Annotated in this window: 42 protein-coding genes (2 of these 42 running past the window's edge); 24 read left to right on the top strand and 18 right to left on the bottom strand. The window is 69.0% G+C overall.

What is annotated here, in order from left to right; all coding sequences use genetic code 11:
- The 4 genes from glmU to XM1_RS08875 form a co-directional block, all read left to right on the top strand.
- A protein-coding gene (glmU, locus tag XM1_RS08890; protein WP_068432759.1) for a bifunctional UDP-N-acetylglucosamine diphosphorylase/glucosamine-1-phosphate N-acetyltransferase GlmU crosses the window boundary here: on the top strand, positions 1-953 show its 3' portion. Its footprint begins 397 nt before the window's first position; only the last 953 of its 1,350 coding nucleotides appear in the window; its start codon lies beyond the left edge, outside the window; its stop codon occupies positions 951-953.
- 5 nt (positions 954-958) lie between these two features.
- Entirely contained in the window at positions 959-2,782 is a 1,824-nt protein-coding gene (glmS, locus tag XM1_RS08885) for a glutamine--fructose-6-phosphate transaminase (isomerizing) (protein WP_068432757.1), read from the top strand.
- Complete coding sequence (locus XM1_RS08880; protein ID WP_068432756.1) at positions 2,779-3,363, top strand: septation protein A; 585 nt, start codon at positions 2,779-2,781, stop codon at positions 3,361-3,363. The genes glmS and XM1_RS08880 overlap by 4 nt, the downstream gene beginning before the upstream one ends.
- A 206-nt stretch (positions 3,364-3,569) precedes the next feature.
- Positions 3,570-12,023, top strand: coding sequence for a hypothetical protein (locus XM1_RS08875; protein WP_156428682.1), 8,454 nt, complete (start codon positions 3,570-3,572; stop codon positions 12,021-12,023).
- A gap of 129 nt (positions 12,024-12,152) precedes the next feature.
- Here the strand turns inward: XM1_RS08875 and XM1_RS08870 are convergent, their stop codons facing one another.
- Both XM1_RS08870 and XM1_RS08865 read right to left on the bottom strand, forming a co-directional pair.
- Positions 12,153-12,548: a hypothetical protein gene (locus XM1_RS08870; protein ID WP_068432752.1), complete on the bottom strand. Its 396-nt coding sequence runs from the start codon at positions 12,546-12,548 to the stop codon at positions 12,153-12,155.
- A gap of 4 nt (positions 12,549-12,552) precedes the next feature.
- Positions 12,553-13,455: a folate-binding protein YgfZ gene (locus XM1_RS08865; RefSeq protein WP_068432750.1), complete on the bottom strand. Its 903-nt coding sequence runs from the start codon at positions 13,453-13,455 to the stop codon at positions 12,553-12,555.
- 96 nt (positions 13,456-13,551) lie between these two features.
- Here XM1_RS08865 and XM1_RS08860 point away from each other — a divergent pair, with 96 nt between their 5' ends.
- From XM1_RS08860 to XM1_RS08830, 7 genes are all read left to right on the top strand, one after another.
- Positions 13,552-14,574: a glycosyltransferase gene (locus XM1_RS08860; protein ID WP_068432748.1), complete on the top strand. Its 1,023-nt coding sequence runs from the start codon at positions 13,552-13,554 to the stop codon at positions 14,572-14,574.
- Entirely contained in the window at positions 14,571-15,599 is a 1,029-nt protein-coding gene (locus XM1_RS08855; protein WP_068432746.1) for a glycosyltransferase, read from the top strand. Before XM1_RS08860 ends, XM1_RS08855 begins: the two co-directional genes overlap by 4 nt.
- The gene (gene asnB, locus XM1_RS08850; RefSeq protein ID WP_068432744.1) at positions 15,599-17,359 is read left to right on the top strand and encodes an asparagine synthase (glutamine-hydrolyzing); all 1,761 of its coding nucleotides are present in this window, start codon (positions 15,599-15,601) and stop codon (positions 17,357-17,359) included. The genes XM1_RS08855 and asnB overlap by 1 nt, the downstream gene beginning before the upstream one ends.
- Before the next feature lie 29 nt (positions 17,360-17,388).
- Positions 17,389-18,720 carry a dihydroorotase gene (locus XM1_RS08845; protein WP_068432742.1) on the top strand — a complete coding sequence of 444 codons (1,332 nt, stop codon included), beginning with the start codon at positions 17,389-17,391 and terminating at the stop codon, positions 18,718-18,720.
- Positions 18,721-18,777: 57 nt separating this feature from the next.
- Entirely contained in the window at positions 18,778-20,784 is a 2,007-nt protein-coding gene (locus XM1_RS08840; protein WP_068432740.1) for an ATP-binding protein, read from the top strand.
- Positions 20,785-20,849: 65 nt separating this feature from the next.
- Positions 20,850-21,155: a metal-sulfur cluster assembly factor gene (locus XM1_RS08835; RefSeq protein ID WP_068432738.1), complete on the top strand. Its 306-nt coding sequence runs from the start codon at positions 20,850-20,852 to the stop codon at positions 21,153-21,155.
- A complete protein-coding gene (locus tag XM1_RS08830; RefSeq protein WP_068432736.1) occupies positions 21,155-22,198 on the top strand; it encodes a hypothetical protein in 1,044 nt (347 codons plus the stop codon). The genes XM1_RS08835 and XM1_RS08830 overlap by 1 nt, the downstream gene beginning before the upstream one ends.
- 7 nt (positions 22,199-22,205) lie before the next feature.
- Here the strand turns inward: XM1_RS08830 and hrpB are convergent, their stop codons facing one another.
- Positions 22,206-24,701, bottom strand: a complete 2,496-nt coding sequence (hrpB, locus tag XM1_RS08825) for an ATP-dependent helicase HrpB (protein WP_068432734.1) — start codon at positions 24,699-24,701, stop codon at positions 22,206-22,208.
- 133 nt (positions 24,702-24,834) lie between these two features.
- On the opposite strand from hrpB, the gene XM1_RS08820 reads away from it, so the two are divergent.
- Complete coding sequence (locus tag XM1_RS08820; protein ID WP_068437662.1) at positions 24,835-25,200, top strand: cytochrome c family protein; 366 nt, start codon at positions 24,835-24,837, stop codon at positions 25,198-25,200.
- 168 nt (positions 25,201-25,368) lie between these two features.
- Here the strand turns inward: XM1_RS08820 and XM1_RS08815 are convergent, their stop codons facing one another.
- Both XM1_RS08815 and XM1_RS08810 read right to left on the bottom strand, forming a co-directional pair.
- Positions 25,369-26,046, bottom strand: coding sequence for a hypothetical protein (locus XM1_RS08815; RefSeq protein ID WP_068432732.1), 678 nt, complete (start codon positions 26,044-26,046; stop codon positions 25,369-25,371).
- Between the two features lie 4 nt (positions 26,047-26,050).
- The gene (locus tag XM1_RS08810) at positions 26,051-27,004 is read right to left on the bottom strand and encodes a TAXI family TRAP transporter solute-binding subunit (RefSeq protein WP_068432730.1); all 954 of its coding nucleotides are present in this window, start codon (positions 27,002-27,004) and stop codon (positions 26,051-26,053) included.
- A 196-nt stretch (positions 27,005-27,200) separates the two neighbouring features.
- On the opposite strand from XM1_RS08810, the gene XM1_RS08805 reads away from it, so the two are divergent.
- The 4 genes from XM1_RS08805 to rarD all read left to right on the top strand — a co-directional run bounded on the left by XM1_RS08805 (position 27,201) and on the right by rarD (position 30,383).
- Positions 27,201-27,866: a CHAP domain-containing protein gene (locus tag XM1_RS08805; protein WP_068432728.1), complete on the top strand. Its 666-nt coding sequence runs from the start codon at positions 27,201-27,203 to the stop codon at positions 27,864-27,866.
- A gap of 229 nt (positions 27,867-28,095) precedes the next feature.
- Positions 28,096-28,725, top strand: a complete 630-nt coding sequence (locus tag XM1_RS08800) for a response regulator transcription factor (protein WP_068432726.1) — start codon at positions 28,096-28,098, stop codon at positions 28,723-28,725.
- A gap of 148 nt (positions 28,726-28,873) precedes the next feature.
- Positions 28,874-29,380, top strand: coding sequence for a ferritin family protein (locus XM1_RS08795; protein ID WP_068432724.1), 507 nt, complete (start codon positions 28,874-28,876; stop codon positions 29,378-29,380).
- A 127-nt stretch (positions 29,381-29,507) separates the two neighbouring features.
- The gene (gene rarD / locus XM1_RS08790) at positions 29,508-30,383 is read left to right on the top strand and encodes an EamA family transporter RarD (RefSeq protein WP_068432722.1); all 876 of its coding nucleotides are present in this window, start codon (positions 29,508-29,510) and stop codon (positions 30,381-30,383) included.
- Here the strand turns inward: rarD and XM1_RS08785 are convergent.
- A complete protein-coding gene (locus tag XM1_RS08785) occupies positions 30,380-30,727 on the bottom strand; it encodes a hypothetical protein (RefSeq protein ID WP_068432720.1) in 348 nt (115 codons plus the stop codon). The two genes, rarD and XM1_RS08785, sit on opposite strands and share 4 nt — an antisense overlap.
- Positions 30,728-30,867: 140 nt before the next feature.
- Here XM1_RS08785 and XM1_RS08780 point away from each other — a divergent pair, with 140 nt between their 5' ends.
- From XM1_RS08780 to XM1_RS08760, 5 genes are read left to right on the top strand one after another with little or no spacing between them, the layout of a single operon-like run.
- Entirely contained in the window at positions 30,868-31,251 is a 384-nt protein-coding gene (locus XM1_RS08780; protein ID WP_156428681.1) for a hypothetical protein, read from the top strand.
- A 50-nt stretch (positions 31,252-31,301) separates the two neighbouring features.
- Entirely contained in the window at positions 31,302-32,870 is a 1,569-nt protein-coding gene (locus XM1_RS08775; protein WP_068432716.1) for an efflux RND transporter periplasmic adaptor subunit, read from the top strand.
- 5 nt (positions 32,871-32,875) lie between these two features.
- Complete coding sequence (locus tag XM1_RS08770) at positions 32,876-35,977, top strand: efflux RND transporter permease subunit (RefSeq protein ID WP_068432715.1); 3,102 nt, start codon at positions 32,876-32,878, stop codon at positions 35,975-35,977.
- Positions 35,978-36,000: 23 nt separating this feature from the next.
- Complete coding sequence (locus XM1_RS08765; protein WP_231920744.1) at positions 36,001-36,705, top strand: cytochrome c; 705 nt, start codon at positions 36,001-36,003, stop codon at positions 36,703-36,705.
- Between the two features lie 13 nt (positions 36,706-36,718).
- Entirely contained in the window at positions 36,719-37,141 is a 423-nt protein-coding gene (locus XM1_RS08760; protein ID WP_068432711.1) for a DUF411 domain-containing protein, read from the top strand.
- A 92-nt stretch (positions 37,142-37,233) separates the two neighbouring features.
- On the opposite strand, the gene XM1_RS08755 is transcribed toward XM1_RS08760, so the two are convergent.
- The 7 genes from XM1_RS08755 to XM1_RS08725 form a co-directional block, all read right to left on the bottom strand.
- The gene (locus XM1_RS08755) at positions 37,234-38,541 is read right to left on the bottom strand and encodes a phenylacetate--CoA ligase (RefSeq protein ID WP_068432709.1); all 1,308 of its coding nucleotides are present in this window, start codon (positions 38,539-38,541) and stop codon (positions 37,234-37,236) included.
- Between the two features lie 104 nt (positions 38,542-38,645).
- A complete protein-coding gene (locus XM1_RS08750; RefSeq protein WP_068432707.1) occupies positions 38,646-40,577 on the bottom strand; it encodes a CoA-binding protein in 1,932 nt (643 codons plus the stop codon).
- Between the two features lie 70 nt (positions 40,578-40,647).
- Entirely contained in the window at positions 40,648-41,592 is a 945-nt protein-coding gene (locus XM1_RS08745; RefSeq protein ID WP_068432705.1) for a phenylacetyl CoA, read from the bottom strand.
- On the bottom strand, positions 41,589-42,242 hold the full coding sequence (locus XM1_RS08740; RefSeq protein ID WP_068432703.1) for a 4Fe-4S dicluster domain-containing protein: 654 nt from the start codon (positions 42,240-42,242) through the stop codon (positions 41,589-41,591). The genes XM1_RS08745 and XM1_RS08740 overlap by 4 nt, the downstream gene beginning before the upstream one ends.
- Entirely contained in the window at positions 42,239-45,025 is a 2,787-nt protein-coding gene (locus XM1_RS08735) for a molybdopterin-dependent oxidoreductase (RefSeq protein ID WP_068432701.1), read from the bottom strand. Before XM1_RS08735 ends, XM1_RS08740 begins: the two co-directional genes overlap by 4 nt.
- On the bottom strand, positions 45,022-45,432 hold the full coding sequence (locus XM1_RS08730) for a thioesterase family protein (RefSeq protein ID WP_008613198.1): 411 nt from the start codon (positions 45,430-45,432) through the stop codon (positions 45,022-45,024). The genes XM1_RS08735 and XM1_RS08730 overlap by 4 nt, the downstream gene beginning before the upstream one ends.
- Before the next feature lie 382 nt (positions 45,433-45,814).
- Positions 45,815-46,657 (bottom strand): hypothetical protein, encoded by an 843-nt coding sequence (locus XM1_RS08725; RefSeq protein ID WP_068432699.1) that lies wholly within the window; start codon positions 46,655-46,657, stop codon positions 45,815-45,817.
- Positions 46,658-46,791: 134 nt separating this feature from the next.
- Between XM1_RS08725 and XM1_RS08720 the strand changes: the two genes are divergently transcribed.
- A complete protein-coding gene (locus XM1_RS08720; protein WP_068432697.1) occupies positions 46,792-49,443 on the top strand; it encodes a bifunctional acetate--CoA ligase family protein/GNAT family N-acetyltransferase in 2,652 nt (883 codons plus the stop codon).
- Here XM1_RS08720 and XM1_RS08715 read toward each other — a convergent pair.
- The 4 genes from XM1_RS08715 to XM1_RS08700 all read right to left on the bottom strand — a co-directional run bounded on the left by XM1_RS08715 (position 49,440) and on the right by XM1_RS08700 (position 55,308).
- On the bottom strand, positions 49,440-50,876 hold the full coding sequence (locus XM1_RS08715) for a hypothetical protein (RefSeq protein WP_068432696.1): 1,437 nt from the start codon (positions 50,874-50,876) through the stop codon (positions 49,440-49,442). The two genes, XM1_RS08720 and XM1_RS08715, sit on opposite strands and share 4 nt — an antisense overlap.
- A 4-nt stretch (positions 50,877-50,880) precedes the next feature.
- Positions 50,881-52,260 carry a cysteine--tRNA ligase gene (cysS, locus tag XM1_RS08710; RefSeq protein WP_068432695.1) on the bottom strand — a complete coding sequence of 460 codons (1,380 nt, stop codon included), beginning with the start codon at positions 52,258-52,260 and terminating at the stop codon, positions 50,881-50,883.
- A gap of 64 nt (positions 52,261-52,324) precedes the next feature.
- On the bottom strand, positions 52,325-53,656 hold the full coding sequence (gene gltX / locus XM1_RS08705; RefSeq protein WP_068432694.1) for a glutamate--tRNA ligase: 1,332 nt from the start codon (positions 53,654-53,656) through the stop codon (positions 52,325-52,327).
- Entirely contained in the window at positions 53,653-55,308 is a 1,656-nt protein-coding gene (locus tag XM1_RS08700) for an NAD+ synthase (protein WP_068432692.1), read from the bottom strand. Before XM1_RS08700 ends, gltX begins: the two co-directional genes overlap by 4 nt.
- Before the next feature lie 143 nt (positions 55,309-55,451).
- Between XM1_RS08700 and XM1_RS08695 the strand changes: the two genes are divergently transcribed.
- Complete coding sequence (locus XM1_RS08695) at positions 55,452-56,267, top strand: hypothetical protein (protein WP_068432691.1); 816 nt, start codon at positions 55,452-55,454, stop codon at positions 56,265-56,267.
- A gap of 96 nt (positions 56,268-56,363) precedes the next feature.
- Positions 56,364-57,335 carry a hypothetical protein gene (locus tag XM1_RS08690; protein ID WP_231920743.1) on the top strand — a complete coding sequence of 324 codons (972 nt, stop codon included), beginning with the start codon at positions 56,364-56,366 and terminating at the stop codon, positions 57,333-57,335.
- A 132-nt stretch (positions 57,336-57,467) separates the two neighbouring features.
- Here XM1_RS08690 and XM1_RS08685 read toward each other — a convergent pair whose 3' ends face one another.
- Positions 57,468-57,671 carry the 3' end of a gamma-glutamylcyclotransferase gene (locus XM1_RS08685; protein WP_068432689.1) on the bottom strand. It continues 357 nt past the right edge of the window, so 204 of the gene's 561 nt are visible here — the last part of the coding sequence; its start codon lies off the right edge, out of view; its stop codon occupies positions 57,468-57,470.

Here is a 57,671-nt window from a genome sequence, read left to right as displayed (position 1 = left end):
TCAAGCCCCATGACCCCGGCCATTACGGCCGTCTGGTGGTGGGCGCCGAGGGGCTGAAGGCCATCGTCGAATACCGCGACGCCACCCCTGAGCAGCGCGAGAACCCGCTGTGCAATTCCGGCGTGATGGCCATCGACGGCAACCGGCTGTGGAGCCTGATCGAGCGGGTCGACAACAAGAATTCCAAGGGCGAGTACTACCTGACCGACATCGTCGCCCTGGCGCGCGCCGACGGCGCCACCTGCTCGCACGTGGAGGGCGATCCGGCCGAGCTGCTGGGCGTCAACTCCCGCTCGGAGCTGGCGGTGGCCGAATCCCTGGTCCAGGCCCGCCTGCGCGAAGCTGCCATGGAGGGCGGCGCCACCCTGATCGATCCCGCCACCGTCTGGCTGTCGTGGGACACCAAAATCGGCAAGGACGTCACCGTCTGGCCGCACGTGGTGTTCGGCCCCGGCGTCACCGTGGGCGACAACGTCGAGATCAAGGGCTTCTGCCATTTCGAGGGCTGCAGCGTGGAAGACGGCGTGGCCGCCGGTCCCTTCGCCCGTCTGCGCCCCGGCGCCGAGATCGGCGAGAACGCCCATATCGGCAATTTCGTCGAGGTCAAGAAGTCCACCATCGAGGCCGGCGCCAAGGTCAACCACCTGACCTATATCGGCGACGCCCGCGTGGGAGCCGGCGCCAATGTGGGCGCGGGCACCATCACCTGCAATTACGACGGCTTCAACAAGTCGTTCACCGACATCGGCGCGGGGGCCTTCATCGGCTCCAACACCTCGCTGGTGGCCCCGGTGAAGATCGGCGACGGGGCCGTGGTCGGCGCCGGTTCGGTGATCACCAAGGAAGTGACCGAAGGCGCGCTGGCGGTGGCGCGCGGCTCGCAGATGGAGCTGAAGGGCTGGGCCGACCGGTTCCGCGCCCAACAGGCCGCCAAGAAAGCGAAGAAGGACTAGGCGCCATGTGCGGCATCGTCGGCATCATCGGCAAGCAGGAAGTCCCCGCCCTTCTGGTGGAAGGATTGCGGCGCCTGGAATATCGCGGCTACGATTCGGCCGGCATCGCCACCCTGGTGGACGGCGCCATCGAGCGCCGCCGGGCCGAAGGCAAGCTGGCCAATCTGGAAGCCCTGCTGAAGACCAAGCCGGTGGGCGGCCTGATCGGCATCGGCCACACCCGCTGGGCCACCCACGGCGTGCCCAACGAACGCAACGCCCACCCCCACGCCACCCAGCGGGTGGCGGTGGTCCACAACGGCATCATCGAGAATTTCCACGAGCTGAAGGCGGAGCTTTCCGCCCAGGGCCAGGTGTTCGAAAGCGACACCGACACCGAGGCGGTGGCGCAGCTGATCGACCATCACCTGGGCCTGGGAATGAGCCCGGAGGACGCCACCGCCAAGGCGCTGGAGCGCCTGCAGGGCGCTTTCGCTCTCGGCATCATCTTCGCCGGCCGGCCCGACATGATGATCGCGGCCCGCCAGGGCTCGCCCTTGGCCATCGGCTATGGCGCGGGCGAGATGTATCTCGGCTCCGACGCCCTGGCGCTGGCGCCGCTCACCCAGAAGATCAGCTATCTCAACGACGGCGACTGGGCGGTACTGACCGCCGACAGCGTGATCATCCGCGACCGCAGCGGCGCGGTGGTGACCCGCGAAGTGCGCCAGACCCAGTTCTCGGGCGCCATGATCGGCAAGGGCGAGCACCGCCACTTCATGCTGAAGGAAATCTTCGAGCAGCCGGAAGTGGTGGGCGGCACGCTCAACACCATGCTGAACCCCGCCGACCGCACCATCACGCTGCCCAAGCTGCCCTTCGATCTGGGCACGGTGAAGCGGGTGCGGATCATCGCCTGCGGCACCTCGTTCTACGCCGCCTCGGTGGCCAAGTACTGGATCGAGAAGCTGGCCCGCCTGCCGGTCGAGGTGGATATCGCCTCGGAGTTCCGCTACCGCTGCCCGCCCATGGAAGCCGACGGCCTGGCCATCTTCATCTCGCAATCGGGCGAGACCGCCGACACCTTGGCCGCGCTCCGCTATTGCCGCGAGCACGGCCAGAAGACGCTGTCCCTGGTCAACGTGCCGGAAAGCACCATCGCCCGCGAGTCCGAGGCCGCCCTGCTGACCATGGCCGGCCCTGAGATCGGCGTGGCCTCGACCAAGGCCTTCACCACCCAGCTGACCGTGCTGGCCTGTCTCGCCATCGGCATGGGCCGCGCCACCGGCGCCCTGTCGGCTAGCGCCGAGGCCGAAATCTGCCGCTCGCTGTCCGAGATTCCCGCCCGCATCGCCGAGGTGCTGCGCCGCGACGACGACATCCGCGTCATCGCCCAGGGCATCGCCGAGGCCCGCGACGTGCTTTATCTCGGGCGCGGCACCGGCTATCCCATCGCGCTGGAAGGCGCCTTGAAGCTCAAGGAAATCAGCTATATCCACGCCGAGGGCTATGCCGCCGGCGAGCTGAAGCACGGCCCCATCGCGCTCATCGACGATTCGGTCCCCGTCATCGTCATCTGCCCCACCGACGAGCTGTACGAAAAGACCGCCAGCAACGTGCAGGAAGTGGTGGCGCGCGGCGGCCGGGTGGTGTTCTTCTCCGACAAGGAAGGCATCGAGCGGCTGTCGGCCAAGGCGTTCTCCTCCATGGCCCTGCCCAGCGTCGATCCCATCGTCGCCCCCATCCTCTACGCCATCCCGGTGCAGCTGCTGGCCTACCACGTGGCCGTCGCCAAGGGCACCGACGTGGACCAGCCCCGCAACCTGGCGAAAAGCGTCACGGTGGAATGAGCGACCAACAGCCCGCCAACCAGGCCCCCAAATGGCTGAAGCCCGCCGTGGATTTCGGTCCGCTGGCGGTGTTCCTGGGGCTTTACTGGCTGAAAGGCCTGCTGCCCGCCACCGCCGCGCTGATGGCGGCGACGGCCGTCGCCCTGGTCCTGTCCTTCGTCTTCACCCGCAAGGTCGCCCTGATGCCGCTGGTCACCGCCCTGGTGGTCGGCGTGTTCGGCGGCCTCACCCTGTGGCTGAACGACGAGACCTTCATCATGATGAAGCCGTCCATCGTCTACGGCCTGTTCGCCGCCGTGCTGGGCGGCGGCCTGGTCTTGAACCGCCCCACCGTCAAGGCGGTGCTGGGCGAGGCCCTGTCGCTCGACGACGACGGCTGGCGGGCGCTGTCGCTGCGCTTTTGCCTGTTCTTCATCGCCATGGCGCTGGCCAACGAGGTGGTGCGCCGCGTCGCCAGCCTGGACGTCTGGGTCCTGTGGAAGGTGCCGGGCAGCATGGCGGCGACCTTCGTCTTCATGCTGTTCCAGATGCCGCTGATCCGCCGGCACATGGTCGAAGAAGCCCCTACCCCCGGCGAGTGACCCATTATCCCACAAGGCAAGATCGGCCCGGCAAAATCTGCCCTGGGCAAAATTTGCCGGGACGGGACTCCCGTTCATCCTTATAAGAAACATAGGAATTCGCTCGCATCTCATTACGGGTGGGGCTCGGCATGCTTTTTGCGTTGCCACGCGAAATCAGGTCTGGCGTCGCCGCGATCCGCTAGGGTCCGGCCGGAGAAGCACACATGGTCTCGTCCATATCGTCATTGAATGAGGCGCAGATCGCTCAGCTGAGCGGTGCGGCCATTCGGGACCTGACCGCGTCGGACATCCGCGAGCTCAGCTCGTTCCAGGTCGCCGCCTTCACCGTCGAGCAGATCCAGGAATTCAGCGCCACCCAGCTGTCCTCGCTCAGCACCGCCCAGATGGCGGGCCTGACCGAGACGCAGATCAGCACCCTGTCGCCCTCGCAGGTGGCCTTCAGCGGCGAGCAATTGTCGGTGCTGCTCGACGCCCAGTTCGACGCCTTCGGGGTGGACGTCATCTCGTCGCTGTCGGCCTTGCAGATCAAGGGGCTGACCGCCACCGACCTGGGCGAGATGACGGTGACCCAGTTCCGCGCCCTGGCCCCCAGCCAGCTGTCGGCGCTGTCGTCGGCCCAGATGCGCGGCCTGACCGTCACCGAGACCGGGGCGCTGACCCCCACCCAGATGACCGGCCTGGGGACGACCCAGATCGCCGCCTTGAACGGAACCCAGGTGGGCGAGCTCTCGACCGCGACCCTGGCCTCGCTGACCCAGACCCAGCTGGGCGGGTTGTCCATCACCGGCATGCTGGCGCTGTCTTCCACCCAGGTCTCGGCGTTCAGCGCCACCCAGGTGGGGGCGCTGTCCACCATCCAGGTACGCGGCCTGACGCAGACCGCGACCGGCGCGCTGAGCGCCGACCAGATCTCGGCCATGAGCGCCGATCAGATCGCCTCGCTCAGCGCCTTCGGCGTCCAGGGTCTGGCCGAAACCCAAATCGCGGTGATGAACGCCACCCAGATGGCCTCCATTACCGCCTCGCAGTTCCAGTTCCTCAACACCACCGCCATCGCCACCCTGAGCGCGACCCAGATGGCGGGCTTAAGCTCGACCCAGCTGGGCGCCATGACTGCCAAGCAGGTCGGCGGCCTGACCAACGAGCAATTGTCGGGGCTGACCGTCACCCAGATTTCCTACCTGGCGAACAGGGCGGTGGCCGGCCTGGATGGCACCCAGGTGGACCAGCTGTCCGCCGATCAGGTGGCGATCTTAAGCACCAACCAGATTCGGGCGATGTCCACCACGGCGGTGGAATCCCTGGACGCCACCCAGATCGCCGGACTGTCGGCCACCCAGATCGGGGCGCTCACCACCTCGCAGTTCGCCACCTTCTCCACCATGGAGATCAGCGGACTTTCGGCCACCCAGGTGCGGGGCCTGACGGTCACCGACATCGTCGGGCTGACCCAGGAGCAGGTGGGGGCCCTGACGCCGGCCCAGGTGGCGGCCTTCACCGCCACCCAGATCAAGGCGCTGACCGCCACCGAGGTCAGCTATCTGTCGCCCGACCAGATCCAGGCCCTGAGCGCCTCGCAGGTGGCCACCCTGGCGCTGACCGCCATGGCCGGGCTGGGGGAAAGCCAGTTGCGCGCCCTGACCGCGACCCAGTTCGCCGCCCTGTCGGCGACCCAGATCGGCATGCTGGGCGCCGAGCAGATCCACGCCCTCGACCCGACGCAGATCGCCGGCCTGAACCAGTATCAGGTCAAGGGCCTGGGCCTGCGTGCCCTGACCGAGTTCGATGAGACCCAGCTGGCCGCGCTCAGCACCACCCAGATCGGCGCGCTGACCACCACGGCGCTGCGCGGCCTCAACGAATTCCAGATGGTGCAGTTGAGCGCCGAACAACTGGGGGCGCTCAGCCAGACCCAGCTGGGCGGATTGCTCCCCACCCAGATCGCCGGACTGAACCCGACCCAGATCGGCCAGTTGAGCACCGTCCAGGTGACGGGGCTGAACATCACCCAGATCGCCAACCTGTCCAACGAGCAGATCGAGGCCATGTCCCCGGCCCAGCTGGGGGCGCTCAGCCTGATCCAGTTGCGCAGCCTGACCTCGGGCCAGCTGTCGGCCTTCACGCCCGCTCAGATGGCGGGATTGTCCACCACCCAGGTGGGCGCGCTGACGGCCACCCAGATCAAGGGATTGTCGGTCGAGGTCATCGAGACCCTGTCCGATTCCCGGCTGGCGGCGCTGTCGTCGGCGCAGATGGGGGGCTTTAGCGTCGATCAGGCGGGGGCTCTGACCGAGACCACCCTGGACCGCCTGTCCGCCACCCAGCTCGGCGGCCTGACCGCCGGACACATCCGGGGCTTAAGCGACGAGCAGTTCAACTCGCTGGACGCCACCCAGATCGGCGCCCTGTCCACCACCGGCCTGATCGGCCTGTCCCAGGACCGGGTGGGAATGCTGAGCGAGTCCCAGCTGGCCGGACTGTCGGCCACCCAGCTCGGCGGGCTGGGCGTCATCGCCCTGGCCGGCCTGACCGCCGATCAGGTCAGCCATCTGACATCGACCCAGCTGAAAGGCTTGGCCGACACCCAATTGGCGGCCCTGACCGCCGACGCGTTGCCGGGGCTGACGCCGACGGCGCTGGGCGGCCTCGCCACCACCCAGATCGCCGGCCTGACCGCCACCCAGATCGGCCTGCTCGGCACCACCCAGCTGAATGGATTGTCGCAGACGCAGATCGCGGCACTGCGCCCGGCCCAGCTGGCCGGACTGACCCAGACCCAGTTGGGCGAGATGTCGGCGACCCAGGTCAAGGCGCTGACCGCCACCCAGATTTCCGCCCTGTCGGACACCGCCATCGCCGCCCTGTCGGACACCGCCATATCGGCGCTGTCCGTCACCCAGGTTCGGGCGCTGACCGCCACCAATATCGGATTGCTCTCCGACACCCAGGTGGCGGCCCTGACGTCGACCCAGGTGGCGGCCCTGGGCGTCGCCGCGCTGCGCGCCCTGACCGAGGCCCAGGTGGCCGTCCTGTCCGCCACCCAGATGGGGGCCATGAGCATCACCCAGGTCTCGGGGCTGGCCAATTCCCAGGTGGCGGCGCTGACCCCCGATCAGGTGGCCCAGCTGTCCTTCACCCAATTGCGCGCCCTGACCACCGCCCAGTTGGGGGCCATGAGCGGTTCGCAGCTTCAGAGTCTGACCCAAACCGAGATGGCGGCCCTGACCGCCACCCAGATTCGCGGCCTGGGCGCGGCCAGCCTGTCCGAACTGTCCACCACCCAGATCGGCCTTCTCAGCTTCACCCAGCTGACCGCCATGTCCAGCGCCGCCATTCCCGGCCTGAGCAACAGCCAGATCGACGCCATGTCGATGACCCAGATCCGGGTGCTGTCCACCACCCAGATCTCCAGCTTCAGCCCCGACCAGATCTCCAACCTGTCGGCCACCGTGCTGTCGGCCCTGACGCGCACCCAGTTCGGCGGCATGACCGCGACCCAGGTCGGCGCGCTGAGCCAGACCCAGATCGAAGGCCTGAATACCTCAAGCATCGCCGCCCTGTCCGCCTCGGGCATCGCCGGACTGGCGGAGACCCAGGTGGCGGCGCTTAGCGTTACCCAGCTGGGATCGCTCACCCCCACCCAATTGGCCGGCCTCTCCGCCGCCCAGCTTTCCCAGCTGGAATCCACCGAGATCGGCGAGCTGTCCATCACCCAGCTGCGCGGCCTGACCGCGGCCCAGCTGGCCAGCCTGTCCACCACCCAGATCGAGGGACTGAGCCAGACCCAGCTGTCGGCCCTGTCCACCACCCAGATCGGCGGCCTGGGGGCGGCGCAGCTGGCGGCCCTGGGCACCTCGCATCTGGGGCAGCTGTCGGCCACCCAGGTGAGCGGTATCAGCAACACCGCCCTGTCCGGGCTGTCCAGCGCCCTGGTCGGCGCCCTGTCCACCACGCAATTGCGGGCGCTGTCGGCCACCCAGATCGGCGCCCTGTCCGAGGACGGGCTGGACGGGCTGGATTACGACGAACTGGCCGCGCTCTCGGCGTCGCAGATCCGCGGCCTGACCGCCACCCAGACGGCCAGCCTGGATTCCGGGCAGCTGGCGGCGCTCACCGCCACCCAGGTGGCGGCGATCAGCGTCACCGCCATGGGCGGCCTGTCCACCACCGGCATCGCCGGACTGGCGCCGACGCAGCTGGCGGCGCTGTCCACCACCCAGATCGGGGCGCTCGGCATCGAGCAGGTCGGCGGCCTCGACACCGCGACCATCGCGGCGCTGTCGGTCACCCAGGTCCGCGCCCTTAGCCCGTCGCAATTGGCCGGGCTGACGGCGACCCAGCTCGGCGCGCTGACCAATACCCAGGTGGCGTCCTTGTCCACCACCCAGATGCGCGGGCTGTCCGGCGACACCATCGTTAATCTGGACGTCACCCAGTTCAACTCCACCCAGATGGGGGCGCTGTCCGCCGCCGGCGTGAGCGGCCTGAGCCAGAGCCAGATCACCCAGCTGTCCTCGACCCAGATGCGGGCCCTGTCGGCCACCCAGGTCGGCTGGCTGTCGCCCACCCAGGTGGAAAGCCTGAGCTCGGCCGAGCTGGGCGTGCTGACCGTCACCCAGCTGTCGGGCCTGACCGCGTCGCAGATGGGGGCGTTGACCACCACCACCCTGGACGGCCTGACCGCCACCCAGTTGGGGGCGCTGTCCGCCACCGCCATGAGCGGCCTGACCGAGACCCAGATGTCCACCCTGGGCGAGACCCGCATCCGGGCGCTGTCCGCCACCCAGGTCAGCGGCCTGAGCGCGGCCCAGGCCCAAGCCATGACCACCCGGCAACTGGCGGCGCTGTCCATCACCCAGGTGACGGCGCTGGGCCCCAGCGCCCTGGCCGCGCTTGGCGCCGACCAGATCGAATCGCTCTCCGCCACCCAGCTCCGCGTGCTGTCGCCCACCCAGCTTTCCGCCCTGTCCGAGCTTGGGCTGGACGGCATGACGCCGACCGACATGGCGGTACTGTCCACCACCCAGCTGCGCGGCCTGACCGCCACCCAGATGGAATCCCTGTCCACCACCCAGGTGGGCGCCTTCTCGACCTCGCAGATCGGCGCATTGTCGGCCGGCACCATGGCCGGAATGACCAACACCCAGATCGCCGGCCTGAGCGACACCCAGGTCAAGGCCCTGAGCGCCGGCCAGATCGCCGCGCTGAGCCAGGACCAGGTGGCGGGACTGGGCACCACCACCCTGAGCGCGCTGACCAACACCCAGCTGCGCGGCCTGAGCGCGACCCAGCTGGCGGCGCTCTCCGCCGACCAGATCGCCGGGCTCGGCAACACCCAGCTGGCCGGGCTGTCCACCACCCAGATGCAGGGTCTGTCGGCGGACACCGTGGTCAATCTCAGCACCACCCAGCTTTCCGCCTTCTCCGTCACCCAGCTGGCGGCCATGTCCACCTCTGGCATCGCCGGGCTGTCAGCCACCCAGATCGAGGCGCTGTCTCCCACCCAGCTTCGCGCCTGGAGCGCGGCCCAGGTCGGCGCGCTGACCGAAGAGCAGGTGGGCGGGCTGTCGGCCACCGATCTGGGGGCGCTGTCCGTCACCCAGCTGGGCGGCCTGACCGCCACCCAGGTGGCGGCCCTGTCCACCACCACCCTGTCGGGCATGACGGCGACCCAGATGGGGGCGCTGTCGGCGGCCGCGGTGGGCGGCCTGTCGCCCACCCAGATGGGAGTGTTCACCGAGACCCGCATCCGGGCCCTGACCGCCACCCAGATCGCCGGCCTGCGCGAGGAGCAGATCAGCGCCCTGGCCACCACCCAGCTCACCGCGCTGGGCGCGACCCAGATCGCCGCCATCGCCGCCGGCGCCATCGACGGCCTGTCGTCGTCGCAGATGGCCAGCCTGTCCACCACCCAGCTGCGCTCGCTGTCCGCCACCCAGATGGCCGGGCTGTCCGAATCGGGCATCGACGGGCTTTCCAGCACCCAGATGGCGGCGCTGTCCACCACCCAGATCGCCAGCCTCGGCGCCGAGCAGATGGCGGGCGTCAGCACCACCCAGCTGGGCGCGCTCTCGGCCACCCAGGTGCGCAGCCTGGGCACGGCGCAATTGGGCGCGCTGGATTCGGCCCAGTTCGCCGGCCTGTCCTCCACCGGGCTGTCGGTGCTGACCGCCACCCAGGTGGCGGGGCTGGGCGGGGCGCAACTGGGCGCCCTCAACCCGGCTCAGTTGAGCGTGCTGTCGGTCACCCAGCTCCGCTCCCTGTCGGGGGCAAGCATCGGGGGCCTGTCCACCACCGGTCTGGCGCAATTGTCCACCACCCAGCTGGGCGCCCTGTCCGCCACCCAGCTGAGCGCCCTGAGCTCCACCCAGGTGGGAGGATTGCCCACCACCGCCATCGCCGCGCTGACCGCCACCCAGATCGCCGGCCTGCGGGCCACCCAGGCGGCAGCCCTGTCCACCGCCCAGCTGGCGGCGCTGTCCGTGACCCAGCTGCGCGCCCTGCCGGTGACCGCGCTGGCCGGCCTGACCGCCGAGCAGAGCGCCGGCCTCAGCCTTACCCAGGTGGCGGCCCTGTCCACCACCCAGGTGGCCAGCCTGAGCCAGACGGCGCTGTCGGGCCTGGGCTCCACCCAGGTCGCGGCCCTGTCGGCCACCCAGCTGCGCTCGCTCACCGCCGCCCAGATGGGCGGCCTGACCGCCACCCAGGTGGCGGGCCTGTCGGGCACCGCCTTCGCCTCGCTGTCCACCACCCAGCTGGCCGGCATGGGCAGCACCCAGACGGCGGCGCTGTCCACGGCGCAGCTCGGCCAGCTGACCGCCACCCAGATCGCGGCGCTGTCGGTGGGCGGCGTGGGCGGCCTGACCGGCGGCCAGATCGACGCCCTGACCATCACCCAGTTGCGCGGCCTGTCCGCCACCCAGATCGGCCAGCTGTCCGAAAGCGCGGTGGGAGACCTGACCGCCGAGGATGTGGGCGCGCTCACCATCACCCAGATCCGGGGATTGCTGGCCGAGCAGGTGGACGAGCTGGACGAGACCCAGATCGGCGCCATGACGCCCACCCAGATCGCCGCCCTGACCGTCACCGCCGTCTCGGGCCTGGCCACCACCCAGATCCACGGCCTGTCCACCGCCCAGATGGGCGGCCTGTCGGTGACCCACATGGCGGCGCTCAACACCACCGCCCTGGCCGGACTGTCGGCTACCCAGGTGGATGCCCTGTCGCTGACCCAGCTGCGCGGGCTGTCCGCCACCCAGATAGGCGCGCTGGGCACCGAGCAGATCCAGGGGCTGTCCACCGCCGACCTGGCCGGTCTGAGCAGCACCCAGTTGGCGGGCCTGAGCACCGCCGGGGTGCGGGCCCTGTCGGCCACCCAGATCGGCAGCCTCTCGACCACCTCGCTGAACGCGCTGTCCAACACCGGGTTGTCGGGCCTGTCGTCGACCCAGGTGGGTGGATTGTCGGCCACCCAGATCCGCGGACTGGCCGCCACCCAGATGGCGGCCCTGGCCACCTCGGCCATGGGCGGGCTGTCGTCGGCCCAGATGGGCGCGCTGTCCACCACCCAGCTGCGCGGCCTGACCGGCGCCCAGATGGGCGCGCTGGCCTCCGCTCAATTGAGCGGCCTGTCCACCACCCAGGTGGGATCGCTGGCCGCCACCCAGCTGGCGGGTCTCAGCGCCACCGGCATCGGCTCGTTGTCCAACACCCAGGTGCGCGGCCTGTCCACCACCCAGATCGCCTCGCTGTCGACCACCGGCATCGGCGGCCTGACCGGGGCCCAGCTGGGGGCGCTGTCCACCACCCAGCTGCAGGCGGTGACCGTCACCCAGATGGGCGCGCTGACCACCACCCAGGTCGGCGGCCTGACCGCCACCGAAATCGATTCCATGACCACCACCCAGCTGGGCGGCCTGTCGGCCACCGGCATCGCGTCGCTGTCCACCACCCAGGTGCAGGCGCTGACCACCACGCAGATTTCGTCGCTGTCGCAATACGGCATCTGGGGCATGACCGTCACCGAGCTGTCGGCCCTGTCCACCACCCAGATCGGGGCGCTGACCCCGTCCCAGGTCAACGCCCTGTCGCCCACCAGCATCGTCGGACTGAGCGCCGAGCAGCTGGGCAGCCTGGACGCCACCCAGTTCTACGCCCTGGCCGGGGAACAGATCGCCGCGCTGACGCCGACCCAGATCGGCAGCCTGTCCACCACCCAGATCGCCCAGATGGACCAGGAACAGCTGGGGTCGCTGACCCGCATGCAGATCCGCGCCCTGTCCGCCACCCAGGTGCAGGCGCTGACCGACACCCAGATCCAGGCCCTGACCACGGTGCAGGTGACCAACCTGACCGGCTCCCAGCTGCAGGCGCTGACCAACACCCAGTTCGCCCGCCTGTCGGCCACCCAGATCGGCGCCATGACCCCCACCCAGGTCAGCAATCTCAGCACCACCGAGATGGCGTCGCTGTCGGCGGGCCAGCTGAGCGGCCTGACCACCACCCAGGTGTCGGGGATGTCCACCACCAACGTCGCGGCCCTGGCCCCGATCCAGATCGAGGCGCTGACCGCCACCCAGGTGGACGCCTTCACCACCACCCAGATCGCCGGCATGACGCCCGAGCAGATCGCCGCCCTGGAATCGGCCGTCGCTTAGAGTCTGTCCGAGTTTGGTTGGAGCGAATTTTCCTTTTCGTCACCCTCGGGCTTGACCCGAGGGTCCATGGATGGCCGGGTCAAGCCCGGCCATGACGGTGAAGGGGGTTCCACCTAAGCCTGACAGCCTCTAACCCTCGGCCGTGACCTTCTCGGCCAGGACCAGCAATTGCCCGCCGGTCTCGACCACCACCTCGCGGACGCCGTCGCCCGGCGCCGCCTGCTCGACGATGGCGGCCATGGGCGACAGCCGCGCCTTGGCCTCGTCCAGGGACGAGACGTAGACATAGGGCGTGGTGCGGTCGAGCAGCAGCGCCACGGTCAGCGGACTGAACTGGCGCTCCATATAGGACTTGGTCGCGATCACGTGGTAGGTGGGCCCGGCGCGCAGGCCGACGCAGCCCGCATCGCCACTCTCCACCGGCTCGAAGCCCAGGGCCACGTAGGTGGCCACCGTCTCCGCCAGATCCGCCACCACGGTCAGCGGCGTCACCCGCCGGGCCAGTTCCCCCTCGTCCTCCTGCATGGACTCACTCACCTTCGGGGAACACCGCCCATTTGGGCTTGGCGGCGATCAGCGCGGCTCCGCCGGCCGACAGCCCGGCGCCGCCCTGGGCCCGGAACTGTTCCAGGCGCACCAGGGCAAGACCGCTATGGCCGCAGGCCGAGCGCATCTCGCCGGCTTCGACCTCGCCCAGCAGGATCGGCGTGCCGGGGGCGGGAACGGGACCGTCGATGCTGACCGGCATCAGGCGCTTCTTGATCAGGCCGCGATACTTGGTCCTGGCCGTCAACTCCTGGCCCATGTAGCAGCCCTTGTTGAAGTCGACGCCGTTCAGCTCCTCGAAGCCGTTTTCCAGCAGGATGGCCTTTTCCACCTCCAGGTCGCGCGAACCGTCGGGCAGGCCGAGGCGGATGCGGGCCGCATCCCAGACCTCGAAGGGCGCGGGCTTGAAGTCGTTGGCCTCCAGCACGCGGGGGCCGCCGTCGGCGGGCAGCAGGGCGCGCAGGCCGGCTTCGGCCAGACGGGGATCGACGAAGACGGTGCCGCCGGCGAATTCCGTCGCCGCGCCCGCCTCGGCCCCCAGGTCGAAGGCGGCGGCAGCCCCCTCGCCCAGCACCGCGAACACCGCCGTGTTGGCCGCCACGCCCACACTCACCTTGGAGCGCAGCTTGTACATGGAGAGCTTCTTCCTCAGCTCCTCGATGCGCGCCGCCTCGGCCTCGATCAGGAAGACCTCGCCCAGCTCCACCACGAACAGGTCATAGAGGAACTTGCCCTGGGGGGTGAGCAGGGCGGTGAAGACGGCCCGGTCGCCGGCCACCTTGTTCATGTCGTTGGAGACCAGTCCCTGCAGGAAGGCGCGGCGGTCCTCGCCTCCCACTTCCAGCACGGCGCGCTGTTCCAGACGCACGAAGACCTTGTCGCTCATTCTCGCACTTCCTTTTCAACTCCCCTTCCGACGTAAAGGGTGGGTCAAACCAGCCGGGATGACAAGCCCCCCTGGCCGTCTTATAAGATTCCCACCATGCATATCACCCTCGTGGACGATTCCATCCCCTTCGACGGCTATTCCGCCGCCTCGCGCCCGCTGGGCGGGGCCGAGAAGGCCTTCGCCTCGCTGCCCGGCGCCCTGGCCCGCCTCGGCCATACCGTGCAGGTGTTCAACCGCTGCCGCTGGGGCATGCATATCGAGAGCGCCCAGTGGGAGGTCTTCGACGGCAAGAAGCCGCTGCGCACCGACGCGCTGATCGCCTTCCGCAAGCCGGCGCTCCTCGAATTCGTCCGCCACGCCGGCAAGCGGGTGTTCTGGCATACCGGGCCGGGGCGCATGCTGGACCGCCCGGCGACGCGCGCCATGCTCGACACCCACAAGCCGCTGCTACTCCTGGTCGCCGAGGCCCAGGCCCGCGACTTCCAGGCCAAGGGACTGGCCGCCGGATTGCTGCCCATGGCGGTGCGCCCCGATTACCTGAACGTCTCGCCCAGGCCCCAGGACCCGCCGCGCGCCATCGTCACCACCCATCCCGCCCACGGCCTGGACTGGCTGGTAGACCTGTGGGTCAGGAAGATCCGCCCCCGGGCGCCCGACGCCGAGTTGCACGTCCACTCCATGACGCTGGCCAGCGCGGCGGAAGGCGGCGCGGTGGAAGAGGGCCTGCGCCCCCTGGCCGCCAAGGTGCTGGAGGCCGCCGCCCACGGCGTGGTGGTGGCCCGCCCCCAGGGCGACCATCTGATGAGCGCCGCCCTGTCCGAGGCAAACGTCCACCTCTATCCCGGCCATGCCGACGACATGGGCTGCTTCACCCTGATGGAAAGCCAGGCGGCGGGCTGCCCGGCGGTGATCCGCCCCTTGGGTGCGGCGCCTGAACGCATCGTTGACGGAGTGACCGGCTACTCGGCCCCCGACGACGACGCCTTCGCCAATCTGGCGGTCATGCTGTTGACCGACCGGTCGGTCCAACAAGCCATGGGGGCCGAGGCCCGCGCCCAGTGGAAGACCCGGACCTGGGACGGCGTGGCGGCGACCCTGGAAGGCTGGCTGAAATGACCCGGCTGCTCCAAGCCATGGCCGGCGCGCCCCATGGCGGAGCCGAGGCGTTTTTCGAGCGTCTGGCCCCCGCCTTGGCCCGCGCCGGGGTGACCCAGCGCCTGCTGATCCGCGACAATCCCAAGCGCGCCGAGAGGCTGCGCGCCCAGGGCCTCGACGTGGTGGAGGCCCCCTTCGGCGGCGCGCTCGACCTCGTCACCCACTGGCGCTTCCGGCGCGAGGTCAAGGCGTTCCGGCCCGATATCGTCCTGACCTGGATGAACCGGGCGTCGCGCTTCGTGCCCAAGGGTCCCCATGTGACGGTGGGCCGCCTGGGCGGCTATTACGACCTGAAATATTACCGCCAGTGCGACCACCTGATCGGCAACACGCCCGATATCCGCGACTGGATCGTCGCCCAGGGAAGACCGGCCGGGCAGGTTCACTACGTTCCCAATTTCGTCGCCGACTCACGCGGCACCGCCCCGGTGTCGCGCGCCTCGTTCGACACGCCGCCCGGCGCCAAGCTGATCGTCGCCATGGGCCGCCTGCACGCCAACAAGGCCTTCGACGTGCTGCTGAAGGCGGTGGAGCCGATCCACGACTGCTATCTGTGGATCGCCGGCGAAGGGCCCGAGCGCGCCGAGCTGGAAGCCCTGGCCGCCCATCTGTCGGTCAAGCCCCGGGTGCGCTTCCTGGGCTGGCGCGACGACGTGGCGGCGCTGTACGCCACCGGCGACCTGTTCGTCTGCCCGTCCCGCCACGAGCCCCTGGGCAACGTGGTGATCGAGGCCTGGGCCGCCGCGCGGCCCGTCATCGCGGCGGCCTCCCAGGGGCCGAAACAGCTGATCACCGACGGCGTGGACGGAGTGCTGGTGCCGGTGGACGACGACAAGGCCCTTCAGCTTGCCATCCGCCGCCTGCTGGCCGAACCCGACACCGCCCGCGCCCTGGCCGAAATGGGCCGCAGCGCCTACGAGCGCCAGTTCACCGAGGACGCCGTGGTGGCGCGCTATCTCGAATTCTTCGACAAGGTGAAGCGCTGATGTGCGGCATCGCCGGCCTGATGACCGCGGGCGCACCGCCCGACGAGAAGGTGCTGGACAGGCTGGCCGACGCCCTGGCCCATCGCGGCCCCGACGGGCGCGGCCGCCACGTTCAGGGCAATGTGGGGCTGGTGCAGAACCGCCTGTCCATCATCGACCTGGAAGGCGGCCGGCAGCCCATCCTGGACGGCAAGGGCAACGCCATCGTCGCCAACGGCGAGGTCTACAACTACCTGGAACTGAAGGCGGACATGGCGGGGCAAAGCTTCGCCACCGGTTCCGACTGCGAGCCGCCGCTGCATCTCTATCGCCACCAGGGACCGGCCTTCGCCCGAAGCTTGCGCGGCATGTACGCCATCGCCATCCACGACGGCGGGGCGGAGAAGCTGATCCTCAGCCGCGACCCCTTCGGCATCAAGCCGCTCTATCTGGTGGAGAACAGCCCCGGCCTGGCCTTCGCCTCCGAGCCCCAGGCCCTGGTGGCGGCGGGTCAGGTCAAGGCGGAGATCGACCCCGTTGCCCTGGCCGAGCTGCTGCAACTGCAGTTCACCACCGGGACGCGGACCATCTTCAAGGGCATCCGACGCCTCAGCCCCGGCGAGACGGTGGTGGCCGAAGCCGGCTGCGTCAGCGAAAGCCGCCGCCTGCCCGCCCTGCCCGCCGGCGCCCCCGTCGAGGGCAGCCCCGACCGCCTGCTGGACGAGTTGGACGACACGCTGACCGAATCGGTGGAGCTGCACCAGCGCTCGGACGTGCCCTACGGCATGTTCCTGTCGGGCGGCATCGATTCATCGGTGGTGCTGGCCCTGATGGCGCGCCTCAACCCCAGGGGCGTGCTGGCGTTTACCGCCGGCTTCCCCGGCACCAGGGCCCATGACGAGCGCGCCCACGCCCGCGAGCTGGCCCGCACCGTCGGCGCGCGCCACGTGGAGGTGGAATTCGGGGAAGGCGACTTCTGGTCCCTGCTGCCCCAGGTCGCCGCCGCCATGGACGACCCGGCCGCCGATTACGCCTGCCTGCCCACCTTCAAGCTGGCGCAAGAGGCGCGCAAGGAGGTCAAGGTCATCCTGTCGGGCGAGGGCGGCGACGAGCTGTTCGGCGGCTATGGCCGCTACCGCCACGCCATGCGCCCCTGGCCGCTGACCAAGCCCATGCGCAGGAAAGGCACCTTCGACGGGCTGGACGGCCTGCTGCGCGACGGCGTCACCAGCCACTGGCGCCACGGCATGAAGCTGGCCGAGCGGACCGAATCCCTGCCGGGCCGCACGCGGCTGCAGACGGCCCAGGCGGTGGATTGCGCCGACTGGCTGCCCAACGACCTGCTGACCAAGGCCGACCGCTGCCTGATGGCCAACGGCATCGAGGGCCGCGTGCCCTTCCTCGACCCGGTGGTGGCGGCCTTCGCCTTCCGCCTGCCCGACCACATGAAGGTCAGGAAGGGCCTGGGCAAGTGGCTGCTGCGCCGCTGGCTGGAAACGGCGCTGCCCGCCGCCCGCCCCTTCGACAAGAAGCGCGGCTTCACCGTTCCCGTGGGCGAATGGATCGCGGCCAGCCCCGAGGTCGGCGCCCTGGTGGCCCACCAGCCGGGCATCGAGGAAATCTGCCATCCCGGCAAGGTGAAGCGCCTGTTCAAGGATTGCTCCAAGGACACCGCCTTCGCCTGCTGGACGCTGCTGTTCTATGCGCTGTGGCACCAAAGGCACGTTCTCGGACGGATTCCTAGTGGTGATACCTTTTCCGAACTGGCGGAACGGATATAATCCTCCGATACCTTGTTTGGAGAAGCGCCATGGCCCAGACCTTCGACCTGATCCTGCGCAATGGCATGGTGGTGACGCCCAGCGGCACGCTGCGCACCAACATCGCCGTCAGCGACGGCCGCATCCGGGCCATCGGCGACCTGCTGGGCGCCTCGGCCGCCGACGACGTCGACCTGCGCGGCCTGACCGTGCTGCCGGGCGTCATCGACACCCAGGTGCATTTCCGCGAACCCGGCCTGGAGCACAAGGAGGACCTGGAGAGCGGCACGCGGGCCGCCGCCCAGGGCGGCGTGGTCGCCATCTTCGAGATGCCCAACACCAAGCCGTCCACCACCACCGCCGACGCCATCCTGGACAAGCTGGCCCGCGCCCGGGGCCGCGCCTGGGTGGACCACGCCTTCTTCATCGGCGCGGCGTCCGACAACATCGACCATCTGGCCGAATGGGAGCGCATTCCCGGCTGCGCCGGCATCAAGATCTTCATGGGATCAAGCACCGGCAACCTGCTGGTGGCCGACGACGAGACGCTGGCCCGGGTGCTGGCCCAGGGCTTCCGCCGCATCGCCGTCCATTGCGAGGACGAGGGCCGCCTGGTCGAGCGCAAGCATGTGGCCGAGGAAGGGGCGCATCCCCGCGTCCACCACCAGTGGCGCGACGTCGAGACCGCGCTGATGGCCAGCAAGCGCCTGGTCGCCCTGGCGGAGAAGGCCGGGCGGCGCGTCCACGTGCTGCACGTCACCACCGCCGAGGAGATGGAGTTCCTGGCCGGGCACAAGGACATCGCCACGGTGGAGACCACCCCCCAGCACCTGACGCTGGCGGCGCCCGATTGCTACGAGCGCCTGGGCACCTACGCCCAGATGAACCCGCCCATCCGCGGCACGCGGCATCGCGACGCCCTGTGGGCCGCCATCGCCGACGGGGTGGTGGACGTGCTGGGCTCGGACCATGCGCCCCATACCCGCGAGGAAAAGGACAAGCCCTATCCCCAAAGCCCGTCCGGCATGACCGGGGTGCAGACCCTGGTGCCCCTGATGCTCGACCACGTCAACCACGGCCGCCTCAGCCTGGAACGTCTGGTGGACCTGACCAGCGCCGGCCCGGCCCGGATCTACAACATCGTCGGCAAGGGCCGCATCGCAGTGGGCTACGACGCCGACTTCACCGTGGTCGACATGAAGGCCGAGCGCACCATCACCAACGACTGGATCGAAAGCCGCTGCGGCTGGACGCCCTTCGACGGGCAGAAGGTCACCGGCTGGCCCATCGCCACCATCGTGCGCGGCCAGACGGTGATGCGCGACGGCCAATTGCTGGGAAGCGCCGCGGGCGAGCCCGTCCGCTTCCAGGAAAGCCGGTAAGAATCAGTGGATTTCCGCCCCTCCAGCCGCAGAATCGTGGTGGGGTTGCTAGGGGCCATGCTCCTGGTGCTGTGGGGCTTCGTGGCCTATTGGTCGTGGTCCCAGCGCAAGGGGGTCCTGACGTCGAGCACGGTGATCCTCGAGCAGCTGACCACCGCGGCCGAGGAACAGACGCTGCGGCTGTTCCGCCATGCCGAGACGTCGCTGGCGGTCAGCAATCTCTGGCTGGCCGAGCATCCCCAGATGGACCCTGGCGACACGCCGGCCTTCATCGCCCTGGTCGACCGCCTGCGCCACATGTCGGACGGCATGCTGGACATCCGCATGGTGACGCGCTCGGGCGGCCTGCACTACATCCCCAAGCGGGGCGCGAAGCCGCTGGCCGACGTCTCGGACCGCGACTACGTCAAGGCGCAGGCGCGCATGGAGACGCGCGGGTTTTACATCGGCAATCCGGTCATCAGCCGGGTGAGCGGAAAATGGGGCATTCCCGTCTCGGTTCCGGTGGACAAGGGCGGCGGCGACACCGGCGTGCTGTTCGCCGCCATCGAGCTCGACCGCATCGCCAAGACCTTCGAGGCCGAGCGCATCAAGCCTTCGGGCTCCATCGCCATCCTCAGGGCCGACGGCACCTTCCTGTTCCGCGTGCCGCAGGAAGACCACGTCATCGGCCTCAACATCGCCGACACGCCGTCCTTCAAGGAGAACTACGCCCTGGCGCTGAAGGGAATCTTCCGCTCGGCCAGCCAGTTCGTCGACGGCAAGGAGCGGCTGGTGTCGTTCCAGCGGCTGCGCGACTACCCCCTGATCGTCATCGTTACCGCCGGCATCGACGATCTGTTGACGCCCTGGCGGCGCCAGACGGCCACCCTGGCCTCCATCGCCGGTCTGGTAACCTTGGCCGTCTCGCTGCTGGCCCTGATCCTGCTGCGCGCCATGAAGGCCGAGGAACAGGCGCAGATGGCCACCGACCGCGCCCGGCGCGAGGCCGAACTGATCCTTTCCACGGCGGGCGAAGGGATTTGCGGCATCGACGCCCAGGGAAGGGTGACCTTCATGAATCCCGCCGCGCGGGCCATGCTGGGCTGGGAACACGAAGACCCCATCGGCAACGACCTGCACGCCACCAACCACCACAGCCACCCGGACGGTTCGGCCTACCCCCACGAGGATTGCCCCATCCTGGGAACCCTGCGCGACGGTGAGACCCGCGAGGTGCAGGGCGAAACCTTCTGGCGCACCAACGGCGGCAGCTTTCCGGTGGAGTTCATCGTCACCGGCATCTGGGACCGGAATTCCGTCAAGGGCGCCGTCCTGGTGTTCCGCGACATCTCCGAACGCCTGGCGGCCGAGCGGGCCATGACCCAGCAGGCCACCGAACTGGCCCGTTCCAACGCCGATCTCGAGCAATTCGCCTATATCGCCAGCCACGACCTGCGCGAGCCGCTGCGTCAGGTGGCCAGTTTCGTCTCGCTGCTGGAGCGCCGCTACGGCGCCACCTTGGATTCCGACGCGCGCGACTACATCACCTATGCCCGCGACGGCGCCAAGCGCATGGACCGGCTGATGATCGACCTTTTGGAATTCTCGCGCATCGGCCATCGCGCCCTGCCCGTGGAAGCGGTCAACCTGGGCGACGCCATCGACGAGGCCATCGCCAACCTGCGCACCACCATCGTGGAGACCGGCGCCCAGGTGGAGCGGGCGCCCGGCATGCCGGTCCTTGATCTGGTGCGCGACGACATGGTGCGGCTGTTCCAGAATCTGGTCGGCAACGCGCTGAAATACCGCCACCCCGAACGCACCCCCATCGTCCGCATTTCCGCCGTCAACGCCGATGGCGGCTGGGTGGTGTCGGTCACCGACAACGGCATGGGCATCGACCCGCAATTCTCCGAGCGCATCTTCGGCATCTTCCAGCGCCTGCACACCCGCGACAAGTTCGAGGGCACCGGCATCGGTCTGGCCATCGTCAAGAAGATCGTCGAACGGGCCGGCGGCCGGGTCTGGGTGGACTCCACCGCCGGCGAGGGCAGCGCGTTCAACGTCTTCTTGCCGGCTTGACCGCCATCATGCCGGGAGCCGCAGCGCCGCGCTAAGGTATTTCCGTCGCAATCAGGACGAAGCCCATGATCACCGAAGACGAAATCCGCGAAGCGCTGCGCCAGGTCATCGATCCCGACGTCGGGGTCAACATCGTCGACCTGGGATTGGTGGAAAGCATCCGCGTCGCGCCGGAAGGCATCTACGTGGACCTCATCATGACCACGCCGGCCTGCCCGCAAAGCGCCTATCTCGCCGACCAGTCGGAACGGGTGGCGCGCGAAGCCGCCAAGGACGAGCTGCCGGTCAGCGTCGAAGTGCTCGATTCCCCCTTCTGGGAACCGTCGCGCATGTCGGCCTCGGCCAAGGCCATCATGGGCTGGCCGGGCTGATGAGCGTCACGGCACGCCGGCTGCCGCTGCTGATGGCAGGCGCCGTCTCCCTGGTGGCCGGCATCGTCGCCGGCGAGGGACGCCTGGGCTGGCCGGTGGGCGGCGCCGACCTGGCCCTGGCCCACGGGCCGCTGATGATCTGCGGCTTCTTCGGCACCGTCATCGGGCTGGAGCGGGCGGTGGCCCTGGCCAAGCTTTGGGGCTACGGCTCGCCGCTGTTCACCGCCCTGGGCGGCATCTTGCTGATTGCAGGGATGCCCCAGGCCGGCGCCACGCTGCTGCTGGCCGGCAGCCTGATCTTCGTCGCCATGAGCCTTGTCGTCATCGCCCGCCAGCGCGAGGTGTTCACCACGGTGCTCGGCCTGGGCGGACTGTCCTGGGCGGCAGGCAACCTGGCCTGGGTCGCAAGCGGGGAGGCCGCCGCCTCGGTGACCATGTGGTCGGCCTTCCTGGTGCTGACCATCGCCGGCGAGCGGTTGGAGTTGTCGCGCTTCCTGCCGCCCTGGCGCTGGCGCACCCCCACCCTGTTTCCGCCCCTTCTTCTGCTGCTGGCCGGAATGGCCATGGCGTCGTGGACGCTGTTCGGCCTGGGCCTCGCCCTGCTCACCCTGTGGTCGCTGATGAACGACGTGGTCAAGCGCACCATCCGCCAGCCGGGGCTCACCCGCTACGTGGCGGTGTGCCTGCTGTCGGGCTATGCCTGGGCCCTGCTCGCCGGTCTGCTGATGACCCGCCTGGGCGCCGGCGAGACCGGCGTGATGTACGACGCGGCGCTCCATTGCCTGTTCGTCGGCTTCGTCTTCGCCATGGTCTACGGCCACGCCCCCGTCATCCTGCCCGCCGTGCTGCGGGTGGCGGTGCCCTACAAGCCGGTGTTCTACCTGCCGCTGGCCGTGCTGCACGCCTCGCTTCTACTGCGCGTGGCGGGTGACCTGCTGGACATCCACGCGATCCGCCAGTGGGGCGGAATGGGCAACGCGGCGGCCATCGCCCTGTTCATCGTCACCATGCTGGCGACGGTGCTGGGGGCGAGGAAGCGCTAGAGCCCCCCTACTTCCTGGGCTTGGCCCGCGCCGTGGGCTCGGCCTGCATGGGGTCGTCGGGCCACCAGTGCTTGGGGTACTGGCCCTTCAGGTCGGCCTTCACCTGTTTGTAGGCGTTGGCCCAGAAGCTGGCGAGGTCGCGGGTCACCTGCATGGGCCGCCGGGCCGGCGACAGCAGGTGCAGCAGCAGGGGCACCTTGCCCCCGCCGATGCGCGGCGTCTCGGCGCAGGCGAACATCTCTTGGAGCCTGACCGCCAGCACCGGCACCTCGCCCGAATAGTCGATGGGCACCCGCGAGCCGGACGGCACCTCCACATGGGTGGGGGCCAGTTCGTCCAGACGCTTCTTGCGCTCCCACGACAACAGGCCGGAAAGAGCCGCGCCCAGGTCAAGGCGGGCCAGATGGGCGCGCCTCGTGATGCCGGAAAGGTAAGGCACCAGCCAGTCCTCCAGCCCGGCCAGCAACGCCGCCTCGGACAAATCGGGCCACTCGCCCTCCGGCTCCAGCCCGCGCACGAAGGCGACGCGGCGGCAAAGCTTTTCCAGGTCCGGCGTCCAGGGCAGGCAGGCCAGCCCCATCTGCCGCACGCCATCGGCCATGGCGGCGGCCAGCGCCTGGGGATCGGCGGATTTCAGCGGCTTGTCCTCGATGACCAGGGACCACAGCATCCGCCGCGCGCGGGCCTGCACCGCCTCTTCCCGTCCGTCCCAGCGGCACACTGTCTCGGCCCGGATGTCGTCCTCGAACCGGGCCTCGATCTCGGCCAGGGTCAGCGGCGCGGCCAGGAAGATGCGGGCCTCGCGCCGGTCACCGTCGGTCTCGGCCAGGACCAGCCATTCCTCGGCGGCCAGGGGCTCGTGGGAGGCGAACACGGCGCCGCCGCCGCCGGTCATGGCGTAGCGCGGCTCGCCGCCGGGGCGCCGCCGGGCGATGCGGTCGGGATAGGCCAGGGCCAGCAGCGGGCCCGCGTCGCCGCGCTCGCCCTGCTGTTCCCCCGATTTGAGGCCCAGGCGGCGGCGGCTGTCGCGGGCCGCCTGGCGGGCGCGGGCCAGCGCGCCCTTATCCACCGGCAATCCCCGCTCCTCGCCCCGCAACGCGTCGAGGCGCAGGCGGACGTCGCCGTCACGCGCCCCCTGCCCCGGGCGCAGCACGTCGCGTTCCTCCAAAAGCGCGGCCAGATCGCAGGCCAGCCCGCCCAGGCCGAACTCGCGCCCCTTCAGCACCATGTGGGCGAGGCGGGGATGCAGGCCCAGGCGCGCCATGGCCTTGCCGTGAGGGGTGATGCGCAGATCATCATCCAGCGCCCCCAGTTCGCCCAGCAGTTCGCGGGCCTGGGCCAGATGGGCGGCGGGCGGCGGATCGAGCCAGGCCAGGGTGCCTGCGTCCCCCGCCCCCCACTGGGCGAGATCGAGCGCCAGGGGGGCGAGGTCGGCCTCGACCATCTCGGGTGCGGTGAAGGGCAGAAGGGCGCGGTCGTCGGCCTCGGACCACAGGCGGTAGCACACCCCCGGCCCCAGGCGTCCGGCGCGTCCCCTTCGCTGATCGGCTCCGGCGCGCGACACCGGCAGCGTCGCCAGCCGGGTCATGCCCGAGCCGGGATCGAAGCGCGCCACCCGCATCCTGCCGCCGTCCACCACCACGCGCACGCCCTCGATGGTCAGCGAGGTCTCGGCGATGCTGGTAGCCAGCACCACCTTGCGCCCGCAATCCTTGCGCGGGCGGATGGCGGCATCCTGGGCCTCCTGGGACAGGTCGCCGTAAAGGGGCGCGATCAGCACGCCGCGCGCCGCCCTGTGCTCGGCCAGCAAGGCCTCGACCCGGCGGATTTCACCCGCGCCGGGCAGGAAGACCAGGACGTCGCCCTCCTCCTCGTCCAGGGCGCGGACCACGGCCGCCGTCACGGCATCGACGAAGGCGCGGGGCTCGGGGCGGGCGAGGAAACGGGTCTCGACGGCAAAGGCGCGGCCCTCGCTGGTCACCAGCGGCACGTCGCCCATCAGCCGCGCCACCGGGCCGCCGTCCAGCGTCGCCGACATCACCACCAGCTTGAGGTCGTCGCGCAGGGCCTGACGGCATTCCAGCGCCAGGGCCAAGCCGAGATCGGCGAACAGCGAGCGCTCGTGGAACTCGTCGAAGATCACCAGCCCCACGCCGTCCAGCGACGGGTCGTCCTGGATCATCCGGCCCAGGATGCCCTCGGTCACCACCTCGATGCGGGTCTTCGGCCCGACGCGGGAGTCGAAGCGGATGCGCCAGCCCACCGTCTCGCCCGGCTGCTCACTTAAGGTGGCGGCCATGCGCGACGCGGCAGCCCTGGCGGCCAGCCGCCGGGGCTCCAGCATCAGGATGCGACGCCCCGCCAGCCAGGGCTCGTCCAGCAGGGCCAGCGGCACGCGGGTGGTCTTGCCCGCCCCCGGCGGAGCCTGCAGCACCAGTCCGTGGGACGCGGCCAGGACCGAGCGGATTTCCGGGATGACGGCATCTATGGGTAAATCATGCATTTTTCGTACTTATACGATCGCACCGCCGGACTTTAGCCCGAAAATTGCCCTGAGCCTCTTGAATTCGACACAATCCTAGGGGATAAGGAACGCATCGCGCCACTCATCCATACCTGCGCAATTGGAGATTCTGATGCTCAACACCAAGAAGCTGGGCCTCGTCCTTGGAGCCGCCCTCCTCGTCGCCCCGGTCGCCGCTTTCGCCGATGACGCCCCCACCGCCTTCAACCAGTGCAAGGCCTGTCACAAGGTCGAAGCCGGCAAGAACGGCGTGGGCCCCAGCCTGGCCGGCGTGTTCGGCCGCAAGGCCGGTGGCGAAGCCACCTTCAAGTATTCCGATGCCATGAAGAACTCGGGCCTGACCTGGGACGAAGCCGGCCTGACCAAGTACCTGGCCGACCCCAAGGGCACCGTCCCCGGCAACAAGATGGCCTTCGCCGGCCTGAAGAAGCCCGAGGATCTGGCCGCCGTGATCGGCTATCTGAAGACCGTGAAGTAAGACTTCCGGCCTTCGAAGGCTTTGGCGCCGCCGCCCCGGCAACGGGACGGCGGCGTTGCTTTTTCAAGCCCTCAGGCGCCGGGCGCGGGCCTTAAGCCCGCTTGGCTCCCGCCGCATAGGCGGCGCGGCCCCTTGGGCCTAACCAACATGCGTTGGCGCATGTTGGTGTCAGGGGCCAAGTCCGGCCAGATCGGCGGCCGGATCGATGGACCGCGCCGAGGTGATCTCCAGGCGTTCGTCGTTCAGTTCGTCCCGGCCGGGATGAGCCCGCCCCCAGGCCGCCACCGCCTGATCGCGCTCGTCGATCAGCACGTCGATCAGCGGCCGGTAGAACTCCACCATCGCCGCCAGCCATCGGGCCACCGGCGCCCACGGCCCTGCCGGGGCCAGCCGCAGCCCGGCCACCATGGCCTTGACCGCGTCGGCCCGGTACCACGCCTCGCCGGTCACCCAGCGATTGGTGGTGAACAGTTCCGTCGCCTCGCCGCGCGCGCCGAATCCCACGGCGATCAGATGACAGGGCGCGTCGGGATCGGCTGTCGCCACCAGCGGCGCCAGCCCGCGCGGCATGCCGCGCGGACGCTGGAACAGATGGATATGGCCGAACTCGCCGTCCCGATGGCTGTGGTAATAGAACTGGGCGTGGGACGACAGGTCGTAGACGTCGCCGGCGGGGAAATGGCGGAAGGCCGTCCCCTCCTGGCCCCGGGTCAGCAGCGAGACCGGGGCCTCGCCCAGCCCGGCGGCAAGCCCCGCCAGACGCTCGCCCGCCGCCCTGGCGCGGAGCAGGCCGGCGCGGCCGTCGATGCAGGCGGCCAGCCCGGACGGCGCGGCCCCGCCCGCCATGGCCTCAGCGCTCCGCCGGAGCCTTTTCGACTCCGTCATGCAGGCGGATGGGGATGCCGTCGCCACGGGTATCGGCCTTGGACAGGCCCCGAAGCGCCGGATGCAGGCGGGTGAAGGCGCCGAAATTGGCCATGACGGTCTTGGCGATCGCCCCCACCTCGTCGGCCGACAGCTTGGCCGTCACCAGCAGGGTCTTCAGCCCGATGGCCGCCACGTCCTCCTTCTGGCCGTCATAGGTGCCGCTCCGGATGGAGAAGCGCGCCGCCCACGGCACCTTCTTGAAGAAGGAATCCATGGATTTGGAGCGGATCTGCACCAGCGAGGCGCCGCATTCCTCGACCGCCACCTGAACCTCGGGCATGGGATGGATACCGGTGAAGATGGCGGCGTCGATGTTGCCCTGGCACAGCTCGGCCGCCTGTTCCGCCAGATCCAGTTCCACCAGGACCGACAGATCGCCCTGGGACAGGCCCGACGCCTCGATCACCATGTCCGCCGACGCCCGCTGGAACGAGCCCGGCTTGCCCAGGTTGACCCGCTTGCCCTTGAGGTCGCCCAGATGCTCGATCCCCGCTCCGGGCCGCGCCACCACCACCGACACCTCGCCGTGCAGCGCCATGACGGCGCGCAGGTCGGCCATGGGACCGGCCTCCTTGAACCCCTCGGCCCCGATGGAAGCCATCTGGGCGGCGCGCGACTGCACCAGCGCCAGGTCGGCGTCGCCCGATTTCAGCGCCGCCAGGTTGGCCGCCGAGCCGGAACTGGGCATCACCGCGCAGCCCAGGCCCAGGGGATGGTCCTTGTTGATCACCCGGCACAGCGCGCCGGCCACGGGAAAGTAATAGCCGGTAACCTCGCCGCCGGCGATGACCAGGGTCCGGCGCTCCGCCGCTCCGGCCGGCAACGCCAGGATCAGGGCCAATCCGGCCGCCAGGGCCGGAACCAATATCCGCTTCACTCGCACGTCCTCCAGGTTCCGCCGGGATCATAGCCCGAGCGCCGCCTTCTCCGGAAGCCCCGCCCGCAACCATGTATTCCGCATGCATTGTTTCAATTTGTTTCAAAGTTTTAGAGATATGACGTCGAATCAGGTTGCCATCGGCTTTTCACATATACACAATCGACTTCACCAATAACCGGAGGGAGGGAGACCGGTGCGGAACGTGATCATCCTGCTCGTGGCGGCGCTGTTTCTGGCCCTGCCGTTCGAAGCGAATGCCACCCTGCAATGCGTGACCTACGCCCGCGAAGTCACCGGCCTCAATCTCAAGGGAGACGCCTGGAAGTGGTGGGAAGCCGCCCAGGGCGTCTATGACCGCGGCAACACCCCCAAGGTCGGCTCGGTCCTGGTGTTCAAGCGCCAGGGCAAGATGTCCCACGGCCACGTCTCGGTGGTGCGCGGCACCGCCGGCAGCCGGGTGGTCCTGGTCGACCACGCCAATTGGGCGCCCTTCCGCAGCGCCGGCCGCGGCAAGGTGACCAAGGCGGTCCCGGTGCTGGACGTTTCCCCCAACAACGACTGGAGCCAGGTCCGCGTCTGGTACCAGCCGTCCCGCGAATACGGCAGCCGCGTCTACAAGACCCAGGGCTTCGTCTCCCGCCCCGGCAACACCGTGGTGCCCGCCTCGCTGCGCACCGAGGCGCCGGTCCAGCCCAAGGCCAAGGCCGAGATCGCCGCCCCCGCCGCCGCCCCGGCGGTGATCGAGGCCAAGGCCAGCGTTCCGGTCGAGACCCCCGCCGCCCTTCCCGCCGCCGCGCCCGCCGCCGCCGAAGGCGACATGGGCAAGTTCGACGCCCGCAGCTGGGCCGAGCAGGCCTAGCGACAAAGCCGCGAGACGCAGGGCCGGCCCTCCTTTGGGGGCCGGCCCTATTCTTTTGTTGGGCGACTTTCACCAGGATGGCCCTTTCCCCCCGCCGTGGTGTAGGAAAAGTGTGGGTAACTCGCGATCAAGGTTTGCGGTTTTCCCCACAAACGGTAAGATCACGGCCTCAGGAGGGCGGGGTCTGAGGACTTTACCAATGGGGCTCCTGGGGGAAGGATCTGGATCTATGGCCGTGCAGCAGAGCCGACCGATCACCATCGTTATTGCAGAGAAGAATCCGCTGCTCCAAAGCAGCCTGATCAAGCTCTTTTCCGGCGACGACCGCTTTTCCGTGGCCGCCGTGGCCAGCGATGGCGAACGCTTCATCGAAGCCGTGGACAAGACCCCCTTCGACGTCGGGGTCATCGGGTGGGAGATGCCCTACCTGGACGGACGCGGCGTGCTGCAGACCCTGCGGGCCCGCACCGATGCGCCGCGCCTGATCGTCTATACCGGCAGCCCCAATCCCGACGTGCCGCGCCAGGCCATGACGCTGGGCGCCGCCGGCTTCTGCTCCAAGCGCGAACCGCCCGAGCAGCTGCTCGACACCATCATCGCCGTGGCCGCCGGGCGGATGGTGTTTCCGTTCATCGACGTCTCCTCCCTGGCCAGCGACCCGCTGGCCGGCCTGACGCCCCGCGAGCGTGAATTGCTGGCCGCCCTGGCCGGCGGGCTGACCAACCAGCAGATGGCGGGCCAGTTGGACATCTCGCTCAACACCGTGAAGTTCCACCTGAAGAACCTTTACGACAAGCTGGGCGTCGGCAACCGCGCCCAGGCGGTGGCTTTCTACCTCAAGGGCCGGGAGGCCCGTTAAGCCGATCCCGCGATTCAACCTGTCCTTTCGGTCAAGCCCCCACCTTCGGAAGGGGCATGGTCCGAACTGCTGTCATGGGGCATACTGTCGGCATCGGTGAGGCGCCGCCGCCACCCGTCGCCTCGGTTGAAGCAGGAGGACACTGCCCATGACCACCAAGGTAGCCCTGTTCCTGGCCCACGCTTTGGCCATGGAGCATGAAGCGGCGGATCGCTACGACGAACTGGCCGACACCATGGAAGTCCATAACAACATGGAAGTCGCCGAACTGTTCCGCCAGATGGCCAAGTTCTCGCGCCTGCATGGGGCGTCGGTGGCGGCCCGGTCCAACGGGCACGAGCTGCCCAAGCTCAAATCGTGGCAGTACCGCTGGAACACCCCCGAGCCGCCGGAAGTCGGCGCGCCGGGCGCCGCCCATTACATGATGACCGCCTGGCACGCCTTGGACTTCGCCCTGGAGAACGAGAAACGGGGCCATCGCTTCTACGCCGACGAAGCCTCGGGAAGCGACGACGCGGAAGTCCGGGCCCTGGCCGCCGAAATGGCCGAAGAAGAAGAAGAACACGTGGCGGAACTGGAAAAATGGATTGCCCGAACCCCCAAGCCGGAGCACGACTGGGCCGAGGACCCGGACGAGGCCCTGGTCGCCGATTGACCGACACTCTGCGGGCGGGACGCCCGCGCTCCAGCCGTGAACGGAGCGCGGGCGTCCCGCCCGCAGAGTGTCGTCGTCGGAGCGCGGGCGTCCCGCCCGCATTCCTCCCCACCCCGAGTCCTCCGCCATGAGCGCAGAACATCGCCGAGGGGTCCTCTTCGCCCTGGCCTGCTACGGCACCTGGGGGCTGTTTCCCGCCTTCTGGAAGCTGGTGGCATCGGTTCCGCCCGCCGAGGTCCTGGCCCATCGCGTGGTCTGGTCGCTGCTGGCGGTATCCGTCATGCTGACCTGGACGAAACGCTGGGACGAGGTCTTCATCCTGCTCGCCTCACGCCGCCGGCTGCTGGTTCTGGCCGCCTCGACGCTGTGCATCAGCGTCAACTGGCTGGTGTTCATCCAGGTGGTGGGCGAAGGCAACGTGCTGGAAGCCAGCATGGGCTATTTCCTCAACCCGCTGGTCAACGTGGCGCTCGGCGTCATCGTCTTGAAGGAGCGCTTACGCCCGCTGCAATGGGCGGCCGTCGCGCTGGCCCTGGCGGGCGTCGTCCAACTGGCGGTGGCCACCGGGACACCGCCCTGGGCGGCGCTCACCCTGGCCGGAACCTTCGGAGTCTATGGGCTGCTGCGCAAGCGGCTGCCGGTGGCGCCGCTGACCGGGCTGGCGGTGGAAACCGGACTGCTGTTCCCGCTGGCGGTGGCCTATCTGGTCTGGCGCATGGCGGAAGGCTCGCCAATCCTGGGCGGCACGCCCGCTTTGGCCGCCGCCTTAGTGGCCGGCGGGCCGGTCACCGCGCTGCCGCTGCTGTGGTTCGCCGCCGCCGCCTCGCGGCTGCGCTACACCACGCTGGGCTTCTTCCAGTACATGGCGCCCACCGGGCACTTCCTGCTGGCGGTGCTGGCCTATGGCGAGAGCCCCAGCCTTCCCCACCTGATCACCTTCGGCTGCATCTGGGCGGCCATCGGGCTGTATCTGGCCGACAGCTGGCGGCAGAGGCCGAGCTAGCCCCCCAGGAAGGAATCCTTGTCCGGCCCGGCATCCGAGCATTCGGCGATGAACTTGACCAGCCGGTAGGTGGCCGGCTCGAAGCGCAGCGCGACGAAATCCTTGTCCTCGCGCACCACCCGGCAGGCGCCGCCGATGCCGTGGTTGATGTCGAGCTTGCCGTTGTCGCTGGGATAAAGGGTGAAGCGCAGCGCGCTGGCCGTCACCTTGAAGCCGGCCTCCAGCGTCATGCCGCCGGCGGAAATCTCCGCCACCCGCACCAGCTTGCCGCCGATATTGGCCATGAGATGCAGGCCGTGGAAGCGGGGATAGCGCCTGCGCTCGTGTCCTTGATCGTCGGGCATGGCTGGGGTCCGGACCTGTTGGAACGCCGATATTTTAACATGGAAACGAAAGCCTCAAATATCCAAGGCCATATACCGAAGAATAGCGCGCCGTCCCATGCCTCTTGCCCTGTCCCCGCATTTTCCGCCATAGTGGCCGCATGCGTGACCTTTTCTCCCGCCTGTCGAGACTGTGCCTGCCGGCCTTGGCTCTGGCGGTGGGGCTCGTGGCGTGGAGCGCCGGGGCCCAGGCCGGCGAAGGCATGCATCACCAGGGCGGCGTCCACGCCATGCAGACCCACGGCGAGTCCATGCCCTGTCACGAGCAAACGGCCAAGGACGCCCCCGGCGACCGCCATGATGCCGGCGGCCATGCCTGTCCCGACTGCCTCTGCCTGTCGTCGGGCTGCGCCTCGGCCGCCCTGCCCGGCATGACCGGCCTTCCGACGCGGAGCTTCGCCCCCGTCCCGCTCAGGGCCCGTCCCGTCGCCCGCCTGGAGACCCAGGCACAGGCCGGACCGCCCGCCGAGCCTCCCAGACTCTGATTCCGACACCTGAAGTCTGTCCGGATTCACCGTTTCGGGGATGATCTCCCATGCTTGCACGTTTCCTGGCGCTGGCCTTTTTAGCCGCGCTCGCCCCTTCCGTCCTGGCCGCCGCCCCTGCCACGCCCAGCCCTGCCACTCCCGGTATCGGCGCCGAGGGCGATGCCTTCCAAGTGGTGCTGGTCCCCGGCGCCGACGGCCGCACCCTGCTGTATCTCGCCGACCTGGACGGCAACGCCCCCGTGGCCGACGCCGCCATCGACGCCGAGGCGGACGGATGGAGCGGCAAGGCCACCCCCGCCGAGGGGCCGGGAGCCTATGCCCTGGCCTGGATGCCGCCCGCCGCCGGTGCCGACCTCACCCTGATGATCAGCGCGCAAGGCCGCGACGACCTGCTGCTGGCCCGGGGCGTCGCCCCATTGCCGCCGCCCGCCGCTCCCCCGGCGCCGGTGCCGCACTGGCAACACTGGACCGGCGGCGCCGCCATCGGCGCGGTGCTGGTGGTGGCCGCCTGGTGGCTGGGCCGCCGCCGGGCGCTTCCCGCCTTGCTGATGCTGGCGCTCGCCATCCCCGCCGCCCGGGCGCACGAGGGTCATGGGCACGCCGAGGCCGAAGCGCCGGTCGCCCAGCCGGGCGCCATGCTGGTGATGGCCAAGCCCACCCAGTTCCTGCTGGGCATCCGCACCCAGAAGGTGGATTCCGCCGAATCCGCCGAGACCGTCCGGGTGGTGGGCCGGGTGATACCCGATCCCGCCGGCTATGCCCGTGTGCAGCCCTCGCAGCCGGCCCGCATCGTCTCGGACCCGGAATTTCCCCTGCCCGTCCCCGGCCAGCCGGTCAAGCGCGGCCAGGTGATCGCCGTGCTGGAGCCGACGCTGTCCAGCCTGGAGCGCTCGGACAAGCGCGCCGCGCTCTATCGGGTGGAAAGCGAGATCGCCATCACCGAGCGGGAATCCACCCGCCAGACGGCGCTGCAGGGCATCGTCGCCGCCAAGCTGGTGGAAGACACCCGCACCCGCCTCGACCAGCTGCGGCGCGAGCGCGCCCAGTTGCTGGGCACCGCCTTGGGCCGCGAACTGGTGCGCGCCCCCGTCGACGGCGTGGTCACCGACGTCCACGTGGTCCCCGGCGAGGTGGTGGCGGTGGACCGGGCCATGATCGAGATCGTCGATCCCACCCGCGTGCGGGTCGAGGCGGTGGTCCACGATCTGGCCCTGGCGCCGCGCATCGGCGCCGCCACCGCCGCCACCAAGCTGCTGCCCGACCATCTGGTGCCCCTGTCGCTTTTAGGGGTGAGCCCCCGGGTCGACGCCCTGGACCAGGGCGTGCACGCCATCTTCGCGGTTCCAGCGGATCATTCGAGCGCCCTGCGCATCGGCATGCCGGTGGACGTCTTCCTGGCCACCGGAGCCACCAGGCTGCGCATGGCGGTGCCGCGCTCGGCCGTCGCCGAATCCGGCGGCCGCCAGGTGGTGTTCGTGCGCACCGCGCCCGAGACCTTCGAGGCCCGCCCCGTCCGCGTCGAGCGGGTGGTCGGCCCGCTGGCCGAGATCGAGGGCGTCAAGGCCGGCGAGAAGGTGGTGATCCAGGGCGTCGAGCAACTGAAGGCGCTGAGGTAGCCGCCATGTTCGATTCCATCATCGCACTCAGCCTGCGTCACCGGCTGTTCGTCCTGGCCGCCGCCCTGGCGCTCACCGTCTATGGCTCGCTGGTGCTGTCCCGGCTGCCCATCGACATCTTCCCCGACCTGAACCGCCCCACGGTCACCATCATGACCGAGGCCCCGGGCCTCGCGCCCGAGGAGACCGAGACCATGGTCACCCGCCACATCGAGACCGCCATGAACGGCGCTCCCGGCGTGGTGCGGGTGCGGTCCAATTCCGGCGTGGGCCTCGCCATCGTCTTCGTCGAGTTCGACTGGGGCACCGACATCTACCGCAACCGCCAGCTGGTGGCCGAACGCCTGTCCTCGGCCCGCGACCTGCTGCCCGCCGGGATCAACCCCGTCATGGGGCCGGTCAGCTCCATCATGGGCGAGATCATGCTGGTGGGGGTACGCTCCAAGGCGGGCGCCACGCCGCCCATGGAGCTGCGCTCCCTGGCCGATTGGGTGCTTCGCCCCCGCCTGCTCTCCATCCCCGGCATCGCCCAGGTGATCCCCATCGGCGGCGAGGTGCGTCAGATCCAGGTGCTGGTCTCGCCGTCCAAGATGTCGGCCCTGGGGCTGGGCTATGCCGATGTGGAAAAGGCCCTGGCCGGCTTTGCCCGCAACACCACCGGCGGCTTCCTGGAACAGCGCTCGGCCGAGTTCCTGATCCGCAATATCGGCCAGACCACCGAGATGGACGACCTTCGGAATACCGTGGTGGCGTGGCGCAACAACGCCCCCGTCACCGTCGACCAGGTGGCCGAGGTCCGCATCGGCGCGGGCATCAAGCGCGGCGACGCCGCCATCGACGCCCGTCCGGGAGTGATCCTGGCGGTCTCCAAGCAGCCCGGCGCCGACACGGTGGCGCTCTCCGCCAAGGTCGAGGCCGCCCTGGCCGAGATCAGCCGGACGCTGCCGCCCGACATCGAGGCCGACCGCGTACTGTTCCGCCAGGCCGACTTCATCGGCCGCGCCGTGGCCAACGTGGCCGAGGCCCTGCGCGACGGAGCCGTGCTGGTGGCCATCGTGCTGTTCGCCTTCCTGATGAACATGCGCACCACCTTCATCAGCCTGACCGCCATTCCGCTGTCCATGGTGGTGGCGGCCCTGGTGTTCCAGGCTTTGGGCCTGTCCATCAACACCATGACGCTGGGCGGCCTTGCCGTGGCCATCGGCGAACTGGTGGACGACGCCGTGGTGGACGTGGAGAACATCCTGCGGCGTTTGCGCGAGAACGCCGCATTGCCCCAGCCGCGCCCCATCCTCAGCGTGGTGCTGGCGGCATCGTCGGAAGTGCGCAACTCCATCGTCTACGCCACCCTGGTGGTGGTGCTGGCCTTCCTGCCCCTGTTCGCCCTGTCGGGGATCGAGGGACGGCTGTTCGCGCCGTTAGGGATAGCCTATGTGGTGTCGATCCTGGCCTCGCTGGCGGTGTCGCTCACCGTGACGCCCGCCCTGTCCCTGCTGCTGCTGCCCCGCGCCAAGGTGGTGGGCCATGGCGATTCCGCCCTGGTGCGGCGCCTCAAGGCCTGGGATCGCCGGCTGCTGGAATGGTCCTTCGCCAACCCCAGGGCGGTGATCGTCCCGGCGCTGGCCCTGATGGTCGCGGCTGCCGCCTCGGTGCCCTTCCTGGGGCGCACCTTCCTGCCCAGCTTCAACGAGGGGACCGTGATGATCTCGGTGGTGCTGCCGCCGGGGACCTCGCTGTCGGAATCCAACCGTATCGGCACCATCGCCGAGACCCTGATCCGTCAGGTTCCAGAAACCGTCTCCACCGGACGGCGGACCGGACGGGCCGAGCTGGACGAGCACGCCGAGGGCGTCCACACCTCGGAGATCGACGTGGACCTGCACCCGTCGGAGCGCCCGCGCGCAATCATCCTGGCCGACATCCGGGCCCGCCTCGCCCAGATCCCCGGCATCGGCATCAATATCGGCCAGCCCATCTCGCACCGCCTCGACCATCTGCTGTCAGGCGTCAGGGCCGAGATCGCCGTCAAAATCTTCGGCGACGACCTGGACACGCTGCGCGCGCTGGCCGCCGAGGCCAGGGGCCGCATGCAGGAGGTCAAAGGCGTCGCCGACCTGCAGATCGAGAAGCTGGTCCTCATCCCCCAGGTGCAGATCCGCCTCGACCGCGCCGAGGCGCGCAAATACGGCCTGGGCCTCGGCCAGCTGACCGAGACCCTGGAAGCCGCGCTCCAAGGCAAGGTGGTGTCCCAGGTCAGGGACGGCGAACGCAGCACCAACGTGGTGCTGCGCCTGGCCGAGGACTGGCGGGCCCAGACCTCGGACTTCCGCCAGATCCTGGTGGACACCCCGGCTGGCAAGGTGCCGCTTTCCCTGGTGGCCGAAGTGGTGGAGACCCAGGGCCCCAACCTGATCAACCGCGACAATCTGCGCCGCCGGGTGGTGGTGTTCGCCAATTCCCAAGGCCGCGACTTAGGCTCCATCATGGAGGAGGTCCAGGCGTCCCTGGGCCAGATGAAACTGCCGCCCGGCTATTCCATCGCCTATGAGGGCCAGTTCAAGAGCCGGCAGGAGGCGGCCAAGCTGATCGGCCTGCTGGCCCTGGTGTCGCTGGTCGCCATCTTCGCCCTGCTGCACGCCCATTTCCGCTCGGGGCTTTTGGCCCTGATCATCATGGCCAACATCCCCATGGCCCTGGTGGGCAGCGTGGCGGCCCTGTGGCTGGCCGGATTGCCGCTGTCGGTGGCGGGCATGGTGGGCTTCGTCACCCTGGCCGGCATCGCTTCTCGGAACGGCATCATGAAGGTCACCCACTACCTCCACCTGCTGCGCCACGAGGGCGAGGAATTCGGCCCCGCCATGATCGTGCGCGGCTCGCTCGAACGCCTGACGCCGGTGCTGATGACCGCCCTGGTGGCCGCCCTGGCGTTGATGCCCCTGGTCCTGGCCGGGGGCGAACCGGGCAAGGAGATTCTGCATCCGGTGGCGGTGGTGATCTTCGGCGGACTGATGTCGTCCACCCTTCTCGACACCCTGGTAACCCCGGTGGTGGTTCTGCTGCTGGGGCGAAACGCCCTCGCTGGACTTGTGAACGAGGCACGGACATGATCCGGCCCAAGGAGACCCGTACCATGAAGACACGCCTGCTGACCCTGGCCCTCCTGCTGACCGTCCCCTCGGCCCTGGCCCAGGGCACGCTCGCCGCCTTCTTCGGCGGCCAGATCACCGAAAGCGGCGGCTACCGCGCCGAATTCGCAGTGCGCGACGGGGCCGTCAAGGTCTGGATCCGCGACCGCAACGACCAGCCGGTCGCCGCCACCGGCAAGGCCACCCTGCTGCTGGGCGGCCAGAAGCTGGAAGTGCCGCTGGCGCCTAAGGCGAACGGCCTGGTGGCCGAAATCCCGGTCAAGTCCAGCGACAAGGTGGCCGCCGTACTGGGGCTTACCGTGGACGGCAAGCCCTTGTCGCTGCGCTTTCAGCAGACCGAGCTGATCACGCCCGCCAACCTGCCGGTCCAAGCGGAAGCGGGCCGCAAGGTGTTCGAGGCGGTGTGCGCCAGCTGCCACGGCACGGGCCTGCGCGGCACCGACAACGGCCCGCCGCTGCTGCACCCGTTCTACGCCCTGGGCTCGGCCCATGGCGACGACGTCATCCTGGACGCCATCAACAAGGGCGCCAAGGCGCATATGTGGCGGTTCGGCGACATGCCCAAGCCCGAGGGCTTGAAGCCCGGCCAGGACAAGGAGGCGCTGGCCTATATCCGCGCCGTCCAGGCGGCCAACGGGCTGGGCAGCGTGCCGGCCTCGGCCGATCCCCACGCCGGCCACAAGCATTGAGGAGGGACGAACCATGAAGACCGTTTTCGCTTTCCTGTTCGCCCTCCTTGCCGCCCTGCCCGCGCTCGCCGCCGAGCGCGAGGTCACCATGTGGAAGTCGCCCACCTGCGGCTGCTGCGAGGGCTGGGCCGAGCACATGCGCCAATCGGGCTACAAGGTGAAGTCCGTGGACGTGGACGACATCGACCAGATCAAGCGCGCCTATGGCATTCCCGCCCCCATGCAGTCGTGCCACACCGCCAAGGTGGACGGCTATCTGATCGAAGGCCATGTGCCGGCCGAGGCGGTAGACAGGCTGCTGAAGGAACGCCCCAAGACCCGCGGCATCGCCTCGCCGGGCATGCCCATGGGCTCGCCCGGCATGAATGGTCCGAAGGAGGAAAACGTGGTCCAGACCTTCGGCCCCGAGGGCTCGAAGGTGTTCGGGCGGTATTGATCCTTTCCGCCGTCATCACCGGGCTTGTCCCGGTGATCCACGCGGGGCCGCATGGATGCCCGGATCAAGTCCGGGCATGACGACCCCTGAGCCTACTCCGCCTGCTTCCGCAAATCGCGCACCCGCACCGCCTTGCCCTGCGAGCGCGGCAGCTCGCCGGGCAGGCGCACGATCACCTCGGCCGTGATGCCCACCAGGGATTTGAGGTGGTGGCGGGCCTGACGGGCCAGATGGGCGCGGTCGTCCTCGCCCCTTCCGTCGCCGGCCTCGACCTCCACGGTCAGGTGGTCGAGGGAACCCTGGCGGGTCAGCGTCAGCAGGTAATGGGGCGCCAGGCCGGGGAAGCCCACCAGCGCCGCCTCGATCTGGCTGGGATAGACGTTGACGCCCCGGATGATCATCATGTCGTCGTTGCGCCCCGTGACGCGCAGGATGCGCACATGGGTACGGCCACAGGCGCAGGGTTCGTCGCAAAGCCGCGTGATGTCGCGGGTGCGGTAGCGCACCATGGGCAGCGCCTGCTTGGTCAGCGTGGTGATGACCAGCTCGCCCTCGGCGCCCATGGGCAGCGGCTCCAGGGTCTCGGGATCGACGATCTCGAACAGGAAATGGTCTTCCCAGCCGTGCAGGCCGACCCGGTGGGAGCACTCGGCGGCGACGCCCGGCCCCATGATCTCGGACAAGCCATAGGTGTCGCAGGCGCGGATGCCGAGCCGCCGGTCCAGTTCGGCCCGCATGGTCTCGCTCCACGGCTCGGCCCCGAAGGAACCGACCCGCAGGGTGGATTCGGCCAGATCGACGCCCATGCTCTCGGCCACCTCGGCGATGTTGAGCGCGTAGGACGGCGTCGCGGTCAGCACGCGGGCGCCGAAATCCTGAATCAGGGTGATCTGCTTTTCGGTGTTGCCGCCCGACATGGGCACCACCGAACAGCCCAGGCGCTCGGCACCGTAATGGAAGCCCAGCCCCCCGGTGAACAGCCCGTAGCCATAGGCGTTGTGCATCACGTCGCCCGGCCGCGCACCCGTGGACGCCAGGGTGCGGGCCATCAGATCGGCCCAATTGTCGAGATCGCCCCTGGTATAGCCCACCACGGTGGGCCGCCCGGTGGTGCCGGAACTGGCGTGGATGCGCAGCACCTGTTCCCTGGGCACCGCGAACAGGCCGAAGGGGTAGTTGTCGCGCAGATCGGCCTTCACCGTGAAGGGAAAGCGGGCCAAGTCTTCCAGATGACGCAGGTCCTCGGGCTTGACGCCGGCGGCGTCAAAGGCAGCGCGGTAATGGGGGACATTGGCATAGGCGTGGGCCAGCAGCGCCTTGAGGCGTTCCAGCTGCAGGCGCGCCAAGCCGGCGCGGTCCAGACGCTCCACCTCGGGGGCATACATGAAATCCGCGCTCATGGCCTGGTCCCTCCCGTTCGACCCGATAAGGGGCCCTATCTATCCCGCCTGCCCTGCGGCGGCAAGCCCCCTCCCCCGGCAGACCGGAAGAGGGGGGATGGGGATCAGGACTTCAGCGTGGCGGCGTAAAGACGGGCCTCCACATAGCGGGCGAGCGCCCTGGTGCCGCGGAAGCAGTTGCGGAACACGCAGACGCCCTTGTCCATCAGCCCGCCGGCCATGGCATCGTAGAGCGGCCCGCCGTCGACGATGGCGATGATGGGCTTCGCGTTGCGCTCGACGATGGGGGGCATCAGGTGAAGGCTGCTCTTGGGGTTGCTGATGTCCCAACCGGGCCGCAACTTGCTTTCCACCAGACCCATCACGGACGGCGCGGTGGGGTCCATGCCCACCAATACGGCGTCGATATTGGGGTCCTGGGCGAAGGCCTCGGTGATGGCCAGATGGCATTCGTCGTCGGCGCCGGGGTTGATGTCGATGGAGTTCCTGACGGTGACCAGGGAATCCAGCTTCTTGTCCACCAGGATCTGCTGAACCTTGGCCACGGTGTCGGGGGACAGCTGCCCCATCTCCAGCCGGAAGGTCTCGGTCACCGTGGAATCGGCGATGCCCACCGCTTCGAAGCCGGCGCCCGAAATGCCGCCCACCCGGTTGCCGCCGATGGTCTTATGATGGAAGGCGCCGGCGATGTAGAACAGGTCGTCGAAGACGTCCACGTCCTCGGCCACCATGGCGCCGGCCTGGCGCACCACCGATTCGAACACCGCCGGATCGCCGGCCACCGAGGCGGTGTGGCCCATGACGCCGGCCGCCCCGGCCTCGGTGCGGCCCGACTTGTAGACCACCACCTGCTTGCCGCTGGCCACGGCGCGGCGCACGGCACGCACGAAGTCGAGGCCGTCGCCGTCCTTGAAGCCCTCGACGTAGATTCCGATGGTCTCGATGTCGTCGCGGGCACCGAAATAGGTCAGCATGTCGCCGTGGGTGAGGTCGGTCTGGTTGCCCAGCGCCAGGGCGTAGGCCGGGTCCAGCCACGGATTGCGGCTCAACCGGGTGATCATGAAGGCGCCCGACTGCGACAGCATCACCGAGTTGCGCTTGGCCTTCTTGGCGGGCTTGGGCAAACGCTCGAGCGGGATGAACCAGGAATCGTAGCCGCCGGGATGGCTGACCACGCCCAGGCAATTGGCGCCCAGGAACACCGGGCCGCCATCCCCCTTGCCATGGGCGGCGTTGATGCGGGCCGCCAGCGCGGCGGCCGGCTCCTTGCTCACCTCGGTCTCGCCCATGCCGCCGGGGATCAGCATCACGGCGTGGACCTTGTCGGTGGCGATGATCTCGTCCACCAGCGGATAGACCGCGCCCGACGGGACCGCGACGATCAGCAGGTCCAGCTTGGCCGGCAGGTCGGCCAGACTGGCGACGCACTTGACGCCGTCGATCTCCGTCTCCTCGGGGCGGATGATGACCAGACGGTCCTTGGGACAGCCGCTGCCCATCAGGTTCTTGAGGATGATGCGGCCGAAATTCATTCCGCTGGCCGACACACCGATGATGCCGATCTTTTCCGGATGGATCAGCTTGTCGATCTTGGCGATGGGCCGGGCCAGACGGGTGGGAGCGGCCTCGCAGGCCTTGCTCGCCACCGAGCCCTTGAGCCCGCCCTTGGAGGCGGCCAGATCCAGCACCACCTCGCCGGTGGTCCGCGCCGCGTCGGAGCGGCCGAAATCGATCAGGGCGGCGAAGCACTTTTCCAGCGCGGAATCGGGGGCAATGCCCCGGGCGGCGAGACGGCGATAGGCGAAGGTGCGCTTGAAGCGGGCCAGGAAACCGGCGCCGTCGGTCAGTTCCACCGAGGCATGCACGGCGGCACCGTCCTTGGCAAAGGCGCCCTCGGCCAGGGCGGCTTCGCGCGCGCCCAAACCGGCCGAGATCACCATGCCGAATTCACGGGTGTTCGTCAGGGCGACGCGCAGGTCGTCGCCAGCCTCGCCCGCCGCGACGCCCAGCGCCACGGCATCCAACGTCTTGACCATCAAAGCCTCTCCTCTCTTTGCCCGCACGCGTGCTCGGAAAAGGGAAGCCTCCCCGCCGGCCGGACGGTGCTTATTCCTTAGCTTGGTTCCTGGCCTCCCCGGGGGGGACCTCACGCCAGCCCGGCTTGAAGCCCGGACCGGATTCCCCGCCGCCGCGGGCGGGGGAATGGTTGATGGCGAAGCCCTGGTTGTGGGCCGCCTTGGTGACGATGACGATCTTCATGGCCCAGCCGCCCGCCATGGCGGCCAGCCCGGCGGCGGCCAGGGCGGCGGCGCGGATGTCGGGCGAAATGCCGGCCAGCACCAGGAAGGCCACGGGAATGACGTTGCCGCCCAGCGTGAAGGGCATGGAGAAGCGGATCAGCATGGCGGCGGCTTCCACCGGCGCCTCGCCGCCGACCATGCGGCGGCGGTAGAACATCCACACGAAGATGCGCCCCGCGATGGTGGCGACCAGGGTGCCGGCCACCCATTCCGGCGCGCCGGAATCCAGGAACAGGGTGCCCAGCAGCAGCAGGATGCCGGCGCCCTCGGCCAGGCCGGTGACCACGGTGAGCGGCAGGATCAGCGGCGAGCGCCAGGTGGGAATGCCCTTGGCGGATTCCAGGATGCGGGCCTGGCAATACAGATAGGCGGCGGCGGGAATCCACACCAGCTTGGCCAGATCCGGCCAGATCAGCGCGGCGCCCCCCAGCGGGAACAGCACGCCGGCGACGAAGGCTTCCCGCGTCATCCAGCTGCGCTTGCCGCCCAGCAGCACGTTCAAGGCGCGAAGCGGGCGACCGATCTCGAGGAAGACGGAGAACAGGCCGAGGCCGACCAGGGTGAGACCGGCCAGCAGCAGCACCCGGCTGTAAAGGCCGTCGAAGGCCCCCAGCGAGGTGAGGATCAACAGCCCGGTGCCCGAGCCGCCGCCGATGAAATTGCCGGCGGCGCGCATGTCCCAGGCGGTCTGCAGCCAGGGCGCGAGTCCCTGATGGCGTATGGCCGGGGCGTCTTCGAATTCCTCGTTCATTCGTCCTCGGTCTCCCACAGATAGTGAATGTTGGGACCGGTCCCGAGTTCCTCGTGCATGCGGAACGACTTGTACCGCTTCAGCAGCTTGCTGACGTTGCTGTCAGGATTATCGGTGTCGCCGAACGTCAGCGCCTTGGACAGGCAGGCGTTGACGCAGGCGGGAGTCGCTTCCGGCGCCACCCCGGGGGTCAACCCGTTGGCCAGCCCGTAATCGACCCGGTCGACGCAGAAGGTGCACTTCTGCGCGACGCCAAGCAAGCGTTCATCGTAACGCGCCCGCTCGTTCTGGGTGGCCTGATCCTTGAAGGCGAAGGTGGGCTTGGACACCTTGTAGCGGGCCTGGTAGGGACAGGCGACGATGCAATAGCCGCAGCCGATGCAGATGTCGTAGTCGATGGTGACCATGCCGTCGGCGCGCTTCTTGGTCGCCGTGGTGGGGCAGACGTCGCGGCACGGCGGCTCGTCGCAATGCATGCAGCCCACCGGCACGAAGACGCGGCGCACGTCGGGGAAGGTGCCCACCTCCATGTCCAGCACCTTGCGGTACTGCACGCCGGGCGGCGTGGCGTTGGCGTGACGGCACGCGGTGGTGCAGGTCTGGCAGCCGACGCAGCGTCCCAGGTCGGCAACGATGGCCCATTTGGTCATGACCGCCTCCCCTTCCCGCCAGTGCTTACCTGCTCGTCGTCGCGCGCTTTCCGGATGGCGACGCGGCTAAGGTCGGCGGCCGAGCCGGTGGCGTCGGTCAGCTGCATGGTCATGGCGGTCAGCCGGTTCATGCTGGGCACGTCGAAATCCTTGGCCACCGGGGTGGCCCAGTGGTCGAACTGGGCCATCATCAGGATGGTGTCGGGGCGGATGCCCTGGGTCAGCACCACGCGGCCCGAGACGCTCTTGCCGGTCGGCGCGGTGACGACGATGCGCTCGCCGTCCTTGACGCCGATCTTGCGGACGGCCTCGGGGTTCATCATCACGCCGTCATGGCCCTTGACGTTGCCCGACACCTCGCGCATCAGCGGAATGTGCATGTTGGAGCCCCAGGCGTATTGCATGGAGCGCGCCGTGACCACCCAGAAGGGGAAGTCCTCGACCTTGCCGCCGAACTCGACGACGCTCTGGTCCCAGTAGCCGGGGAAGTTGTGCCATTCCATCAGCGGCCGGTATTCGGTCAGCTGGCTGTCCCACCAGGTGATGCCGGCTTCGCGCAGGCGGTTGGCCAGCTGGCGGCCGATGCGGGCCAGACGCTCCTGGTAGGGCAGCTCGTAGCGCAGGCCCTTGGCCTTCAGCGCCGGAGTGAGGAACCAGTTGGTCTCGGGGAAGGGAATGGTGCGGAAGCCGTTCTGCTTCCACCAGTCGAGTCCCTGGGACTCGGCACCGCCGGTCAACTCGGCCGAGGCCGAGCGGCAGGAGGCGTCCCACACCTCTTCCAGGGTCGGCACCTTGTCCACGGGCAGGCTGAAATCCCAGTTCTTGCCTTTCAGCGGCACACCGTGGGAGCCGCGGTTGATGGCGGCCACGTACTTTTCCTGCAACCCGGTGCGCACCGCCAGATCGGTGGCGATGTCGGTGAAGTCGCGGGCCTCGCCCTGGGGCTTGACGCTGGGCTGGCGCAGCGCGAAGCCCTGGGTCTTCCAGTACTGCTCCTGGAACTTGGTGCCGCCGATGCGGATCAGCTGCATGCCTTCCAGGTCGGTGGCGTCGGGCAGCAGGATGTCGGCGAAGTGGTTGGTCTCGTCCCTGGTATGGGCGAAGCACACCACGAAGGGCATGCGCGACACCACGTCGGCCACCCGGTCGGTGTCCCAGAACGAGATCACCGGGTTGGTGCGGTAGACCAGCAGGAATTCCGGGAAGGTGGCGCGCGGAATCTCGTCCTGGGGCTCGTCCAGGAACATGTAGGAGAACTGGGTCGGACCCAGCGCCGGGCTCCACGAGGAATTGCCCACCAGCGGCACCAGCATCTTGTAGGCGTTGCGGATGATCGGCTTGGCCGCCCAGGTATCCTTGTCGGTGGGGTTGAACGGGTATTCCATGAAGCCGTCGAGGCAGCCGTCGAAGCTTTCCAGACGGTTGGCGGCGGGACGGTTGATGCGGATGGTGGTGCCGATGGTGCCGCCGGGCACCTCGAGCGCGCCCACCAGCACGGCCAGCATGGTCCGGGCCCAGCAGCACTCGGCGCCGCCCCAGCCGTTGTTGACCGTCTTACCCAGCGTCACCGCCACCGGGCGGTAGGGCATCTCCACCCCGTCGATCTCGATGGTCTGGCCGACGCAGGCGTTGTCGAGGAACTCGTTGGCGATCTTGCGGATGCGCTCTTCCGGCACGTCGCAGACCTTGGCGGCCCAGGCCGGCGTGTAGGTGCGGACGTGATCGACGAACTTGGTGAAGGCGGTGACGCCCTCCACGTCCCGGTGCTCCCAGCGCTCGTCGTCGGCGCCCAGCGTCACCGCATGGGAAACCGTGAAGCGGCCTTCCAGGGCGGGGACCGCGCCGGGGGTGTCGTGGGCCACGGCGCGGCCCGACTTCTCGTCCCACAGCAGCGGCTTGTTGGTCTCGGGGTCGCGCAGATACCAGCCGTCGGGACCGACCAGATAGGGGCTGGACGTGGTGTTCTTGAGGAAATCCAGGTCGAGACGTTCGCGCCCGGCCTCGTGAACCATCACGTTCAGCAGGCTCATCAGGAAGGCGGCGTCGGTCTTGGGCCGGATGGGCAGCCACTCGGCCGAGCAGGCGCCGGTCACCGACAGGTGCGGCTCGACCTGAATGCGCTTGGCGCCCCGGGCGCGGGCCTCGGAATGGCGGTAGACGCCGCAGACGCCGCCCGACGCCTCGTGGTTGGCGCCGCAATTGATGATGTAATTGACGCGCGGCGTGTCCGGCGTGATCACGTAGCCGCGATGCCAGAATTCGCCGTACAGGTGCTCGGAGTGATAGCACTTGACGCCCTGGCCCGAGCCGAAGCCGAAATCGATGGGACCCCAGGCCGACAGGAAGGCGGTGAGCGAGCCCATGTACTGGGTCGGCGTGCCGGCGCCGCCGAACGAGGCGGCCACCTTGGGATAGCCGTGCTGGTCCAGCAGCCCTTCGGCGCGGATGGTGTTCAGCTTCTCGGCGATGGTGCTCATCGCCTCGTCCCACGAGATGGGCACGAAGCCGGGGTCCTGGTCCTTCCCCTTCTTGGGGTTGGTCCGCTTCATGGGAGTGAGGATGCGGTGCGGCGTATAGGACTTCTGAATCAGTCCGAACGCCTTGACGCAAACCTTGCCCTCGGCCGGGTGGGTATCGGCCGCCTTGAAATTGGGCTCGATCTCGGTGGCGACGCCATCGACCACCTTCACGGTCATCAGGTCCGGGCCCGCCACACACTGGTAGCAGTACGTCTGGACCTTCTCGACCTTGCTTCCCCCACCCCCGGCCGGGGCGGCGCTCATGACGCGCTCTTGGCCTTCTCGGCCTTGGCCAGCAGGCGGGCCTTGGTCTGCTCGACGCCGACCACGAACCGCTTGTGAACGCCCTTGCCGATGTTGTCGAGCGAGTCCTTGGCGGTGAACGAGAAGGTCACGCCGGGGCCCTTGACCTCTTCCACCGTCACGGTGATCTCGACCCACTGGCCCAGCAGGGTGGGAGCCAGATGGTCGACCTCGACCCGGGTGCCGACCGAATCCTCGCCGGCATCGGAATGCTCCAGCAGCAGATCGCGGGCGGTGACTTCCATGTCGTAGATCAGCGCAGGCGTGTTGTAGACCCGCGCCTCGTCGCCCATGAAGCCGATGGTGCGGCCCTTGTCGACCTCGTAACGGCGGGTGGCGGTCAGACCGGCGACCAGCGTGCTCTTCATAAGGAAACCCTCCCGGATGAATGGCGGGGACCTGTTGCGGCGCCCCTTTGATTTCCTCTTTTATATTACATCTATGCCGTTTGTGTCAAAAGTTTTGTATCACATGCTGCCATGCCCCGGGATGCCGCACAGCAGCAATATCCTTGAAATAACCACAAAATTCTTATTCGGCACCCATCGCCCAAAGCCCGTTCTTGATGCATCGCACAACAAGAGTGGCGCCACTTGAATCGGGATCGCATCACTTTCGTCCAGGTAGTGTTCAGGCGCGGACAACTGGCCGCCGGAAGCGGAATCTTCCGGCGGGATCAGGTTTATGTATTTCGGTACTGATTTGCTTATTTAGTGCGACGAAGCACTCTCGCCCGGTCTTCGCCCGCCGTCAGGAAACCGACTTCAGACCCATGACAATTTTGTCGAGCCCCCGGAAGGCGGCGGCTAGTTCCACGTGGGATTCGCGCATGGTGCCGGCGTCGGGACAGGGATGGCCGCCGATGCGGTTGGCCTGCATCATGCGCAGGCCGGCGGCCAGGGACTGGCCCTTGATGAACTTGGCCACGTGGTGGACGGCGGCGTAATGCACCGCCAGATGGCCGGCCAGGCGTTCGGGCAGCAGGTAGAGGGCGCCCTGCACCGCCTTCCAGCCGTAATCCAGATCGGCCAGGGCGATTACGGCGGAGACGAAGGAGACGCCGGCCTCGGCGTTGGGCGGCACCGGCACCGCCTCGAAGGCCTGGATGCGCGCTTCCAGTTCGATCACCAGGGTGGCGGCGGCGGATTTGCGGCGCAGCGCCTCGTCCCGGCGGCGGCTGGAATTGGCGGTGGCGATTCCCACCAGACCGGCCAACAGGGCGCCCACGGCGATCATCAGCGCCGCCACCCCGGCCTGGATCAGCATGGGAAACGGGCCGGGCTCGGCCTGGGCCGGGACGGCCGGCGGCGCGGCGACCGTCGCCGGAGCAGGAGCGACGGAAACCGGGGCCAGAGCCGGGGCCGGGGCCGGAGCAGCGACGGGGGCCGGAGCGGGCGCGGCGACGGCGGCCGGCGCCTCGGCGCCGGACAGCGGACGCACCGCCTGGAAGCCGGGGGTTTCCTCGGCCGGAGCCAGGGGGGCGGACGGCAGCGGCTGGACCAGCGGTGCGGGCGCGGGCCCCTCGTCGGCCGCCAAGGCGGGCGCGGCGCAGGCAAGGGAAACGACCAAGGCGGCGGCAGCCATTCTGAACATCTGGACACAATCCCGAATCGACGGCGAACCCCTTCGCGCCGCGCACCATAGACCAAGCGCGCCCTGCCGGGAAGATGGCTAAAAGCCCCACTTCTTCCTTGCTTTTTCGCGCCTGCGGCAGAAACTCGTCAGTCATGAGCATTCACAACCTTTCCTTCCTGTTCGAGCCCACCTCGGTGGCGGTGATCGGGGCCTCGGATCGGCCGCGTTCGGCGGGCGCCGTGGTGATGCGCAATCTGCTGGCCGCGGGCTTCAAGGGCCCGATCATGCCGGTCCACCCCACCCACCGGGCGGTCGCCGGCGTGCTGGCCTACCGCGACGTGGCGTCCATGCCGCTCACCCCCGATCTGGCGGTGCTGTGCACCCCGGGCGAGACGGTGCCGAAGCTGCTGGACGACCTGGGGCGGCGGGGAACCAGGGCGGCCATCGTCATCGCCGGCGACGTGGACAAGGACGCGGTGCTGGCGGCGGCGCGGCCCTGGGGGCTGCGCATCCTGGGCGGCGGCGCGCTGGGCGTGCTGGTGCCGCGCATCCGCCTCGACGCCAGCTTTTCCCATGTCACCGCGCTGCCGGGAAAGGTGGCCTTCGTCTCGCAGTCGGGCGCGCTGTCCACCGCCGTGCTGGACTGGGCCCGGCCGCGCGGCATCGGCTTTTCCCACTTCATCAGCCTGGGCGACGCCCACGACATCGATTTCGCCGACGTCATGGACTACCTCGCCAACGACGACCAGACGCGGGCCATCCTGCTCTACATCGAATCCATCGGCGAGCGGCGCAACTTCATCCCCGCCGCCAGGGCGGCGGCGCGCAACAAGCCGGTGCTGCTGGTCCGCGCCGTGCCCGAGGCCGACGACCACCCCATCGGGCCGTTCCTGGCCGAATCCCTGGCCCGGCCCGAGGACGCCTTCGACGCCGCCATCCGCCGGGCCGGCGCGCTGCGCGTGCATGACATCGACGAACTGTTCGGCGCGGTGGAGACCCTGGCCCGGGCCAAGCCCATGAAGGGCCAGCGCCTGGCCGTGCTATCCAACGGCGGCGGCACCGCCATGATGGCGCTCGCCGAGATGGGCGGACCGGGCGGCGGCCAGATGGCCCAACTGTCCGAGGAAACCCTGCGCAAGCTGACCGCCCTGATGCCGCGCAACTGGAAGGGGGCCAACCCGGTGGACCTGGGGGTCGACGCCAACGGCAAGCGCTACGCCGACATGGCCCGGGTGATGATCGAGGCCGAGGAGGTGGACGCCACCCTGGTGATCCACGCCCCCAACGCCATGGCCGACGGGCTGGAGGCGGCCCAGGCGGTGATCGACACCCAGAAGCGCCATGGCGGCGCGGTGCTGACCTCCTGGGTCGGCGAGGAGGCGGCGGCCCCGGCCCGCAAGCTGTTCGGCGAGGCGGCGCTGCCCACCTACGACACCCCTGGACGGGCGGTGCGCGCCTTCCGCCATCTGGTCAATTACCAGCGTAACCAGGACATGCTGCTGGAGACGCCGCCATCGCTGATCGAGGGCTTCGCCGCCGCCAAGGGTACGGCGCGGCTGATCGTGGCGCGCGGCCTGGCCGATCCGGACGGCAACCTGACCGAGCCCGACGCCAAGGCCCTGCTGTCGGCCTACGGCATCGCGACCCAGGACACCCGCCTGGCCGCCACCATCGACGGCGCGGTCCAAGCCGCCGATCAGGTGGGCTATCCCGTGGCGCTGACCATCGCGTCGCCCGACGTGGCCCGCAAGTGGGACGTGGGCGGCGTGGCGCTGAACCTGGAAGACGCGGCGGCCGTGCGCTCGGCGGCCGAGGGCATTTTGCGCCGCGTCGAGGAAACCCGGCCGGAAATCCGCGTCGACGGCTTCACCATCCAGCGCATGGCGTTTCGCCCCAACGCCCGCCAGTTGATCGTCGGCGTGGCCTGCGACCCGCTGTTCGGCCCCGTGCTGGTGTTCGGCGAGGGTGGCCGCGCGGTCGAGGTCATCCGCGACCACACCGTCGGCCTGCCCCCCGTCAACCTGCCGCTGGCCCGCGGCATGATCGGACGGACCCGGGTGTCGCGGCTGCTCCAGGCCCATGGACGCCGTCCCGCCGTCGATCTCGACGCGGTGGCCGAGGTGCTGGTCCGGGTGTCGCGCATGCTCGCCGACAACCCCGAGATCGTCGCCTGCGACATCAATCCGCTGTTCGCCGACGAGCATGGCGCCCTGGCGGTGGACGCCCGCATCCGGGTGGCCCCCTGGGAGGACACCGATCTGCGGCATTTCTCCATCCTGCCCTATCCGGCCGAGTTGGAGGAGACGACCCGCCTGCACGACGGCTCGTCCGTCACCCTGCGCCCCATCCGGCCCGAGGACACCGTCGCCCATTCGGAAATGATGAGCCGCATGACGCCCCAGGATCTGCGCCTGCGCTTCTTCGGCCAGGTCCGCCAGATCCACCACCACCAGATGGCGCGCCTCACCCAGATCGACTACGAGCGCGAGATGGCCTTCATCGCCACCCGCGCCAACAAGGACGGCCAGCCCGAGACGCTGGGCGTGGTGCGCACCGTCACCGATCCCGACAACCGCCGCGCCGAGCTGGCGGTGCTGGTGCGTTCCGACATGAAGGGCACCGGCCTGGGCTCCATGCTGATGGACAAGATCGTCCGCTATCAGCGCGGCCGCGGCACCAAGGCCATCTACGCCCAGATCATGATCGAGAACGACGCCATGATCCGCCTGGCCGCCAAGGCCGGGTTCCAAAAGCAGGTGGCGGAAGATCCCGACGTGGTCGAGATGGTCCTGGAACTGGGCTAGAGGGGGCGGTTGCCCGTCTTTCCCATCTCGGCCGCCTCGGCGGCCAGCACCTCGTTCTCCATGCGGATGGAGATCCGCCGCTGTCCGGCGAAGCGCTGGTCGAGACGCACCGCGCCCACGATGGCGGTGAACAGGGCCAGCCACACCACCCGGTTCTGATAGCGGTCGTGGGGATTGGACAGCGCGCCGCAGACGATGGCGTTGCCGATGATCGCCGCCACCACGATGATCGCGAGACCCGTGGTGGTGCGGTCACGCCGCTTCCAGGCCACCGCCAGCAGGATCAGGGTCACCACCTCGGCCGCCTGGTTGATGGGAATCTGGAAGGCGTTCATGGCGTGGAAATCGATGGCCGGGCGCCGCTGCTGGCGGGCGAAGCGGAACTGCTTGAACTCGGCCGGATAACGCCGGAGCTGAGTCTTGACGAAGTGCCAGGTCATGGGCACCAGGTCCTCGCCGCTTTCGATGGAATCCAGCTGCTCCCAGGTATTGGCCAGGGCCGCCTTCAGCACCTCGCCGGGAAACAGCTTGATCGCGCCGGCGACGATCTTTCCCGATTCATCGTGCATGGCGGTCCAGCCACCCAGCTCGTCGAAGGGGGAATCGCCCCACAGGAACTCGTCGGCGGTGCGCGGCAGCTCGTCCTTGTGGTCGCACATCTCCAGATCGACGCCCTGGGGGCAGACCTCGTCCAGATACTTCTTGGCCATGCCGTTCTGGACGAACAGGGCCAGCTGCAACACCTGACCCGATTCGGAGAAGACGAAACGCCCCATGAGGAACTGATGGGTCAGCGGCACCAGCAGGATGCCGATGACGATGGCTGAAATCGGACCGACCATGCGCGGCCGGGGCATGCGCAGCATGAAGCGCGAGCCCAGCCAGACCACGGCCAGCACCAGGGCCAGACCGGCGGCCACCGCCACGTGGCTCATGTGGACGCAGATGGAAATGGCGGTGATCACCACCAGGGCGAAGCGCCGCCAGGGCTGCAGCCCCTCGCCGAAGGCCAGCGCGGCGACGCCCAGGATGGCCACTCCGGCGAAGACGTCGGCCAGCACCTGCGACGACACCCAGGGCAGGCCGGTGAACAGGGCGAGCGCCAGCCCGACGCCTAAGAACACCATGTGCCGCCAGCGGCCGATGAAGCCCATCACCGCCTCGTGCAGCACCCAGGTGGTGAGGATGGCATGGGCGAGCGGCATGGCCCACAGCGTGCCGAACGCCTTGGCGATGGTGCAGAACACGCCGTAGGTCATGATCCGCCATATGATCGGCTGGAAGGAAAACGCCATCTCGACGTAATCCTCGCTGTCGAAATAGATCAGCGGATAGCCGTTCCACAGCGCCGGAGCCATCAGCAGGGCCACCACCAGCACGAAGGTCAGGGCGTGATACCCCAACTTCCAGCCGGTGAGCGGCACCCTGCTCATTCCCTTAGGCCCGCTTCCAGGTGGTGCCGCCGGCGCCGTCCTCGAGCACCACGCCCTTGGCCGCCAGATCCTGGCGGATGCGGTCGGCCTCGGCGAAGTTCTTCGCCTTGCGGGCCTCGGTGCGGGCGATTATGGCCGCCTCGATCTCGGCGTCGCTTGGGCCGCCGGCCGCGCCCGATCCCTTGAACCACGCCTCGGGGTCCTGGTAGAGCAGGCCGAGCATGTGGGCCGACGCCAGCAGCGCCCCCTTGCGGCGCGCCCTGTCCTCCAGGCCGCTGGCCTTGTTCAGCGCGCCCGCCAGTTCGTGCAGATGGGCAATGGCCAAGGGCGTGTTGAGATCGTCCTTGAGCGCCGCCAGCACCTCCAGCGGCGTTTCCGCCTCATAGCCGTTGGCGTCGATGTCGGCGGCATTGCGCAGCGCGGTGTACAGGCGGTCCAGCGTCGCCTTGGCCTGCTTCAATCCTTCCGCCGTCCAGTCGAAGGGCTGGTGGTAGTGGGTGGCCAGCATGGCGAGGCGAATGGCCTCTCCCGGGGCCTGGTCCAGCAGCTCGCGCACGGTGAAGAAGTTGCCCAAGGACTTGGACATCTTCTCGCCTTCCACCATCAGCCAGCCGTTGTGCAGCCAGAAGCGGGCGAAGGGCTTGCCGTTGGCGCAGGTGCTTTGCGCGATCTCGTTCTCGTGGTGGGGGAAGACCAGATCCTGGCCGCCGCCGTGGATGTCGAAGGTCTCGCCCAGATGCTGCAGGCTCATGGCCGAGCACTCGATGTGCCAGCCGGGACGCCCACGGCCCCAGGGGGAATCCCAGCCCGGCAGGTCGTCGGACGACGGCTTCCACAGCACGAAGTCGCCGGCATCCTTCTTGTAGGGCGCCACCTCGACACGGGCGCCGGCGATCATCTCGTCCTGGGAACGGCGCGACAGCTGGCCGTAATCGGCCATGGCGCCCACCGCGAACAGCACGTGCCCCTCGGCGGCATAGGCGTAGCCCTTGGCGATCAGGCGCTCGATCATGGCGATCATCTGGCCGATATGGGCGGTGGCGCGGGGCTCCACGTCGGGCAACAGGCAGTTCAGCGCGCCGATATCCTCGTGGAACATCCGGGTGGTGCGCTCGGTGATGGCCGAGATGGGCTCGCCGGTTTCCTTGGCACGCGCGTTGATCTTGTCGTCCACGTCGGTGATGTTGCGCACATAGCGCACCGACGGATACAGCGTCTTCAAAAGGCGATAGAGCACGTCGAAGACGATCACCGGCCGGGCGTTGCCGATATGGGCGCGGTCATAGACGGTGGGGCCGCAGACATACATGCCCACATGGCCCGGAACCAGGGGCTCGAACACGTCCTTGGTGCGGGTCAGGGTGTTGTAGAGAACCAGCGGCACCGGCCAAACTCCTATCGCGAATGTGGATATTGCCGTGAAACACGGCCAAAACCCGTGACCTGTGTCAAGCCGCCCGCCCCGAAAGGCGGGAAACGGCGCGCTCGCGCCCGATCAGCGGCAGCAGCGTCTTCAGTTCCGGCCCATTCTCGCGGCCGGTGAGCGCCAGACGCAAGGGGTGGAACAGCATCTTGCCCTTGCGGCCCGTCGCCTGCTTCACCGCTTCGGTCCAGGCGCCCCAGGTGGCGTGGTCCCAGGGCTCGGGCGGCAGCAATCCGGCGGCGGCGTTGGTGAAATCCGCGTCCTCGATCACCGGGGCCAGGGCCTGGCGGCAGATGGCCCACCATTCCGCGGCGTCGGCCAGATGGCTGAGGTTGGGCCGCACCGCCAGCCAGAATTCCTCGTCGGCGCCAATGATGCCCAGCCTGTCCTTCACCTCGGCGAAGGAGGCGGTGTGCATCAGGCGGGCGTCCAGGCGCTCCAGTTCGGCGGAATCGAATTTGGGCGTGCCGCGCCCGAACTTGTCCCAGGCGAATTCGGCGGCCAGATCGGCCAGCGAATGGCGGATCTCGATGGCGTCCGAGGTGCCCAGCTTGGCCAGCAGGGAATTGAGCGCCATGGGATGGATGCCGGTGGCGCGCAGATCCCGGAGCGAACCCGACCCCAGACGCTTGGACAGCCCCTCGCCGCTCGCCCCCGTGAGCAGCGGCAGATGGGCGAAAGCGGGCGGAACCGCGCCCAGCGCCTGGAACAGCTGGATCTGCGGCGCGGTGTTGGTGACGTGGTCCTCGCCCCGGATCACGTGGGTGATGCCGAACTCGATGTCGTCCACCACGCTGGGCAGGGTGTAGAGGAAGGAGCCGTCGCCCCGGATCAGCACCGGGTCGGACAAATTGGCGCCGTGGTAATGGCTGGGGCCGCGCACGCAATCGTTCCAGCGCACCTCCTCGTGCTCCAGCTTGAAGCGCCAGTGGGGCTTGCGCCCTTCCGCCTCGAAGCGGGCGACCTCGTCGGGGGTGAGTTTCAGCGCGGCGCGGTCGTAGACGGGGGGAAGGCCCCGGCCCAACTGCACCTTGCGCCGCAATTCCAGCTCGTCCGGGGTCTCGTAGCAGGCATAGAGCCGCCCCTCGGCCTTGAGGCGCCCGGCGGCGGCGGCATAGGCGTCGAGCCGGGCCGACTGGCGCTCCAGCCTGTCCCAGTCCAGGCCCAGCCAGCGCAGGTCATCCTGGATCGCCTCGGCGAATTCGGGCTTGGAGCGTTCCAAATCGGTGTCGTCGAGGCGCAGGATGAAGCGGCCGCCGCTGGCGCGGGCGCACAGCAGGTTGAGCAGGGCGACGCGGGCATTGCCCACGTGCAGCAGCCCGGTGGGGCTGGGAGCGAAACGGACGATGGCGCTCATATCAGCGACGTGAATGCGTTGGTGATGGGGTAACGGCGATCACGACCGAACGAGCGGGACGAAATCTTGACGCCGGGCGGGGCCTGGCGGCGCTTGTACTCGGCACGGTCGAGCATGCGCCAGACGCGCTTGACCACCGCCTCGTCGAAGCCGGCGGCCGTAATCTCGGCGACGCTCTTCTCCTCCTCGATCATGGCTTCCAGCATGGAATCCAGCTCGTCATAGGGCGGCAGGGTGTCCTGGTCCTTCTGGTCGGGCTTGAGCTCGGCCGAGGGCGGCTTGGTGATCACCCGGTCGGGCATCACGGGACCGTCGGGGCCCAGGCAGCCCGGCGGGCGGTGGAGGTTGCGCCAGGAGGACAGCGCGAACACCGTAGTCTTGTAGACGTCCTTCAACACCGCGTAGCCGCCGCACATGTCGCCGTAAAGGGTGGCGTAGCCGCAGCTCATCTCGCTCTTGTTGCCGGTGGACAGCACCATGGGGCCGAACTTGTTGGAAATGCCCATCAGCGTCAGCCCGCGCGAACGCGATTGCAGGTTCTCTTCCGTGATGTCCGAGCCCTTGCCCACGAACAGCGGCGCCAGCATCTGGTCGAACGCCCCCATGGCCGGGCCGATATTGACGGTGTCGAGGCGCACGCCCAGCAGACGGGCGCATTCGGCGGCGTCCTCCAGGCTTTCGACCGAGGTGTAGGGCGACGGCATCATCACGCACCACACCTTGTCGGGGCCCAGCGCGTCGGCGGCGATGGCCGCGCAGATGGCGCTGTCGATGCCGCCCGACAGGCCCAGCACCACACCGGGAAAGCGGTTCTTGCCCACATAGTCGCGCAGCCCGGTGACCAGCGCCTGGTAGACGCCCTCCAGCCGAGAGGTGGGCGGGGCCTTGGGGCCTTCGCAGCGCCAGCCGCTGGGCTCGCGCGTCCATTTGGTGAGCGCCACCTCGCTCTGCCATGGCGCGAGAGAGGCGGCAACCTTGCCGTCGCCGTTCAGCACGAAGGACGCGCCGTCGAACACCAGTTCGTCCTGGCCGCCCACCTGATTGACGTAGACCAGGGCCAGGCCGGTCTCCTCGACCCGGGCGCGGGCGTGGTCGAGGCGGAGCGTCGGCTTGTCCATCTCAAAGGGCGAGCCGTTGGGCACCACCAGGATCTCGGCGCCGCTTTCACCCAGGGTCTCGGCCACGTCCTGGTACCACATGTCCTCGCAGATCATGATGCCCAGACGCACGCCCCGAAACGATACCGGGCCGGGCGCCGGGCCGGGCTGGAACACCCGGACCTCGTCGAACACGCCGTAATTGGGCAGGTGGTGCTTCAGCCGGGTGGCGGCGACGCGGCCGTGGTCGAGCAGCAAGGCGGCGTTATGCAGCTTGTCCTTGACCCGCCAGGGCGCGCCGACCAGCACGGCGGGGCCGCTTTCGGTCTCGGCCGCCAGCTCGTTCACCGCCGCCTCGCAAGCGTCGAGGAACGCCCCCTTCAGCACCAGATCCTCGGGCGGATAGCCGCAGATGGTGAGTTCGCCGAACACCACCAGATCGGCCCCCAACTCGGCGCCCTTGGCGCGGGCGGCACGAATCAGCGCCAGATTGCCGGCGACGTCGCCGACCACGGGATTGATCTGGGCAAGGGCGATGGACAAGGTGTCGGACATGAGGCGATGCGGCCCTGGTGAGCAATATCCAGGCACACTAGGGAGCGGATTCGGCCCTGTCAACGCACCGCTGCCGCCTTGCCTTGCGGGCCGAAGCGAGAGAGTCGGTTCACTGTCCGGGCCGGGCGCGCTATGGTTCGTTCATGGTCACCCGCACGCCGCCGCCGAACCAGAACCCGCCATCCGCCGCCGGTCCGCAATGCTGCAAGACGGTGGGCTCCACCATGATCGGCCACTTCGCCACGCGGCTCGAGGTAGAGGCGGCCAAGGCGGGCGGCAGCCTGACCGCGATCCAGATCCGTGCCGTGGCCCAGCACTTCATCGAAGCCGAGCAGGCGCGGTTCAAGGCCTATTACCAGCGGGCCTGGGACGACTGCACCCGCGAGCGCGAGGCCCTGCGCTGGGAAGGCGAGCGCGACCAGCCGTTCGAACGCATCCTGATGCGCCGCTTCGCCCATCTGTTCCCGCCCAGGAGCGGCGACGAGGGCGGCGAGGGAATCCTGTCGCGGCGGATGATCCCCGGCTTCCACGTGGCCATCGACAAGATCATCGGCCCCACCTTGTTCGAGCAATGCCGCCGCCGGTCGGCGGCGCTGGTGGAACGCCACACCACGCCCGCCGGGCAACACGACTGGCGCGCCGTCCATGCCGACCCGGACGCCGTCCGGCTGATCGACGACGTCCTGATGGTGGTGGCCCAGTCCTTCGCGGATTTCAAAAAGCGCCGCGCCTGGTTCATGGATCTGGTCAACACCCGCCTCGGCCCGGCCAAGAGCGGCGCCCGCGACGAACATTGGCGGCTAGGCGAAAGCGCCTTCGCCGCGCTGATGCGCGCCCTGTTCGCCGATCTGGGCGCCCGCGCCCACGCCGATCCCGCGCAAATCAAGGGCATATGGGGCGAATCCACCCATGACGCGCTTTGCCGTTTCATCCTGCAGCTTGAACGCCCCATGGCCTGAGCGGCGGGCCGCCCCTCGGGGGTAGCAAAATAACATCTTTTCCTCCGATGATTGTTTATGCATTCTCCGCCCGCACCAGTGGAGACGCGTGCCGCCATGGCCATCATGGTTCCAAGAATCGATGCCGCATTCAGCGGACGCCGCCAGGACGCCAGGCAGCGGGTCTGGACCGCCCTGCGCGACCAGCTGTCCGACGATCACACGGTCTTCACCTGCGCCTCCCACGCCGGCCAGCAATCCCCCGACTTCATCGTGCTGGGGCCCCGGGGGCTCGTTCACATCGCCGTCACGGCGGGCATCCTGGACGTCCTGGCCCCGCCGGGAGACGGCGTGGTCTGGACCCATCGCGGCGGCGACGGCTATTTCATCGGCGCGTTCCGGGCCGACGACCTGAACCGCGCCGCCCATATCCTGGAACGCCGCCTGTTGACCATGCTGCCGTCGGGCCACCGTTTCCAGCCCGGCCAGTTCGGCCGCGGCCGGCTGCACGTCCTGCCCGACACCCCGCCCGCCCATACGCCGGGCATCGATCTGGCCTCGGCCGAGCGCCGGGTCCTGATCAACGCCGATCTCGGCCGCCTGGGCGATTGGGTGGAGCGCGCCATGCAGGACAACCCGGCCGCGCCGACCCTGGCCGATGGCCTGCGCCGCGAACTGTCGGCGGCCCTGGCGGCCCTGGCGGAACCGGCCGGAAAGAGGCGCGTCGTCCTTTTGCGGCGCGGCGGCGCGGCCATTGCCGCCGCCCTCGCCGCCACCGTGGTCCTCGCCCTGATCTCCGACCGGGTCGGATCGGGCCCCAGCCTGCCCACGGGGCAGGAAAGAAGCATTCAGGACGGGCGCGCCGTCTTCACCTTTCCCGACTTCATCCCGGCCAAGGCCGAATGGGCGGTGAGAAGCGCCATCGAGGTGGCCTGGGACAATCCCGAACGCCCGGTGCAATGGCGTCACGGCAACCTGGCCGGATCGGTGCGCCAGCTTCCCCGCGACGACCGCCCCTGCCGGGCCTTCCGCATCAACCTCGACCTGGGCGACGTGGTGCAGTCCGAGGACCGGCGCTACTGCCGGTAGGATGGCGAATGCGGGCGGGACGCCCGCGCTCCGGGGCGGGGCATTCCTTGGAATGCGGGCGGGACGCCCGCGCTCCGGAACGAAGCGTCTCGTGGAGCGCGGGCGTCCCGCCCGCATACCCGGAACCGCGCCTCAGATGCCCGCGCCGGCCTCGATGATGCCGGTCTGGCGCTCCACCTCGACCAGCAAGGCGTGCAGCTCGGCCTCGGCGAAGCCGTCGCTTTCCAACTGGCGGATGGTGTTGATCAGGTAGTCGCGGTTCAGCCCGCCCTGGCCCTCGGCGTCCATGATGATGGCCGCCGCCCGCTCCAGCGGCAGTTGACCGGCGTAGTGGTG

This window comes from Magnetospirillum sp. XM-1 (genome assembly GCF_001511835.1).
Taxonomy (GTDB): domain Bacteria; phylum Pseudomonadota; class Alphaproteobacteria; order Rhodospirillales; family Magnetospirillaceae; genus Phaeospirillum.
The sequence above is the reverse complement of the archived record's forward strand: the minus strand, read 5'-3'. Positions and strand labels throughout refer to the sequence as shown.

Bases quoted from the DNA above. Each gene is read 5' to 3' on its own strand.
- XM1_RS08875 (WP_156428682.1), top strand. From the start codon at position 3,570: ATGGTCTCGTCCATATCGTCATTGAATGAGGCGCAGATCGCTCAGCTG.
- XM1_RS08715 (WP_068432696.1), bottom strand. From the start codon at position 50,876: ATGAGCAGGGTGCCGCTCACCGGCTGGAAGTTGGGGTATCACGCCCTG.
- glmS (WP_068432757.1), top strand. From the start codon at position 959: ATGTGCGGCATCGTCGGCATCATCGGCAAGCAGGAAGTCCCCGCCCTT.
- XM1_RS08860 (WP_068432748.1), top strand. From the start codon at position 13,552: ATGCATATCACCCTCGTGGACGATTCCATCCCCTTCGACGGCTATTCC.
- XM1_RS08765 (WP_231920744.1), top strand. From the start codon at position 36,001: ATGAAGACACGCCTGCTGACCCTGGCCCTCCTGCTGACCGTCCCCTCG.
- XM1_RS08725 (WP_068432699.1), bottom strand. From the start codon at position 46,657: ATGTTCAGAATGGCTGCCGCCGCCTTGGTCGTTTCCCTTGCCTGCGCC.
- XM1_RS08785 (WP_068432720.1), bottom strand. From the start codon at position 30,727: ATGCCCGACGATCAAGGACACGAGCGCAGGCGCTATCCCCGCTTCCAC.
- XM1_RS08855 (WP_068432746.1), top strand. From the start codon at position 14,571: ATGACCCGGCTGCTCCAAGCCATGGCCGGCGCGCCCCATGGCGGAGCC.
- XM1_RS08800 (WP_068432726.1), top strand. From the start codon at position 28,096: ATGGCCGTGCAGCAGAGCCGACCGATCACCATCGTTATTGCAGAGAAG.
- XM1_RS08830 (WP_068432736.1), top strand. From the start codon at position 21,155: ATGAGCGTCACGGCACGCCGGCTGCCGCTGCTGATGGCAGGCGCCGTC.
- XM1_RS08760 (WP_068432711.1), top strand. From the start codon at position 36,719: ATGAAGACCGTTTTCGCTTTCCTGTTCGCCCTCCTTGCCGCCCTGCCC.
- XM1_RS08735 (WP_068432701.1), bottom strand. From the start codon at position 45,025: ATGAGCGCCGCCCCGGCCGGGGGTGGGGGAAGCAAGGTCGAGAAGGTC.
- gltX (WP_068432694.1), bottom strand. From the start codon at position 53,656: ATGAGCGCCATCGTCCGTTTCGCTCCCAGCCCCACCGGGCTGCTGCAC.
- rarD (WP_068432722.1), top strand. From the start codon at position 29,508: ATGAGCGCAGAACATCGCCGAGGGGTCCTCTTCGCCCTGGCCTGCTAC.
- XM1_RS08745 (WP_068432705.1), bottom strand. From the start codon at position 41,592: ATGAACGAGGAATTCGAAGACGCCCCGGCCATACGCCATCAGGGACTC.
- XM1_RS08870 (WP_068432752.1), bottom strand. From the start codon at position 12,548: ATGCAGGAGGACGAGGGGGAACTGGCCCGGCGGGTGACGCCGCTGACC.
- XM1_RS08700 (WP_068432692.1), bottom strand. From the start codon at position 55,308: ATGTCCGACACCTTGTCCATCGCCCTTGCCCAGATCAATCCCGTGGTC.
- XM1_RS08695 (WP_068432691.1), top strand. From the start codon at position 55,452: ATGGTCACCCGCACGCCGCCGCCGAACCAGAACCCGCCATCCGCCGCC.
- XM1_RS08840 (WP_068432740.1), top strand. From the start codon at position 18,778: ATGCTCCTGGTGCTGTGGGGCTTCGTGGCCTATTGGTCGTGGTCCCAG.
- XM1_RS08865 (WP_068432750.1), bottom strand. From the start codon at position 13,455: ATGAGCGACAAGGTCTTCGTGCGTCTGGAACAGCGCGCCGTGCTGGAA.
- XM1_RS08720 (WP_068432697.1), top strand. From the start codon at position 46,792: ATGAGCATTCACAACCTTTCCTTCCTGTTCGAGCCCACCTCGGTGGCG.
- XM1_RS08690 (WP_231920743.1), top strand. From the start codon at position 56,364: ATGGCCATCATGGTTCCAAGAATCGATGCCGCATTCAGCGGACGCCGC.
- hrpB (WP_068432734.1), bottom strand. From the start codon at position 24,701: ATGCATGATTTACCCATAGATGCCGTCATCCCGGAAATCCGCTCGGTC.
- XM1_RS08835 (WP_068432738.1), top strand. From the start codon at position 20,850: ATGATCACCGAAGACGAAATCCGCGAAGCGCTGCGCCAGGTCATCGAT.
- XM1_RS08795 (WP_068432724.1), top strand. From the start codon at position 28,874: ATGACCACCAAGGTAGCCCTGTTCCTGGCCCACGCTTTGGCCATGGAG.
- XM1_RS08740 (WP_068432703.1), bottom strand. From the start codon at position 42,242: ATGACCAAATGGGCCATCGTTGCCGACCTGGGACGCTGCGTCGGCTGC.
- XM1_RS08775 (WP_068432716.1), top strand. From the start codon at position 31,302: ATGCTTGCACGTTTCCTGGCGCTGGCCTTTTTAGCCGCGCTCGCCCCT.
- XM1_RS08845 (WP_068432742.1), top strand. From the start codon at position 17,389: ATGGCCCAGACCTTCGACCTGATCCTGCGCAATGGCATGGTGGTGACG.
- XM1_RS08780 (WP_156428681.1), top strand. From the start codon at position 30,868: ATGCGTGACCTTTTCTCCCGCCTGTCGAGACTGTGCCTGCCGGCCTTG.
- XM1_RS08815 (WP_068432732.1), bottom strand. From the start codon at position 26,046: ATGGCGGGCGGGGCCGCGCCGTCCGGGCTGGCCGCCTGCATCGACGGC.
- XM1_RS08820 (WP_068437662.1), top strand. From the start codon at position 24,835: ATGCTCAACACCAAGAAGCTGGGCCTCGTCCTTGGAGCCGCCCTCCTC.
- XM1_RS08750 (WP_068432707.1), bottom strand. From the start codon at position 40,577: ATGGTCAAGACGTTGGATGCCGTGGCGCTGGGCGTCGCGGCGGGCGAG.
- XM1_RS08770 (WP_068432715.1), top strand. From the start codon at position 32,876: ATGTTCGATTCCATCATCGCACTCAGCCTGCGTCACCGGCTGTTCGTC.
- XM1_RS08880 (WP_068432756.1), top strand. From the start codon at position 2,779: ATGAGCGACCAACAGCCCGCCAACCAGGCCCCCAAATGGCTGAAGCCC.
- asnB (WP_068432744.1), top strand. From the start codon at position 15,599: ATGTGCGGCATCGCCGGCCTGATGACCGCGGGCGCACCGCCCGACGAG.
- XM1_RS08755 (WP_068432709.1), bottom strand. From the start codon at position 38,541: ATGAGCGCGGATTTCATGTATGCCCCCGAGGTGGAGCGTCTGGACCGC.
- XM1_RS08730 (WP_008613198.1), bottom strand. From the start codon at position 45,432: ATGAAGAGCACGCTGGTCGCCGGTCTGACCGCCACCCGCCGTTACGAG.